The 56,074-nt window shown below is 67.8% G+C and carries 56 protein-coding genes and 1 pseudogene (2 of these 57 only partly in view); 33 read left to right on the plus strand and 24 right to left on the minus strand.

What is annotated here, in order from left to right:
• From KXC42_RS04140 to KXC42_RS04170, 7 genes are all read left to right on the plus strand, one after another.
• Positions 1–49, plus strand: partial view of a MarR family winged helix-turn-helix transcriptional regulator gene (locus tag KXC42_RS04140; RefSeq protein ID WP_006551668.1) — the 3' end only. It extends 383 nt beyond the left edge of the window; only the last 49 of its 432 coding nucleotides appear in the window; its start codon lies off the left edge, out of view; its stop codon occupies positions 47–49.
• A gap of 140 nt (positions 50–189) precedes the next feature.
• Complete coding sequence (locus tag KXC42_RS04145; protein ID WP_138841780.1) at positions 190–996, plus strand: RNA methyltransferase; 807 nt, start codon at positions 190–192, stop codon at positions 994–996.
• A complete protein-coding gene (locus tag KXC42_RS04150) occupies positions 993–1,265 on the plus strand; it encodes a DUF2537 domain-containing protein (protein WP_039958000.1) in 273 nt (90 codons plus the stop codon). The genes KXC42_RS04145 and KXC42_RS04150 overlap by 4 nt, the downstream gene beginning before the upstream one ends.
• A gap of 94 nt (positions 1,266–1,359) precedes the next feature.
• Positions 1,360–1,785 carry a hypothetical protein gene (locus tag KXC42_RS04155; RefSeq protein ID WP_219129961.1) on the plus strand — a complete coding sequence of 142 codons (426 nt, stop codon included), beginning with the start codon at positions 1,360–1,362 and terminating at the stop codon, positions 1,783–1,785.
• Between the two features lie 305 nt (positions 1,786–2,090).
• The gene (locus KXC42_RS04160) at positions 2,091–2,507 is read left to right on the plus strand and encodes an SHOCT domain-containing protein (protein ID WP_006551664.1); all 417 of its coding nucleotides are present in this window, start codon (positions 2,091–2,093) and stop codon (positions 2,505–2,507) included.
• 208 nt (positions 2,508–2,715) lie between these two features.
• Complete coding sequence (locus KXC42_RS04165; protein WP_039587697.1) at positions 2,716–3,141, plus strand: hypothetical protein; 426 nt, start codon at positions 2,716–2,718, stop codon at positions 3,139–3,141.
• Between the two features lie 127 nt (positions 3,142–3,268).
• Positions 3,269–4,852, plus strand: a complete 1,584-nt coding sequence (locus KXC42_RS04170; RefSeq protein ID WP_257606019.1) for an alpha/beta hydrolase — start codon at positions 3,269–3,271, stop codon at positions 4,850–4,852.
• A 33-nt stretch (positions 4,853–4,885) separates the two neighbouring features.
• Here the strand turns inward: KXC42_RS04170 and KXC42_RS04175 are convergent, their stop codons facing one another.
• From KXC42_RS04175 to KXC42_RS04190, 4 genes are all read right to left on the minus strand, one after another.
• A complete protein-coding gene (locus tag KXC42_RS04175; RefSeq protein WP_219129963.1) occupies positions 4,886–5,587 on the minus strand; it encodes a hypothetical protein in 702 nt (233 codons plus the stop codon).
• A 14-nt stretch (positions 5,588–5,601) separates the two neighbouring features.
• The gene (sepH, locus tag KXC42_RS04180) at positions 5,602–6,471 is read right to left on the minus strand and encodes a septation protein SepH (protein WP_197483268.1); all 870 of its coding nucleotides are present in this window, start codon (positions 6,469–6,471) and stop codon (positions 5,602–5,604) included.
• Positions 6,472–6,691: 220 nt separating this feature from the next.
• Entirely contained in the window at positions 6,692–7,813 is a 1,122-nt protein-coding gene (gene serC / locus KXC42_RS04185; protein WP_006551659.1) for a phosphoserine transaminase, read from the minus strand.
• Positions 7,814–7,917: 104 nt separating this feature from the next.
• Positions 7,918–9,045: a citrate synthase 2 gene (locus KXC42_RS04190; RefSeq protein WP_019289920.1), complete on the minus strand. Its 1,128-nt coding sequence runs from the start codon at positions 9,043–9,045 to the stop codon at positions 7,918–7,920.
• 184 nt (positions 9,046–9,229) lie between these two features.
• On the opposite strand from KXC42_RS04190, the gene pdxH reads away from it, so the two are divergent.
• Positions 9,230–9,916 (plus strand): pyridoxamine 5'-phosphate oxidase, encoded by a 687-nt coding sequence (pdxH, locus tag KXC42_RS04195; protein WP_197481817.1) that lies wholly within the window; start codon positions 9,230–9,232, stop codon positions 9,914–9,916.
• Complete coding sequence (locus tag KXC42_RS04200) at positions 9,913–11,181, plus strand: MFS transporter (protein WP_006551656.1); 1,269 nt, start codon at positions 9,913–9,915, stop codon at positions 11,179–11,181. The genes pdxH and KXC42_RS04200 overlap by 4 nt, the downstream gene beginning before the upstream one ends.
• On the opposite strand, the gene KXC42_RS04205 is transcribed toward KXC42_RS04200, so the two are convergent.
• Both KXC42_RS04205 and KXC42_RS04210 read right to left on the minus strand, forming a co-directional pair.
• The gene (locus tag KXC42_RS04205) at positions 11,164–12,111 is read right to left on the minus strand and encodes a serine hydrolase (RefSeq protein WP_019289918.1); all 948 of its coding nucleotides are present in this window, start codon (positions 12,109–12,111) and stop codon (positions 11,164–11,166) included. The genes KXC42_RS04200 and KXC42_RS04205 overlap by 18 nt on opposite strands.
• Complete coding sequence (locus tag KXC42_RS04210; RefSeq protein WP_006551653.1) at positions 12,108–12,983, minus strand: LysR family transcriptional regulator; 876 nt, start codon at positions 12,981–12,983, stop codon at positions 12,108–12,110. The genes KXC42_RS04205 and KXC42_RS04210 overlap by 4 nt, the downstream gene beginning before the upstream one ends.
• 167 nt (positions 12,984–13,150) lie before the next feature.
• Between KXC42_RS04210 and bla the strand changes: the two genes are divergently transcribed.
• From bla to KXC42_RS27060, 4 genes and pseudogenes are all read left to right on the plus strand, one after another.
• Entirely contained in the window at positions 13,151–14,128 is a 978-nt protein-coding gene (bla, locus tag KXC42_RS04215; protein WP_257606021.1) for a class A beta-lactamase, read from the plus strand.
• 271 nt (positions 14,129–14,399) lie between these two features.
• Entirely contained in the window at positions 14,400–15,698 is a 1,299-nt protein-coding gene (locus KXC42_RS04220; protein ID WP_006551650.1) for a citrate synthase, read from the plus strand.
• 50 nt (positions 15,699–15,748) lie between these two features.
• Positions 15,749–16,099 (plus strand): annotated as a pseudogene (locus tag KXC42_RS27055) (FKBP-type peptidyl-prolyl cis-trans isomerase); the annotation flags it as partial.
• A gap of 6 nt (positions 16,100–16,105) precedes the next feature.
• Positions 16,106–16,471, plus strand: a complete 366-nt coding sequence (locus KXC42_RS27060) for an FKBP-type peptidyl-prolyl cis-trans isomerase (protein WP_039958015.1) — start codon at positions 16,106–16,108, stop codon at positions 16,469–16,471.
• Between the two features lie 70 nt (positions 16,472–16,541).
• Here the strand turns inward: KXC42_RS27060 and KXC42_RS04230 are convergent, their stop codons facing one another.
• Positions 16,542–17,222, minus strand: a complete 681-nt coding sequence (locus KXC42_RS04230; protein ID WP_052039992.1) for a TetR/AcrR family transcriptional regulator — start codon at positions 17,220–17,222, stop codon at positions 16,542–16,544.
• A gap of 90 nt (positions 17,223–17,312) precedes the next feature.
• Here KXC42_RS04230 and KXC42_RS04235 point away from each other — a divergent pair, with 90 nt between their 5' ends.
• On the plus strand, positions 17,313–19,112 hold the full coding sequence (locus KXC42_RS04235) for an acyl-CoA dehydrogenase (RefSeq protein WP_039587542.1): 1,800 nt from the start codon (positions 17,313–17,315) through the stop codon (positions 19,110–19,112).
• Here KXC42_RS04235 and KXC42_RS04240 read toward each other — a convergent pair.
• The 4 genes from KXC42_RS04240 to KXC42_RS04255 are packed head-to-tail and all read right to left on the minus strand — an operon-like array spanning position 19,095 to position 21,456.
• Complete coding sequence (locus KXC42_RS04240) at positions 19,095–19,607, minus strand: hypothetical protein (RefSeq protein ID WP_064852823.1); 513 nt, start codon at positions 19,605–19,607, stop codon at positions 19,095–19,097. The genes KXC42_RS04235 and KXC42_RS04240 overlap by 18 nt on opposite strands.
• A 44-nt stretch (positions 19,608–19,651) precedes the next feature.
• Positions 19,652–20,143 carry a CinA family protein gene (locus KXC42_RS04245; RefSeq protein WP_006551643.1) on the minus strand — a complete coding sequence of 164 codons (492 nt, stop codon included), beginning with the start codon at positions 20,141–20,143 and terminating at the stop codon, positions 19,652–19,654.
• Positions 20,133–20,909 carry a pyrimidine reductase family protein gene (locus tag KXC42_RS04250; RefSeq protein WP_024103101.1) on the minus strand — a complete coding sequence of 259 codons (777 nt, stop codon included), beginning with the start codon at positions 20,907–20,909 and terminating at the stop codon, positions 20,133–20,135. The genes KXC42_RS04245 and KXC42_RS04250 overlap by 11 nt, the downstream gene beginning before the upstream one ends.
• A gap of 37 nt (positions 20,910–20,946) precedes the next feature.
• Positions 20,947–21,456: a flavin reductase family protein gene (locus KXC42_RS04255; protein WP_219129964.1), complete on the minus strand. Its 510-nt coding sequence runs from the start codon at positions 21,454–21,456 to the stop codon at positions 20,947–20,949.
• Positions 21,457–21,554: 98 nt separating this feature from the next.
• Between KXC42_RS04255 and KXC42_RS04260 the strand changes: the two genes are divergently transcribed.
• From KXC42_RS04260 to KXC42_RS04270, 3 genes are read left to right on the plus strand one after another with little or no spacing between them, the layout of a single operon-like run.
• The gene (locus KXC42_RS04260; RefSeq protein ID WP_024103103.1) at positions 21,555–22,676 is read left to right on the plus strand and encodes a YihY/virulence factor BrkB family protein; all 1,122 of its coding nucleotides are present in this window, start codon (positions 21,555–21,557) and stop codon (positions 22,674–22,676) included.
• Complete coding sequence (locus tag KXC42_RS04265) at positions 22,673–23,095, plus strand: phage holin family protein (RefSeq protein WP_006551639.1); 423 nt, start codon at positions 22,673–22,675, stop codon at positions 23,093–23,095. Before KXC42_RS04260 ends, KXC42_RS04265 begins: the two co-directional genes overlap by 4 nt.
• Positions 23,092–23,334 (plus strand): DUF3618 domain-containing protein, encoded by a 243-nt coding sequence (locus KXC42_RS04270; RefSeq protein WP_006551638.1) that lies wholly within the window; start codon positions 23,092–23,094, stop codon positions 23,332–23,334. Before KXC42_RS04265 ends, KXC42_RS04270 begins: the two co-directional genes overlap by 4 nt.
• 85 nt (positions 23,335–23,419) lie before the next feature.
• Here KXC42_RS04270 and KXC42_RS04275 read toward each other — a convergent pair whose 3' ends face one another.
• Positions 23,420–25,312 (minus strand): propionyl-CoA synthetase, encoded by a 1,893-nt coding sequence (locus KXC42_RS04275; RefSeq protein WP_219129965.1) that lies wholly within the window; start codon positions 25,310–25,312, stop codon positions 23,420–23,422.
• Between the two features lie 130 nt (positions 25,313–25,442).
• Here KXC42_RS04275 and KXC42_RS04280 point away from each other — a divergent pair, with 130 nt between their 5' ends.
• Entirely contained in the window at positions 25,443–26,117 is a 675-nt protein-coding gene (locus KXC42_RS04280) for a GPP34 family phosphoprotein (protein ID WP_219129966.1), read from the plus strand.
• A gap of 16 nt (positions 26,118–26,133) precedes the next feature.
• On the opposite strand, the gene KXC42_RS04285 is transcribed toward KXC42_RS04280, so the two are convergent.
• The 10 genes from KXC42_RS04285 to KXC42_RS04330 all read right to left on the minus strand — a co-directional run bounded on the left by KXC42_RS04285 (position 26,134) and on the right by KXC42_RS04330 (position 36,460).
• Positions 26,134–27,639: a carboxyl transferase domain-containing protein gene (locus KXC42_RS04285; protein WP_033096773.1), complete on the minus strand. Its 1,506-nt coding sequence runs from the start codon at positions 27,637–27,639 to the stop codon at positions 26,134–26,136.
• 118 nt (positions 27,640–27,757) lie between these two features.
• A complete protein-coding gene (locus KXC42_RS04290; protein WP_039587530.1) occupies positions 27,758–28,951 on the minus strand; it encodes an ABC transporter permease in 1,194 nt (397 codons plus the stop codon).
• The gene (locus KXC42_RS04295) at positions 28,948–29,838 is read right to left on the minus strand and encodes an ABC transporter ATP-binding protein (protein WP_006551633.1); all 891 of its coding nucleotides are present in this window, start codon (positions 29,836–29,838) and stop codon (positions 28,948–28,950) included. The genes KXC42_RS04290 and KXC42_RS04295 overlap by 4 nt, the downstream gene beginning before the upstream one ends.
• A complete protein-coding gene (locus KXC42_RS04300; RefSeq protein ID WP_006551632.1) occupies positions 29,835–30,371 on the minus strand; it encodes a hypothetical protein in 537 nt (178 codons plus the stop codon). The genes KXC42_RS04295 and KXC42_RS04300 overlap by 4 nt, the downstream gene beginning before the upstream one ends.
• A gap of 1 nt (position 30,372) precedes the next feature.
• Positions 30,373–30,645, minus strand: coding sequence for a helix-turn-helix transcriptional regulator (locus KXC42_RS04305; RefSeq protein WP_033096769.1), 273 nt, complete (start codon positions 30,643–30,645; stop codon positions 30,373–30,375).
• 69 nt (positions 30,646–30,714) lie between these two features.
• Positions 30,715–31,092, minus strand: coding sequence for an RNA-binding S4 domain-containing protein (locus tag KXC42_RS04310; RefSeq protein WP_006551630.1), 378 nt, complete (start codon positions 31,090–31,092; stop codon positions 30,715–30,717).
• On the minus strand, positions 31,093–32,730 hold the full coding sequence (locus KXC42_RS04315; RefSeq protein WP_219129967.1) for an ABC-F family ATP-binding cassette domain-containing protein: 1,638 nt from the start codon (positions 32,728–32,730) through the stop codon (positions 31,093–31,095).
• Positions 32,731–32,798: 68 nt separating this feature from the next.
• Positions 32,799–34,142: an MFS transporter gene (locus KXC42_RS04320; RefSeq protein WP_219129968.1), complete on the minus strand. Its 1,344-nt coding sequence runs from the start codon at positions 34,140–34,142 to the stop codon at positions 32,799–32,801.
• 117 nt (positions 34,143–34,259) lie between these two features.
• Entirely contained in the window at positions 34,260–35,333 is a 1,074-nt protein-coding gene (locus tag KXC42_RS04325; protein WP_200359495.1) for a S1C family serine protease, read from the minus strand.
• Positions 35,330–36,460 carry an NAD(P)-binding domain-containing protein gene (locus KXC42_RS04330; protein WP_200360161.1) on the minus strand — a complete coding sequence of 377 codons (1,131 nt, stop codon included), beginning with the start codon at positions 36,458–36,460 and terminating at the stop codon, positions 35,330–35,332. The genes KXC42_RS04325 and KXC42_RS04330 overlap by 4 nt, the downstream gene beginning before the upstream one ends.
• Before the next feature lie 131 nt (positions 36,461–36,591).
• Between KXC42_RS04330 and KXC42_RS04335 the strand changes: the two genes are divergently transcribed.
• Genes KXC42_RS04335 through KXC42_RS04345 form a run of 3 tightly spaced genes read left to right on the plus strand, consistent with a single transcriptional unit; the run spans position 36,592 to position 38,391 of the window.
• The gene (locus KXC42_RS04335) at positions 36,592–37,482 is read left to right on the plus strand and encodes an SPFH domain-containing protein (protein WP_064852737.1); all 891 of its coding nucleotides are present in this window, start codon (positions 36,592–36,594) and stop codon (positions 37,480–37,482) included.
• A gap of 12 nt (positions 37,483–37,494) precedes the next feature.
• Positions 37,495–37,704 (plus strand): hypothetical protein, encoded by a 210-nt coding sequence (locus KXC42_RS04340; RefSeq protein WP_060652022.1) that lies wholly within the window; start codon positions 37,495–37,497, stop codon positions 37,702–37,704.
• Between the two features lie 6 nt (positions 37,705–37,710).
• Entirely contained in the window at positions 37,711–38,391 is a 681-nt protein-coding gene (locus KXC42_RS04345) for a DUF2332 family protein (protein ID WP_064852736.1), read from the plus strand.
• Positions 38,392–38,444: 53 nt separating this feature from the next.
• On the opposite strand, the gene KXC42_RS04350 is transcribed toward KXC42_RS04345, so the two are convergent.
• The gene (locus tag KXC42_RS04350; protein ID WP_064852735.1) at positions 38,445–39,722 is read right to left on the minus strand and encodes an FAD-dependent monooxygenase; all 1,278 of its coding nucleotides are present in this window, start codon (positions 39,720–39,722) and stop codon (positions 38,445–38,447) included.
• Between the two features lie 199 nt (positions 39,723–39,921).
• On the opposite strand from KXC42_RS04350, the gene KXC42_RS04355 reads away from it, so the two are divergent.
• Positions 39,922–41,238, plus strand: a complete 1,317-nt coding sequence (locus KXC42_RS04355) for a cytochrome P450 (protein WP_257606022.1) — start codon at positions 39,922–39,924, stop codon at positions 41,236–41,238.
• Positions 41,235–42,233, plus strand: coding sequence for a ketoacyl-ACP synthase III family protein (locus KXC42_RS04360; protein ID WP_064852734.1), 999 nt, complete (start codon positions 41,235–41,237; stop codon positions 42,231–42,233). Before KXC42_RS04355 ends, KXC42_RS04360 begins: the two co-directional genes overlap by 4 nt.
• Before the next feature lie 64 nt (positions 42,234–42,297).
• Here KXC42_RS04360 and KXC42_RS04365 read toward each other — a convergent pair whose 3' ends face one another.
• Positions 42,298–42,852, minus strand: coding sequence for an SRPBCC domain-containing protein (locus KXC42_RS04365; RefSeq protein WP_083543554.1), 555 nt, complete (start codon positions 42,850–42,852; stop codon positions 42,298–42,300).
• Positions 42,853–43,183: 331 nt separating this feature from the next.
• Between KXC42_RS04365 and KXC42_RS04370 the strand changes: the two genes are divergently transcribed.
• The 10 genes from KXC42_RS04370 to KXC42_RS04415 all read left to right on the plus strand — a co-directional run.
• Entirely contained in the window at positions 43,184–44,935 is a 1,752-nt protein-coding gene (locus KXC42_RS04370) for a fatty acyl-AMP ligase (protein ID WP_219129969.1), read from the plus strand.
• On the plus strand, positions 44,932–46,704 hold the full coding sequence (locus KXC42_RS04375; RefSeq protein WP_083543555.1) for an acyl-CoA dehydrogenase family protein: 1,773 nt from the start codon (positions 44,932–44,934) through the stop codon (positions 46,702–46,704). The genes KXC42_RS04370 and KXC42_RS04375 overlap by 4 nt, the downstream gene beginning before the upstream one ends.
• Entirely contained in the window at positions 46,701–48,326 is a 1,626-nt protein-coding gene (locus KXC42_RS04380) for an acyl-CoA dehydrogenase (RefSeq protein WP_197483266.1), read from the plus strand. Before KXC42_RS04375 ends, KXC42_RS04380 begins: the two co-directional genes overlap by 4 nt.
• A 37-nt stretch (positions 48,327–48,363) precedes the next feature.
• On the plus strand, positions 48,364–48,627 hold the full coding sequence (locus KXC42_RS04385) for an acyl carrier protein (RefSeq protein ID WP_064852731.1): 264 nt from the start codon (positions 48,364–48,366) through the stop codon (positions 48,625–48,627).
• A 5-nt stretch (positions 48,628–48,632) separates the two neighbouring features.
• Positions 48,633–51,629 carry a type I polyketide synthase gene (locus KXC42_RS04390; protein WP_219129970.1) on the plus strand — a complete coding sequence of 999 codons (2,997 nt, stop codon included), beginning with the start codon at positions 48,633–48,635 and terminating at the stop codon, positions 51,627–51,629.
• Positions 51,626–52,666, plus strand: coding sequence for a 3-oxoacyl-ACP synthase III family protein (locus KXC42_RS04395; RefSeq protein WP_219129971.1), 1,041 nt, complete (start codon positions 51,626–51,628; stop codon positions 52,664–52,666). Before KXC42_RS04390 ends, KXC42_RS04395 begins: the two co-directional genes overlap by 4 nt.
• Positions 52,663–54,597: an HAD family hydrolase gene (locus KXC42_RS04400; protein ID WP_082937727.1), complete on the plus strand. Its 1,935-nt coding sequence runs from the start codon at positions 52,663–52,665 to the stop codon at positions 54,595–54,597. Before KXC42_RS04395 ends, KXC42_RS04400 begins: the two co-directional genes overlap by 4 nt.
• A complete protein-coding gene (locus KXC42_RS04405; protein ID WP_064852729.1) occupies positions 54,594–54,815 on the plus strand; it encodes a phosphopantetheine-binding protein in 222 nt (73 codons plus the stop codon). Before KXC42_RS04400 ends, KXC42_RS04405 begins: the two co-directional genes overlap by 4 nt.
• 104 nt (positions 54,816–54,919) lie before the next feature.
• Positions 54,920–55,579: a 2-oxo acid dehydrogenase subunit E2 gene (locus KXC42_RS04410; protein ID WP_219129972.1), complete on the plus strand. Its 660-nt coding sequence runs from the start codon at positions 54,920–54,922 to the stop codon at positions 55,577–55,579.
• On the plus strand, positions 55,579–56,074 hold the 5' portion of the coding sequence (locus KXC42_RS04415; protein ID WP_064852727.1) for an alpha/beta fold hydrolase. Its footprint extends 614 nt past the window's final position; 496 of the gene's 1,110 nt are visible here — the first part of the coding sequence; the start codon lies at positions 55,579–55,581; its stop codon lies beyond the right edge, outside the window. Before KXC42_RS04410 ends, KXC42_RS04415 begins: the two co-directional genes overlap by 1 nt.

Here is a 56,074-nt window from a genome sequence, read left to right on the forward strand (position 1 = left end):
GCGCGACGCCGTCGGAATCCTCACGGCGCTCGTCGCTGAAGACGACTGACCGCACCGCGGTCGATGACGACCGACCGCACCGCGGTCGATGACGACTGACCGCACCGCGGTCGATGACGACCGACCGCACCGCGGTCGTGACGACCGACCCGGTGCGGGAGGGTGCAGGGCCGCTGGGAGAATGACCCGGTGGTTCACGTCATCGACATCGACGATCCTTCCGACCCCCGGGTGGACGACTTCCGCGATCTCAACTCCGCGGACCGTCGGCCCGACCTTCCCGGTGGCAAGGGTTTGGTGATCGCAGAGGGTGTGCTGGTGGTCCAGCGCATGCTCGACTCCCGGTTCGCTGCGACGAGCCTGCTCGGGGTGAGTCGGCGGCTGGACGAACTCGCCGACGACCTGCGTGACGTCGACGTGCCGTTCTACCGCACCGATGCGGCGACCATGGCGGAGGTCGTCGGCTTCCACCTCAACCGCGGGGTGCTCGCCGTCGCGCACCGGCCCGAACCGCTCTCGCTCGACGACGTCCTCGACAAGGCGACCACGGTCGCGGTGCTCGAAGGGGTCAACGACCACGAGAACATCGGCTCGATGTTCCGCAACGCCGCCGGGCTCGGCGTCGACGGTGTGCTCTTCGGGAAAGGATGCGCCGACCCTCTGTACCGGCGTGCGGTGCGCGTGTCGATGGGGCACGTCCTCCGTGTCCCCTTCGCGCACGTCGACCGGTGGCCGTACGACCTGGATCTGTTGCGCAGCAGAGGCTTCCAGCTGATCTCGCTGACCCCGGACCCACGGGCGATCCCGCTCGCCGAAGCGATGACGGGGGAGAAGGTCGCGCTGCTGCTCGGCGCCGAGGGCCCCGGCCTGACCGAACATGCGATGCGGGCGACCGACGTGCGCGCCCGGATTCCCATGGCTGTCGGCACGGATTCGCTGAACGTGGCCACCGCTGCGGCGATGGCGTTCTACGAGCGGGTGCGGCTTCCGCGATGAGCCGGGCTCGCGGCCCCGTGCCCACACCCTGGGCGACGGGGCTCACGCTGACGGCATTCTCCTTCGTCGCCACCGTCATCACCGTCGTCGCCTGCGGGCAGGTGCTCGGCCGGATCCATCCGGCCCTCGCCGTCGTCGTCAATGTCGTGACGGTCGCGGGAGTCGCGCCGACCGTGTGGTCGTGGCTCCGGGTGCAGGTACTGCGCTGGCTCGCCGCCGGTTTCGTGGCCGGTGTGCCGTTCGGCTGGCTCGCGCTGCTCGTGTCCTGACCGCCTCCGCCGGAGAGTTCCTCCACTGGAGGCATTCCGCAGAACGCCTCCGAAGCGCACACTCGGAAATGTCGGGTGGGCCGGAAGGAGAGTCATGTCCCACGGTGCGAATGCCGAGCGGGAGCACATGTCGGTCGGTCAGGGTCTGGCGGCCGGAATGGCGGTGGGAGCCGCGATCATCCTGACCTTGATCGGGACGCTGCAGATCCTCCAGGGGATCGCTGCGGTCGCCGACGACGAGTTGCTCGTCGCCGGGCCGGAATACACGTTCGCGTTCGACCTCACGACGTGGGGTTGGATCCACATCGTCGTCGGCGTCGCGATGGCGGTGGTGGGAATCTCGTTGATCGCCGGCGCGACCTGGGCGCGGGTGGTGGCGATCGTCATCGCCGCACTGTCGATCGTGCTGAATTTCCTGTGGCTTCCGAACTATCCGGGCTGGGCGATCCTGATCATCGCGTTCGACGTGATGGTGATCTGGGCGATCTCGGCATGGAACCCCCGAGCGATCTACTTCTGAACGACCCGGTCGTGCACCGGGCGCACGATCAGCGAAAACACGTGCCCTCCACTCGTGATGGGCGTATGGTTTATGCGTTCCTTCCGGACGGGAGGGGCGGAGGTCGTCATGGCTCGTAGCGAGACCCGCCGACACCGGAGTCGGACAGATGCCACGGATTCGTTCCGGTGTCGAGCGGATGGGCCATGACTGGTGGTGGTGTCGGCAACGGCACGCCGCAGGGGACACAGGATTCGAGATCTTCAATCACCGGGCGGTTTCGCGGGCATCGTTCCGTCCCCCGGTCCGGCCGAGGAGGTTCGGCTATGGATTCATTCTGGGACTACGTGTGGTACACAGTCGTCGTATTCGCATTCGTGGCATACCTGATCGTCCTGTTCCAAATCATCGTCGACCTCTTTCGTGATCACTCCGTGTCCGGCTGGGTCAAAGCGATGTGGGTCATCGGACTGGTGATCCTTCCGTACCTCACGGCGCTGGTCTACCTGATCGCTCGAGGCCGCGGGATGGCACTGCGGGCGCAGCAGGCCCAAGCGGAGGCGAAGCAGGCCACCGACGAGTACATCCGGACCGTGGCAGTCGGGAAATCCCCGGCCCAGCAGATCGCCGACGCCAAGGCCCTGCTCGATTCGGGTGCGATCACACCCACGGAGTACGAACACCTCAAAGCGCAGGCGCTCGGCAACGTCACGACCGGACGCGACGGCGTGCCCATCGCGTGAACCATCGGTGCGGGAAGGGCATCCCGGACGGGTGCCCTTCTGTGGTCGGCTCGTGCGATCGTTGTATCGCGTCGGGGTAGCCGGCGGTTGAAAGTATAAGGGCGTCAGCGTAACCCGTAGCGTCCTTGCTCCTCCGAATCGGATCGTGACCGCTCCTCGCGAGGGCCGGCGCACGACCGATGTCTCCTTCGTACACGAGAGGATCGTCATGTCTCATGACGTACGTCCCGACAGGGACGGAATGAGTGTGAAACAGGGCATCGCCGCAGGCACCTCGATCGGGGCCGCGATCATCCTGGCAACGGTCGGCGTCGTCCAGCTCTTCCAGGGCATCGCCGCGGTGGCCGAGGACGAAGTCTTCGTGCGGGGCGTGGAATACACGTTCAAGTTCGACTTCACCACGTGGGGATGGATCCACATCGTCCTCGGTGTCGTGATGCTGGTCGCCGGTCTCGCGTTGATGAGCGGCGCCACCTGGGCCCGTGTCACGGCGATCGTCCTCGCTGCGTTGTCGATCATCGCGAACTTCCTGTGGTTGCCGTACTACCCGTGGTGGTCGATCCTGATCATCGCGTTGGACGCGGTCGTGATCTGGGCGATCTCGACCTGGCAGCCGCGCGCCGACTACTACTGACGCGACCGTGCAAGAAAACGGCCGCAGCGTCCGGGGTGATCCGGGCGCGAACGTCGCGACCGATGTTCCCCGATCGCGGGCACGGCGGTGGGCACTGCACCTCACACTTCCCGGGTGTTGGGGTGCAGTGCTTTTCGCGTGCCTGTCGTTCACCCCGTCGTTGCTTCCGCGCGGCGGGATCCTGCAGGGGATGATCTGCGGGATCACTGCCGCGATCGGATACGGCCTCGGCGTGCTCCTCGCGTTCGTGTGGCGCGCCTTCGCCGACCGGCCTCCTCGGTCTCCCAAGGCTGCGTCGTGGTGGATCTTCGGCGCCTGCGGGGCGGTCCTCTTCGCGGTCTTCTTCGGGCTCGGCCAGTACTGGCAGTACGAGATCCGTACTCTGATGCGGGTTTCCGAGTACAACCTGGCACTTGCGGTTCTCTCCCCGCTCGTCGCGGTCGTGATGTTCGCTGTGCTGCTGGCGATCGGACGTGGTATCCGCGCCCTGTACCACTGGGCGGCACGGACACTCGACCGGTGGATCGGGCAGCGGGCCGCGAACGTCGTGGGGTGGGTTCTCGTCGCGGGACTCGTGTACGCGATCGTCTCCGGAGTGCTCCTCGCCGGCTTCATCGACGCCGCCAATGCGGCGTTCTCGGCGCGGGACACGAGAACCGAGGAAGGTGTGCAGCAACCGACGACCGCACTCCGCTCCGGTGGACCGGATTCGGTCGTTCCGTGGGATTCTCTCGGGTGGCAGGGGCGGATCTTCGTCGGGCAGGGGCCGACCACCGAACAACTCGGTGAGTTCACCGAAGGTCCTGCCCTCGAACCGATCCGGATCTACGCCGGCCTGGCATCGGCGGACGACACCGAGGATCGCGCGTCCCTCGCTGTCGAGGACCTCACCCGGGCAGGAGGATTCGAGCGGAGCAACCTGGTCGTCGTGACGACGACGGGGAGCGGCTGGGTGGACCCGGCCCTGGTGGACTCCGTCGAGTACCTCACCGGCGGCGACGTCGCGACGGTCGCGATCCAGTACTCCTATCTGCCCTCGTGGATCTCCTATCTCGTCGATCAGTCGAAGGCGCGGGAAGCCGGACGCGACCTGTTCGACGCGGTCTACGACGTCTGGTCGAAGCTTCCCCAGGACGCCCGCCCCCGACTGCTCGTGGCTGGGGAGAGCCTCGGTTCGTTCGGCGGGGAGACCGCCTTCAGCGGCGAGTACGACCTGCGCAATCGCACGTCGGGCACGGTCTTCGCCGGACCTCCGAACTTCAACGTCCTCTTCCGGGAGTTCAGCGATCGCCGGGAGGCCGGCAGCCCCGAGATCGAACCGGTCTTCCGGGACGGCCGCACGGTGCGGTTCACGAACGACCCACAGGCGGAGATCCCGCCGACGGACGAGCCGTGGGAGGGGAGTCGGGTGCTGTATCTGATGCACCCGTCGGACCCGATCGTCTGGTGGAGTCCGCACCTGATCACGAGTGAGCCGGACTGGATCGGCGAAGCCCCCGGCCGCGACGTGCTCGAGGACATGGTGTGGATCCCGTTCGTGACCTTCTGGCAGGTCACGGCCGATCTGCCCTTCTCCACGGGTGTCCCGGCCGGGCACGGCCACAAGTACAGCACCGAGTACGTCGACGCCTGGGCTCTCGTCCTGCAATCCCCGGAGATCACGCCCGACGACATCGACGAGGTGAAATTCATTGTCGGAGCAGAGGAGTGACGAGTCCGACCGGGAGCGTCGCTCGACGGCACGTCAGTGCGCCGCGCGTCGCCGCCACCAGGAGGTCTTCGGTGCGGGGACGGAGATCTGCGGGACCGGGGTGCGCAGCGTGAAACTCCAGGTGTCGATGTTCCGCGGGTCGAGTTCGTCGTCGCGGCGCCCGACATAGCGGAACCCGAGCCACGCCCCGTGGGCCTCCTCGACGAGCTTGCGAGGGTGGAAGGGCAGGGACTCCGGGGGAGGGGGTACGTTCGGCGGCCAGCGGAGCGGATGCTCGCCCGCCCAGAACGGCCGCTCCCATACGAACGGGATTCCCTGGTCCTCGAAGAACTCGACGGTGTTCGCTCCGAAGCCGCGGCGCAGCCGGCCGCACTCCCACACGGCGAACGATCCCCACGCACCGGCCGGATCGGATGCCAGCAGGCACGTGCGTTCGGTGGCGGGCGTGCGCAACCACATCGTGGGCAGCTCCGAGGGGTGGCGTAGTGCGAATCGGGGGCTCGACACCACCGTCACACCGGGATAGCTACCGACCCGGAACTGTTCGGCGCCATCGTCCTCGCCGGTGCCCTCGGCGTCGGCGAGCGGTACCCGCGCGCCGGGATCGACCTGGAACTCCGGGAACAGACGCGACAGAAGTGCTCGCGCCGCATCGCGGTCCGGAGAGAACTCGCGCAGCACCGCTACGGGATCGGGTGCGTCGACGTACCAGAGCGTCGACACCGTCGCCGACATCGTCGACGACTTCCTCAGACGCGTCCGTTACTGCGCACACCGAGCAGCACGTCGTCCCACGAGGGGAGCGCGGGCTTGCCGCGCTTGTCCTTCGCGGGAGCCTGCGACGCGCGCGATGCATCGGCGTCGTCGGGCACCGTGACGGCGACGGTGGTCTCCTCGTCGGCGACCGGCTCCGGAGCCGGTTCGTCGGAAGCGGGAGCCTCCAGCGCGATCGGGGCGTGATGGTCGGCGTTCTCCACCTCAGTAGAATCGTCGACGTCGCGCGCCGAGTAGACCGGGGTCAGGTAGCGCAGGGGACGGCCGCAATCGGGATCGACGAGATCGGCGGCAATGTCGTCGAGCGCGGTGATCGTGCCGCCGTGAGCGTCGGGCTGGTAGCGCCAGTGCGCGCGGTTCGTGGAACGACCGGCGTGCCACCGCAACTGCGCGACCCAGAAGCCCTCGTCGTCGCGCCAGGCGTCCCACTCGGCTTCGTCGAGGCTGTGCCCGCGAGCGCGGAAGGCCTGCGTGACGATCTCGTGGAGGGTCTCGACGGCGGGACCGTCGGGGCGGACGGGATGGCCTTTCTTGGCCATGTCGGCGGCCCGGGACCGCTCGAGCAGGACGGGATAGGCGAACCGTTCGACCTTGGCGACCGGGACGCCGGCCTCGTCGGCCACCTGTTCGACCGAGGCGCCGCCGCGGATGCGGGCCTGGATCTCGCGAGGGCGGAGCTGGCTGGTCGTCTCGATCTGGATCTGGCCGAGACGGGCCAGATCTCCGCGAGCGGCCGCGCGCAGGGTGTCGTCGACGGGAATGCGGAACTTGTCCCCCGTCGTGGGATCGGCGAGCACCACATGCTTAGCATCGGGCTCGAGACCGACCACTCGAAGCTCTCGCACCTTGACCTCCTCGCGCCGATCGCGATTGACCCGCCCGACTGTAACCGACCTGGATATTTTTCGTGGCCGGACACGCCGCGCCACGCCGAGCGACATCGCAAGAAATCCGACGCGGCGCGTTATCGTCCAGGGTTCACCGAAATGTCTCGATGCGAGGTCGAGACTATGACAACAACGGGGCCGGATCCGACATCGGACCCGGCCCCGCTGTGCGGCGTACTCAGAGCTGGGAGACGACCCAGTCGATGCACTTGGTCAGCTGCGTGACGTCCTCGGGATCGATGGCCGGGAACATACCGATGCGCAGCTGGTTGCGGCCGAGCTTGCGGTACGGCTCGGTGTCGACGATGCCGTTGGCCCGCAGGATCTTCGCGACTTTCGCCGCGTCGACGGAGTCGGCGAAGTCGACGGTGCCGACGACCTGCGAACGCAGCGACGGATCGGCGACGAACGGCGTCGCGTACTCGGAGGCCTCGGCCCACTCGTACAGGCGCGAGGACGAATCCTTCGTGCGCGCCACGGCCCAGTCGAGACCGCCGTTGCCGTTGAGCCACTCGATCTGGTTCGCGAACATCAGCAGGGTGGCCAGTGCCGGGGTGTTGTAGGTCTGGTCCTTGCTGCTGTTGTCGACGGCGATCGGCAGCGACAGGAACTCGGGGGTGAAGCGACCCGATTCCTTGATCTCGGCGACACGCTCGAGCGCGGCCGGGCTCATCAACGCGATCCACAGGCCACCGTCGGCGGCGAAGCACTTCTGCGGGGCGAAGTAGTACACGTCGGTGTCGGAGATGTTCACCGGCAGGCCGCCGGCACCCGAGGTCGCGTCGATCGCGATCAGGGTGTTGTCGGAACCGGCGGGACGCTGCACCGGAACCGCGACACCCGTGGAGGTCTCGTTGTGCGCCCAGCCGATGAGGTCGGCCGATGCGTCGGCGACGATCTCCGGAGCCGAGCCCGGCTCCGAACCCACGACGATCGGATCGCCGATGAACGGGTTCTTCTTCGCGACCGTCGCGAACTTCGACGAGAACTCGCCGTAGGTGAAGTGCTGCGAGCGCTCCCGGATCAGACCGAAGGCCGCAGCGTCCCAGAAGGCGGTGGTGCCGCCGTTGCCGAGGACGACCTCGTAGCCCTCGGGCAGGGAGAACAGGTCGCGCAGACCCGAGCGGACACGGGCGACGACGTCCTTGACCGGCTTCTGCCGGTGGCTGGTGCCGAACACCGAAGCGCCGACATCGACCAGCGACTGCAGCTGCTCGGGACGAACCTTGGACGGGCCGCAGCCGAAGCGGCCGTCTGCGGGCTTGAGGTCGGCGGGAATGATCGGTGACGCGTCTGCCATCGGAATGCGTGTCCTAAGAGTCGAGGGACATGGTGCACAGGCAGTCTAGACCGCCCCCTCGGAGCCTCCGCCGGGCGCTGGTCGGCCCGGCCGAGGAAGAGGCATCAGCGATGCGTGATCGAATCCCAGCCCGTGACCTCGGAGGCAGGGCGGGGATCGGGGCCGGTGTAGATCGCCGCGGGACGCACGAGCTTGCCCAGACGCTTCTGCTCGAGGATGTGGGCGCACCAGCCGGCGGTCCGTCCGCAGGTGAACATCGCGGGCATCATCGCGGCGGGGACCTCGGCGAAATCGAGGATCACCGCAGCCCAGAACTCGACGTTGGTCTCGATCGCCCGGTCGGGACGACGCTCGCGCAGCTCGGTGAGGGCGGCCTGCTCGAGCGCGGCCGCCGCCTCGAAGCGCGGAGCGTCGAGCCGCTGGGCGGTGCTGCGCAGCACCCGGGCGCGGGGGTCCTCGGCGCGGTAGACACGGTGACCGAAGCCCATGAGCTTCTCCTTGCGGTCGAGGATGCCCTTGACCAGACCGCGCGGATCGCCGGTGCGTTCGGTCTCCTCGATCATCGGCAGCACGCGGGCCGGGGCACCGCCGTGCAGCGGGCCGGACATCGCGCCGACCGCGCCGGAAAGCGAGGCGGCCGCGTCCGCGCCGGTCGAGGCGATGACCCGGGCAGTGAACGTCGAGGCGTTCATGCCGTGCTCGGCCGCCGAGACCCAGTAGGCGTCGATCGCCTCGACGTGCTTGGGATCCGGGTCGCCCTTCCACCGCACCATGAAGCGCTCGGTGACGGTGCTCGCCTCGTCGATGCGCTGCTGCGGCACGGCGGGCTGGTAGATGCCGCGGGCTGACTGCGCCACATAGGACAGGGCCATCACCGCGGCGCGGGCGAGATTGTCGCGGGCCGTGGCGTCGTCGATGTCGAGCAGCGGACGGAAGCCCCAGATGGGTGCGAGCATCGCCAGACCGGCCTGGACGTCGACACGCACGTCGCCGGTGTGGATCGGCAGGGGGAACGGCTCGGCCGGGTACAGGCCGCGACCGAACTCGCCGTCGACGAGCAGGGCCCACACGTCGCCGAAGGTCACTCCCTTCTCGACGAGCTCTTCGATGTCGACGCCGCGATAGCGCAGTGCGCCACCGTCCTTGTCGGGCTCGGCGATGTCGCTCGTGAAGGCGACCACGCCTTCGAGTCCTGCGACGAAATCCTCGGGAACTGACGCGCGCGCTGCCATGACGGTTGGGCTCTCCTCGTTCGAGCACGGCCCGGTCCGAGCCGCGCTGCCGGTGGAATGAGGTCACCGTCAGGTGTGATCGGCGCCCCACTCGGGTCGTCGGGAAAACTGTAGCGCCCGTGGTCCGAGCGTCGCTGCCCGGATGCCGGGAGTACCGTCGTCGTTCGTGCCGTCCGATTTCCCGTTGCCGCGCCCCGAGGGTGACGACCTCGCGCGTATGCGTGTCGACTACAGCCCGTCCGGGCCGACCGACGAGTCCTCGGCCGACCGCGATCTCACCCCCGGCGATGTCGCCGAGGGCTGGCTTCCGCTGGTGCGTACGTGGTTTGCGAACGCGGTCGCCACCGCGGTGCCCGAGCCGAACGCGATGGTGCTCGCGACCGTCGACGAGCGCGGCCACCCGGCGACCCGCACCGTGCTGTGCAAGAAGATCGACGCCGACGGCCTGACCTTCTTCACCAACTTCGAGTCCGACAAGGGCCGCCATCTGGCCGGGCACCCCTACGCGTCGGCGACCTTCCTCTGGCTACCGGTCTACCGGCAGGTGACCGTCCGCGGACCGGTCGTGCGCGTGCCAGACGAGGAGACCCTCGCGTACTGGCAGACGCGGCCGCGCGGATCCCGCCTGGGCGCATGGGCGTCGCAGCAGTCGCGTCCCGTGGCCGAACGCGCCGATCTCGAGCACGCCCTCGTCGAGGCCGCCGAGCGCTACGAGGTCGACGACGACATCCCGGTGCCGCCGTTCTGGGGTGGATTCCGCATCGTGCCCGAGTCTGTCGAGTTCTGGCAGGGCCGGCCCAACCGGTTGCACAACCGGATCCGGACCCGCCTGGTGGACGGTCGCTGGATCGCCGAGCGTCTGCAACCGTGAGGCGCCTGCTCGCCGACACCACACCGCTGCGCAACAAGGACTACGCCCGGCTGTGGTGGGCCGGGATCGTCACCGTCATCGGTGCGCAGATGGCGGTCGTCGCCGTACCCCAGCAGATCTACGAGATCACCCGGAACTCCGCTTATGTGGGGTTGACCGGCGTGTTCGGGCTCGTGCCGCTCGTGGTGTTCGGCCTGTGGGGTGGAGCGCTCGCCGATGCGATGGACCGCCGGAAACTGCTCATCGTCACCTCCACCGGTCTCGGTGTCACGTCGCTGTTGTTGTGGGCGCAGGCCGCGATCGGTCTGAACAACGTGTGGGTACTGCTCTGTCTCTTCTCGGTGCAGCAGGCGTTCTTCGCCGTCAACCAACCCACCCGCGCGGCGGTGATCCCGCGGTTGCTGCCGGTCGGGCAGATCGCGGCGGCCACCTCGCTGAACATGACGGTCGTGCAGTTCGGGGCGATCGCCGGTCCGTTGTTCGCCGGCGCTCTCATTCCCGTCGTGGGTCTGTCCACCCTCTACCTGCTGGACGCGATCTTCCTGCTCGCCACGCTGTGGGCGGTGGTCCGACTTCCGGCGATCCCGCCGCTCGGTGAGGTCACCAAGGCCGGATTGCGCGCGGTCTTCGACGGTTTCCGGTACCTGTCGGGCCAGAAGATCCTGCTGGCGTCGTTCGTCGTCGACATCGTCGCCATGGTGTTCGGGATGCCGCGCGCCCTGTTCCCGCAGATCGCCCACGAGTCGTTCGGCGATCCGGCGCAGGGCGGCTTCGCCCTCGGTCTGCTGTTCGCGGCCATGTCGGTCGGCGCGGTGATCGGCGGCGTCTTCTCCGGATGGCTGCCGCGGGTGCAGCGCCAGGGTCTCGCCGTGATCGTGTGCATCGTCCTGTGGGGCGTGGCGATGGTCGGCTTCGGTGTCGCGGTGTGGTGGGCCGAGCCCGACGGCAGCGGTCTGCTGCTGTGGGTCGCCCTGTTCTTCCTGGCGTTCGGCGGGGCGGTCGACATGGTGTCCGCGGCCTTCCGCTCGACGATGCTGCAGACCGTCGCCACCGACGAGATGCGTGGCCGCTTGCAGGGCGTGTTCATCGTCGTCGTCGCGGGCGGACCGCGCATCGGCGACGTGCTCCACGGCGCCGCCGCAGCGGCTGCAGGCACGGCCGTCGCGGCTGCCGGTGGCGGCGTCCTCGTCATCGTCGGCACGCTCGTGTGCGTCGTCGCCTTCCCGGCCTTCGTGCGCTACCGGGTCTCACGCACTCTCGGATGACGCGCCTGCGGAGTCGCACGGCAAGGGAGCACGCAACTCCGTGACGGCGATGCGCGCGGCCTCACCGATCGCTGCATCGACGACCGGCAGTACGGGATCCGCGCGGGCGGCGCGGGTGAACACCGCGACGGCGATCGGATACTCGCCGGGGAACTCGACGACCGCCACCTCGTTGCGGATGATGCCGATCGTGCCGGTCTTGCCGGCGATCGCGACCCCGCGATGCGGGAAGCCCGACGCGATGCGGTGCGGCCAGACCTGGGCGCGCATCACCTGCTGCGCGAAGGCGGTGCTCTCGGGCGAGAGCACCGAGCCCGACCACACGGCCTCGAGCAGCCGGGTCATCTCCTCCGGGATGGTCGCGCTCGTGTAGGCCGGGTCGTACGCCGAGACCGTCCAGGCCGCGTCGATGTCGGTGAGCGCCCGGAACGCCTCGACGGTGGTGCGGGTGTCCGTCTCCTCGACGAGGCGCTGATAGACGTCCGCCGTGCCACCGATGATCCGGGTCCGCGTGAGTCCGAGGCGCGCGAGGAGTTCCTCGACGGTGGTCGTGCCGATCTCGCCGAGCAGCACATCGGCCGCCGCGTTGTCGGACACCGTCATCATCGATGCGGCCACGTCGCGTCGGCTCATCGTCACCGGATCCCGGAAGCTCGCGATCCCGGTCGGGCCGGGGGTGCAGTCCGACGGCACGATCCGCAGCTGCCCGGATGCGTCGAGTCGGCCGGCGTCCACCTCCGCGCAGAACGCGAGGAACAGCGGAAGCTTGTACACCGACGCGAGGACCACGCGTTCGTCCCCGCGCACCGACAGCGTCGCCGCACGTGGATCCGAACACCGGCGGGCGTGCAGCCATCCCGTGCACCCGGCATCCGCGAACACCGCGCGGATCCGGTCGACCGCCGTGTCTCGCCGTTCCCCGCCTTTCACCGGACGCGTTCCTTGAACAGCACGCGGTCGAGGGCGTCGACGTGCGCACCGACATCGGCGTCGGCACGTCGCACGATGCGCACCCGCAGGGCCAGCGCGGACGGAGCCCAGTCCAGCCAGGCCACGCCGGGCACCGAGCCGGGCGGTGAGGTCGACATCCCGAAGTGGGTACCGGCGGCCACGGCGGCGAGCACCGCGCGGTCGTCCGCCGCCGGGGTGGTCTCGACATCGAGTCCGCGTTCGCGCAGCAGATCCTGCGCCGCGTCGAAGGCCGCCGGGTTCCCCGTCCGCGGCGGCGCGGCGAACGTCAGGTCGGAGAGCATCGGCAGACGGGGTCGGTCGGAGCGGGCGCTGCGGTGGTCGGCCGGCACGACCAGCCATCGCCGGAGTTTGACCACCGGGCCGGCCTCGAGTCCTTCGGTCAGAGCCGGATGCTCGACGACGGCGAGATCGCACATGCCCGAGCGGACGGCGTCGACGAGTTCGACCGTGCTCGCGGAACGCGTCGCCACCGTCGCCTCACCGCGTCTGCTCAGAACGGTGACGCACAGGGTGACCAGGCGATCGGGTAGTACGCGGGTGGCACCCCAGTGCAGAAGACCCCGGGCGCGGGCGACGCGCCCGGCCTCGGCGAGGAAACGATCGGCGTCGTCGACGAGGAGACGAGCGCGGGGGAGCAGTTCCGCTCCGGCGGGCGTGAGGACCGCTCCCTGCCTGGTGCGATGCACGAGTTCGGAACCGAGATGCTGCTCGAGTTTCCGAAGTCCTTGTGACAGAGGAGGTTGCGTCATGTCGAGCACCGCCGCGGCCCGGCCGAAGTGTCCTTCCTCCGCGACGGTGACGAAGAACCGGAGGTGGCGGATCAGGTCCATGGCAGGGGATTCAATCAGCACGGGCGGACGATTCACCGACCCGGCGTGTCGCGCGGCCGGATCCCGTCCGTCGTCCCCGCCTCCAACAGCGGCGATAGTTCTTCCGACTCGTGCGGACGGCGGGTGGGTATTGGCGGGGCGACTCCCGTCGGTGGTGTCCTGTCGGCATGACTTCCACCGATTCACTTCTCCGGAAAGGATTGTCGCGCAGGGGTTTTCTCCACTCCGCCCTCGCCTTGTCCTCCGTCGCCGCCGCGGCGGCCTGCGGGTCGCCGGACGGTCCGGTCGCCAGGGGGCCGTCGACGACGGCCGATTCGGTACCCGGCACACATCTGCTCGCCGCCGGTGTCGACGAGCGTCTCCGGGAGATCGAGGACCGCTACGCCGTGCGGCTCGGTGTGGTCGCGCAGTCGCCGGTGACCGGGCGCGTCCACACCTATCGGGCCGACGAACGGTTCGCGATCTGTTCTCCGTTCAAGGTTTACGCCGCCGCCGCGATCCTGCGACTCGAGGCGGAAGGATCCCTCCGTCTCGACGAGACCTTCCCGATCGACCCGGAGGACATCGTCGTCAATTCGCCGGTGACCTCGGAACATCAGGGGCGCGTACTGCCGATCGACCGGCTGTGCGAGGCCGCGCTCACCCGCAGCGACAACACTGCCGGAAACCTGATGCTCCAACGGATCGGCGGACCCGGGGCCGTCACCGCCTTCGCCCGTTCCGTCGGGGACGAGACCACCCGGCTCGACCGCTGGGAACCCGAACTCAACGAGGCGGCACGGGGCGACGAGCGCGACACCACCACCGCTGCCGGACTCGCTCGCGGCTTCCGGGAGGTGCTCCTCGGCGCGGGGTTGCCCGCGCCGCAACAGCGGACACTGCTCGGCTGGATGCGCGCCACCACCACCTCGGACACCCGGATCCGCGGGGGATTGCCGCCGGGATGGACGTCGGCGGACAAGACGGGCGGGGGCAATCACGGGACGGTGAACGACGCCGGGGTGGTGTGGTCGCCGGACGGGCAACCGCTGCTGCTGGCGATCCTGTCGGACTCGACCACCGGCGACCCCGACGCACCCCTCGAGGGCGCGCCCGTCGCGGAGACCACCGCCGTGCTGGTCGACGCACTCTTCGCTGTGCCGTGAGTACAGTGGCCGGCGTGGGGCGCCGGATACGCGCAGATCCCCGCGTAACGACCTTGGTGAGACCCGGGTAGTATTGCCGCAGGTTATCGGCGTGTGCCGGCCTTGCGGCGCAGTCGCGGAGGGTGCGGGCGAGCGTTCGGAACCCACATGGACGACATACCGATCGGGGACCTTCGGCGGACCCTGCCGCAGCGCATACCCTGCGCTACGGCTAGGTTCTACGTGAATGTCCGGAAGTTTCTCGTAGGTCTGAGCTTGAGAGGGATCCTTCGTGCCCGCTGAGAATGACACCAACCCCACCCTCAGCTACCCCGGTGGCGAACACACGATGTCGATCGCCAAGGCGACGGAAGGCAATGACGGTATCGAGCTGGGCAAGCTCCTCGCGGCGACCGGGTACACCACCCTCGACCCGGGTTTCGTCAACACCGCCTCCACGAAGTCGGCGATCACGTACATCGACGGCGAGAAGGGCATTCTGCGGTACCGCGGATACCCGATCGAGCAGCTCGCCGAGAAGTCGACGTTCATCGAGGTCAGCTACCTGCTGATCTACGGTGAGCTGCCGACTGCGGAGCAGCTCGAGGTCTTCACCGACAAGATCCGCCGCCACACCCTCCTGCACGAGGATCTCAAGCGGTTCTTCGACGGCTTCCCGCGCAACGCGCACCCGATGCCCGTCGTGTCGAGCGCGGTCAACGCCCTGTCGGCGTACTACCCCGACTCCCTCGATCCGGACGACTCCGAGCAGGTCGAGCTGTCGACGATCCGTCTGCTCGCCAAGCTGCCGACCATCGCGGCCTACGCCTACAAGAAGTCGGTCGGTCAGCCCTTCCTCTACCCCGACAACTCGCTGTCGCTGGTCGAGAACTTCCTGCGCATGACCTTCGGCTTCCCGGCCGAGCCCTACGAGATCGATCCCGAGATCGCTCAGGCGCTCGACATGCTGCTCATCCTGCACGCCGATCACGAGCAGAACTGCTCGACGTCGACGGTGCGCCTCGTCGGTTCCTCGGACGCCAATCTCTTCACGTCCATCTCGGGCGGCATCAACGCACTGTGGGGCCCGCTGCACGGCGGCGCCAACCAGGCCGTGCTCGAGATGCTCGACGGCATCCACAAGTCCGACGGCGACGTCAAGGACTTCGTCCGCAAGGTCAAGAACAAGGAAGACGGCGTGAAGCTCATGGGCTTCGGGCACCGCGTCTACCGCAACTACGACCCGCGGGCCGCGATCGTCAAGAAGACCGCCGACCGCATCCTCAAGAAGCTCGGTGCGGGCGACGAACTGCTCGAGATCGCCATGAAGCTCGAAGAGGCCGCCCTCACGGACGACTACTTCATCGAGCGCAAGCTGTACCCGAACGTCGACTTCTACACGGGCCTGATCTACCGTGCGATGGGCTTCCCGGACCGCATGTTCACCGTGCTGTTCGCCCTGGGTCGCCTGCCCGGCTGGATCGCGCACTGGCGTGAGATGCACTCGGACCCGACCCTGAAGATCGGCCGTCCGCGTCAGATCTACACCGGTTACACCGAGCGCCCGTACACGTCCCTCGAGGAGCGCTGAACCCTCGGAGCGACCGGAAAGATCGACCGAATCCCGACGAGGAGACACGCATGACAAAGCCTGAAATCGAGTTCCAGGAGGGTCCCGCCCCCACCCAGTTGGTCATCAAGGACCTGGTGGTCGGCGAAGGTGCCGAAGCGGAGCCCGGATCGAAGGTCGAAGTCCACTACGTCGGGGTCGAGTTCGATACCGGTGAAGAGTTCGACTCGTCGTGGAGCCGTGGTGAGTCCATCACCTTCCCGCTGTCCGGTCTGATCGCCGGCTGGCAGGAGGGCATCCCGGGTATGAAGGTCGGCGGCCGTCGCCAGCTGACCATCCCGCCGGAGCTCGCCTACGGTCCCGCCGGGTCGGGCCACCGCCTGTCGGGCAAGACGCTCGTGTTCATCATCGACCTGCTCGCCGTGCAGGTGCCGCCGGAGGTTCCGACGGTCGAGCCGGCGACCGGCCCGGCGCCCGCCGATCTCGTCATCGAGGACATCACCATCGGTGACGGCGACGAAGCGCAGCCCGGCGGCGTGGTCGACGTGCACTACCACGGCGTGGAGTACGACACCAACGATGTGTTCGACTCGTCGTTCGCTCGCGGCGATTCCGTCCGCTTCCCGCTCGGACGACTGATCCCGGGCTGGCAGGAAGGCATTCCGGGCATGCGCGTCGGTGGACGCCGCAAGCTCACGGTGCCCCCGCAGCTCGCGTACGGACCGGCCGGTTCCGGGCATCCGCTCGGAGGCAAGACGCTGGTCTTCGTAATCGATCTGCTCGGCGTCGGATAGCCGGACCCGCAACGACATCCGAGGCCCGCAACACCGGTGAGACCACCGGGGTTGCGGGCCTCGTCTTCGTTCAGTTACGGGGCGCCCCGAGCATCGACAATGCGAGGCCGACGTAGTTGCGGGCCAGATCGTCGACGTCCACGCGGCCGGGCCGGTACCAGCGGGCGACGTCGATCCCCAGCGACAGGATCGCCAGTGCTGCGGTGGGCACGTCGCCGACCCGGAACGCGCCGATGTCGACCCCCGAGGAGATGACCTCACGGACCACCGCGTCGGTGCGCCTGCGGATCTCCGCGATCTCGCGGTAGTGCTCCTCCGAGAGCGCATGCAGTTCGTACTGCGCGACCCGGCAGGTGGTGTGGTGCACGGCGTGGATCCGCACGAAACGGTCGACGATGGCGCGGATCCGCTCGATCGGGTCGGTGGAACTCGTGGCGGCGCTCTCGACCTCCTCGAGGACGTGGAGGTGCCCGTTGCGGCCGGCCTCGAAGAGCACGGCCTCCTTGGACGGGAAGTGCACATAGAGCGCTGCGGGGCTCAATCCTGCGCCGACGGAGATGTCTCGGGTGGTGGTCGCGTGGTAGCCGCGGCGTGCGAAGGACTCCACCGCGGAGGCGACCAGCCGGCGCGCGACCTCGGATCCACCGCTCGGGAGCGCTGCGACAAGAGAGGCCTCGGGGGTCTGCTCGGGTGTGTCGGTCACGGGGTCCGTCCTGCGGGTCGCGGAGAAGGCGTCGTTGACATCATGCACCGTCGTTGGTCTACTGAGTGAGCGCTTAGTTCGTTCTGCTGAGTTCGCTCCTGCTACGGCCGATATCCGAGTCGCCCGAAAGGATCCTCGATGCCTTCTCCAGTCCTGTCCCGCCGCGACCTGGACTTCCTCCTGTACGACTGGCTCGACATCGAGTCCCTCACCGCTCGCGACCGCTTCGCCGAGCATTCACGGGAGACCTTCGACGCCGTACTCGACCTGAGCGCCGACATCGCCACCAAGCACTTCGCTACCCACAACAAGAAGGGCGACGCTCAGGAGCCTCGCATCGGCGAGGACGGTCGCGTCGAGATCATCCCCGAGGTCAAGGACGCGCTCGACCTGTTCTGCAAGGCGGGACTACTCGCCGGCGGGTTCGACGAGGAGCACGGCGGCATGCAACTGCCGGTCGCCGTGCAACGTGCCTCGATGGCGTGGTTCCAGGCCGCGAACGCCGGCACCTCGGCGTATCCCTTCCTCACCGCAGCCAACGCGAACCTGCTGGTCACCCACGGCAGCGACGAGCAGATCGAGACGTTCGTGCCGCCGATGCTCGAGGGCCGCTTCTTCGGCACCATGTGCCTGTCCGAACCGCAGGCCGGTTCGTCGCTCGCCGACATCACCACCAGGGCCGTGCCCGCCGCCGACGGCACCTACCGGCTCACCGGCACCAAGATGTGGATCTCCGGCGGCGACCACGAACTCACCGAGAACATCGTCCACCTCGTCCTCGCCAAGATCCCCGGCGGGCCGGACGGGGTGAAGGGCATCTCGCTGTTCATCGTCCCGAAATTCCTCGTCGAGGCCGACGGCACGCTCGGCGAACGCAACGACGTCGCGCTCGTCGGCCTCAACCACAAGATGGGCAACCGCGGCACCACCAACACCCTGCTCAACTTCGGCGAGGGCGTCCACACCCCCGGCGGCGAGGCCGGTGCGGTCGGCTACCTGCTCGGTGAGCCGCACGAGGGCCTGTCGTACATGTTCCACATGATGAACGAGGCCCGGATCGGCGTCGGCTTCCTCGCCACCTCCCTCGGCTACGCCGGGTACCTGCAGTCGCTCGACTACGCCCGTACCCGCACGCAGGGCCGGCCGCTCGGCGCCAAGGATCCGGCCTCGCCGCAGGTGCCGCTCGTCGAACACGCCGATGTGCGACGAATGTTGTTGGCGCAGAAGTCCTATGTCGAAGGCGCTCTCGCGCTGGGGTTGTACTGCTCGAAGCTCGTCGACGTGCAGCGCACCGCCGAGAGCGACGACGAGCGCACCCGCGCCGGTCTGCTGCTGGACCTGCTCACGCCCATCGCGAAGTCCTGGCCGTCGCAGTGGTGCCTCGAAGCCAACAGCCTCGCGATCCAGGTGCTCGGCGGCTACGGCTACACTCGCGAGTTCGACGTCGAGCAGTTCTACCGCGACAACCGACTCAACCCCATTCACGAAGGCACGCACGGCATCCAGGGCCTCGACCTACTCGGCCGCAAGGTGATCATGCAGGGCGGTGCCGCTCTCGCGCTGCTCGGCGAAGCGGTGGGCGAGACGATCGCGCGGGCGACGCAGGCCGGGGGCGACGCCGCCGCCTACGCCCAGCAGTTGGGCGCGGCCGTGGCGCGCGTCGCGGAGACGACCGCGACGCTGTGGTCCACCGGCGATCCCGCTGTGGCCCTGGCCAACTCGTCGGTCTACCTCGAAGCCGTCGGGCACGTGGTGGTGGCGTGGATGTGGCTCGAGCAGCTTCTCGCGGTGGGCGACCGCGAGGGCGACTTCTTCGACGGGAAGCGCGCCGCCGCACGGTATTTCTTCCGTTTCGAACTGCCCAAGACCGGTCCGCAGTTCGATCTGCTCGCAAGCCTCGACCGCACGACCCTCGACGTGTCACCGTCGGTTCTGTAACGACACCTTCCAGATGACCGTCACCGACCCGCCGACCGGTAGCGCATGCCACCGGTCGGCGTAGTCGTCGAAGGTGTCGACGATCCGGTCGACCACCGGGGTGACATCGTGCGCGGACACATATGCCGGAAGGCCCGACGCCAGGCCGCGTCGCGCCTCCCAGACGGGAACGGCGATGCGCGCCAGTGTCTCCGACCTGATCATGTCGGCCTCCGCGCGCGGCGGCATCGCATGCTTCTTCGAGCGCCGACGCCGACCCGCTCTGGTCCGCTCCGCATTGTCGACGGGCCAGAACATGCCGTTGTCGCCCGCGGCCAACTGCCCGAAGACACCGAGTTCGATACCCGCCTCGTTCTCGACCAGCAGGTGCACGAGGTCGTGGGGGAGATAGGGGTGACCGCCCGGGCCGTTGCGCGGAGCGAGCTCCGGACCGATGTCGCGGTGCACCGCGATCTCGTACCCGATCCCGGGACCCTTCGTGAAGACGACGCGCATGTTCGTCACGTTAGGCCCCGCGGGTGGAAGATCGCATCCGATTTTCAGGCGGATGCGCGCTCGACGAGCAACGACAGGGCGTGACGCACCGTCCTCGCGAGCACGTCCTGGGGATCACCGTCGAAGCGCTGCTCCTCGCTGCGGGTGCCGTCCGGACCGGTCGTCGCGAAGCACACCGTGCCCGGCGGGCGGCCGTCCTGCGGGTCGGGCCCACCGGCTCCGCTCACGGCGACGACGATGTCCGCGCCCAGGAGGCGGGAGGTGCTCTCCGCCATCGTGCGGGCCGCGCTCTCGGACACGACGGGGCCCTCCGGAACCTCGAGCAGGCCGTACTTGACCTCGCGCGAGTACGCGACGATGCCGCCGCGGAACCAGTCGGAGCTGCCCTTCGCGGCACCCAGGCGGGCTGCGAGCGTGCCCGCGGTGAGCGACTCCGCGCAGCCGAGCGTCAGCTCCTTGTCGGAGGCGAGCTGTGCCAGCTGCTCGATCAACTCGTCGGAGGTGTCCGTCCCCTCCACCACGTCGTCATCGGCCATGCGTATCTCCTTCCAGAGCATCGGGTCGCACCCAGCGGGTGAGCAGGGTGCCGTCGTCGTCGCACACCAGGTGCGCACGTTGCAGGGGTGTCAGAGCGGCCGTCGGCGAATGCGCGATACGCGCGGCGCTGCCGGCGGCCAGGACCGGAGCCCAGGTCAGGCACAGCTCGTCGACGACGCCGTCCTCGATCATGCGGCCGAACAGATTCGGTCCGCCCTCGCACAGCACCCGGAGCCATCCCGCCTCGCCGATCGCCGCGAGCAGGGAGGGGCCGTCGATCACTGCGTCGGCGATGACGCGGACGTCGCCTCCGGCGGCCTCCACCGCGCGCCGGGCGGTCTCGGGGGCCCGTGCGGTCGTGAAGACCACGGGCGGGATCGTCGTGTCGGTGAACAGACGCAGGTCGGGCGGCAGGTCGCACGAGGCGGTCACCACCGCGACCGGCGGTATCGGAGCGAGTCCGGCCTCCTCGCGGCGCACGCGCAGGGCCTCGCTGGTCCTCGCGCCGCCGTAGTTCTCGGCCCGCACGGTGCCTGCGCCCACGAGGATCACATCGGCGAGTTCGCGCAGCAGCCCGAAGACCTTCTTGTCGGCGGGCGAGCCGAGGGCGCCCGATCGTCCCTCGACCGCCACGGCTCCGTCGAGGGAGGACACGAAGTTGATCCGCATCCACGGCCGGGACAGGTCGTCGGGATAGGCGTAGAGAGCGCGCAGCGCCGTGTCGTCCACGTGCTGCGTCGCATCGGTGCCGTCGAGTCGTCGCATGACGCCGATCAGACCACTCCCGCCCGCCGGATGCACGTCACGCGCCGTGCCCGGCGTCGAGATCACCCACGGACTTGAAGGTCATGAGGCGGTCCAGGTCGCCACGGAGCTCACCGCGTTCGGGTTCGAGGAGGAAACCGCCGTGGTCGCCGGTCGTGAAGGTCTCGAGGATCCGGCCGACGAACCACGCGCGCAGGCCGTCCAGCACGGGTAATGCGTGGGGTCCCTCGTGCCACGAGCAGCGGTCGAACTTGTCGATGTCGTCGCCGGTGTGCTCGCCGAACAGCGCTGCCAGTTCGCGGTCTGCCGGGGTCAGGACGTGCACGGCGAGGTGCTTCGCCTTCGACGCCACCCGGTAGGTCCGGTTCTTGTTCGACAGCGCCACCAGGAAGCGGGCCGGATCGATCGCGGACTGGGTCGCGAAACCGATCAGGCAACCGCTGCGTTCCTCGCCGTCGAATGCGGTGACGATGAACATCGGGTAGTCGAGCTGCGAGGCGATGCCCGCGAAACCGTCGGCGGATCCTTCGAGTGGGGTGCCGGCCATGAGCGGAATCGTACGGCCGTCACACCGATGCGGCGGTGGTTCGGCCGCGGTGCGGCTGTGAGTTTGGTCGGTGTGCGAGGTGGGGTACCCGCCGCAGTATGGACGCCGAGCACAGAGGTGATGGATCGTCGGGTGCCACCCTCGCCCCCGATGACCCGCGCAAACCCGACTCACCGACCGATCTGTCCACGCCGTCGTGGAAATATGTGCTGCGCAGGACGATTCGGGAGTTCAGTCGGGACCAGTGCACCGATCTCGCAGCCGCACTGACGTACTACGCCGTCCTGTCGCTGTTCCCTGCGCTGCTCGTCGTGGTCTCGTTGCTCGGCGTGTTCGGCCAGGGACAGACGACGGTCGACACCGTGCTCGGCATGGTCGAGGACCTCGGCCCGTCCTCCGCCGTCGACACCCTGCGAGGACCGATCGAACAGCTCGTGTCCGCACCGACAGCCGGATTCGCCCTGATCGTCGGTATTCTCGGCGCGCTGTGGTCGGCCTCGGGATATGTCGGCGCCTTCGGCCGCGCCATGAACCGGATCTACGAGATCGAAGAGGGCCGGCCCGTCTGGAAGCTGCGTCCGCTGATGCTGCTGATCACCGCTGTGGCCCTGGTGGCCGCCGGGACGACCGCCCTGATGCTCGTGATCAGCGGCCCGGTCGCACGCACGATCGGCGACGTCATCGGCCTCGGCGACACCGCCGTGACGGTGTGGAACATCGTCAAGTGGCCCGTGATGCTTGCGCTGGTGGTCATGATCGTCGCGGTGCTGTACTACGCGACGCCCAACGTGTCCCAGCCGAAGTTCCGCTGGGTCAGCCTCGGATCGCTCATCGCGATCGTCGTGTGGATCGTGGCTTCGGTGGCATTCGCCTTCTACGTCTCGAATTTCGGCAGCTACAACAAGACCTACGGCTCACTCGCCGGTGCGGTGATCTTCCTGTTGTGGTTGTGGATCACCAATCTGGCCTTGTTGTTCGGTGCCGAGTTCGACGCCGAGATGGAACGTGGCCGCCAGCTGCAGGCCGGTATGCCTGCCGAGAAGACACTGCAACTGCCCGAACGTGATTCGCGCGCGAGCGAGAAGAACGCCGCCAAGCTGGAAGAACTCGTCGAGCACGGGCGGAAGCTGCGCGAAGCCCACAGCGCCGACGGCTCCTCCGGAGAGGCGGCCGACCCCGTGGGCCCTACCGGGCCCACGACGGAAAGGAATCCGCGATGACGACACCCGGCAATGCGCGCCCCGTAGCCGAGCAACCGAAGAACCTGTCCACTGTCGAACTCACCGAGCGGCTCACCGAACAGGTCTCGACCCTCGTGCGGACCGAGGTCTCGCACGCGCTCGAGGAAGTCAAGTCCAAAGGCACCCGCATCGGTGTGGGCGTGGGGATCTCGGGTGCGGGAGCGATCCTGTTGTTCCTCGGTCTGGCGACCCTGATCGCGACGGCCGTACTCGGCCTCGCCACCGCCGTCGAACCGTGGCTCGCGGCCCTCATCGTCGCGCTCGTGGTGCTCGCGGTCGGTGGCATCCTCGCCGCGGTCGGTGCCTCGAAGGCGAAGAACGCCGCACCGCCCGTGCCGGAACGCACGGTCGCCAGTGTCCGCGCCGACATCGACGCCGCGAAGGGAGCAACGAAGTGACCGCATCCGACAACGGTGGTCGTCCGGACGAGGTGGCCGACATCGAACGTCAACGGGCCGAACTCGCCGCGACCGTCGGCGAACTCACCGACAGACTCGACGTGCCCACCCGGGTCAAGCAGTCCGCGGCCGAACGGGCCCAGGAAGTCCGCAACCGGCCCGATCTGATCGCGGTGGCCGGCGGGGTCATCGCGGCCGTGCTCGTGCTGGTGCTTGTGAGGCGCAGACGGAAGAAGTGACGTAGGCGTACTCGAGCGGACGGATACTCGTGTTCTGCACCGAGTATCCGTCCGCTGCTGTGTGCAGGCTCAGCGGGGCGTCCCGTCAGCCGCCGAGCTGTTCCTTCAGCGCGTCGAGCACGGCCGGGTCCTCGATCGTCGACGGCACGGTGTACTCCTCGTGGTCGGCAATCTGCCGCATGGTCTTGCGCAGGATCTTGCCGGAGCGCGTCTTCGGCAGGGCCTGGACCACGGTCACGTCGCGGAAGGTCGCGACCGCACCGATCTGGTCGCGGACCATCGTGACGAGTTCCTGACGCAGGGTCTCGGGCTCGATCTCCACGCCGGCCTTGAGCACCACGTAACCCGAGGGGCGCTGGCCCTTCAATTCGTCGCGGATGCCCACCACGGCGCATTCGGCGACAGCGGGATGCGAGGCCACCACGGCCTCCATGCTTCCGGTCGAGAGCCGGTGCCCGGCAACGTTGATCACGTCGTCGGACCGGCCGAGGACGAAGACGTAGCCGTCCTCGTCGACATAGCCCGAGTCGCCGGTGAGGTAGTAACCGGGGAAGGTGTCGAGGTACGACCGGCGGTACCGGTCGTCGTCCTGCCACAGGCCGGCCAGTGTGCCCGGCGGCAACGGCAGGCGGATGACGATGTTGCCCTCGGTGTTCGGATCGACGGGCTTGCCCTCTCCGTCGACGATCTCGACCCGGTAGCCCGGCACGGGGACGGTGGGGGAGCCGGCCTTGAGCGGCATCGCCTCGAGCCCGCGCAGATTCGCCGCGATCGCCCAGCCCGTCTCGGTCTGCCACCAGTGGTCGACCACCGGGCGGTCGAGCACCTTCGTCGCCCAGTGGTAGGTGTCGGGGTCGAGGCGCTCACCGGCGGCGAAGAGCGTCTGCAGCGAGTCGATGGGGTACTTCTTCAGTTCCTCGGCGTTCGGATCCGCCTTGCGCACAGCGCGAATCGCCGTGGGAGCGGTGAACAGTGCCTTGACGCCGTTCTCGGCGATGATCCGCCAGAACGCACCCGCATCGGGGGTGCCGACGGGCTTGCCCTCGTACATCACCGTCGTTGCTCCGACCAGCAGCGGGCCGTAGACGATGTAGGAGTGGCCGACCACCCAGCCCACATCGGACGCGGTCCACCACACGTCGCCCGGATCGATGTCGTAGATGTTGCGCATCGACCACGTCAGGGCCACGGCGTGCCCACCGTTGTCGCGGACCACGCCCTTGGGCTTCCCGGTGGTGCCGGAGGTGTAGAGGATGTAGAGCGGGTCGGTCGCCGCGACCGTCACGGGCTCCGCAGGGGACGCGTCGGCGCACAGCTCGTCCCAGTCGAACCACGCCGCCGAGGACGTCTGGTAGTCGGCCGCCGATCCGGGGATCTGCTCGCGGTTCTTCACGATCACGGTGTGCGGCGGGGTCGGCGACAGGCCGATCGCCTGCTCGACGATCGGCAGGTACTCGACGGTGCGGCCGGGTTCGAGACCACCGGAGGCGGTGACGAGCACGACCGGCGTGGCGTCGTCGATGCGGGTCGCGAGTTCCTTCGCGGCGAACCCGCCGAACACCACCGAGTGCACCGCCCCGATGCGGGCGCAGGCGAGCATCGCGATGGCGGCCTCGGGGATCATCGGCATGTAGACGATGACGCGGTCGCCGGCGGCGACACCCTGGTCGCGCAGCGCACCGGCGAACTTCGCGACCTCGTCGAGCAGTTCGGCGTAGGTGTAGGTGCGCTTGGCCGGAACCATCGCCGAATCCCAGATCAGGGCCGGGCGGTCGCCGTTGCCGGCGTCCACGTGCCGGTCGAGTGCGTTGACGCTGGTGTTCAGGGTGCCGTCCGGGAACCACTTGTACGACGGTGCCGCCGAGTCGTCGAGAGCTCGCGTCGGCGCGCTCTCCCACTCGACCGCGCGGGCGGCCTCGAGCCAGAATCCCTCCGGATCCTCGGTGCTCCGACGGAACGCCTCCTCGTACGAGCCCATCGTTCGTGTCCTTCCTCGACGGCGGTTGTGGCCCGAACCACTCTATGTGACCTGCAAGGGGGTGGCTGCAGGTCTGCGTCGGACGGACACGACCAGGCGACGAACGGACGAAGTGCCTACCCTGAGCCGCATGACCTCGATCGCGGAAGACCTGCTGCTCCTGCTTCTAGACGACGAATCGGGAAAGGCTCTCGTCGACGGAGTGAAACTGCCCCGCGTTCTCGCGGGTGCGGTGCTCCTCGAACTCGCCCTCGACGACGTGGTGGCGGTCGACACCGAGGGGGAGCAGGTGAAGAAGGGGCGGATCGCGATACGCACCGAGGCACGACCCGCCGATCCGATCCTTGCCGAGGCAGTCGAGCGTCTCGGCTCGGGCAGGCCGCTGAAGCCGACGTCGGCCATCGAGAAACTGCAGAAGGACCTGCAGGAGAAGCTTCTCGCGCGGGTCGTCGAGCAGGGCTGGGTCTCGGAGGAGCGCGGGAGGATCCTCGGCGTGTTCCCGACGAAGAAGTGGCCCGCGATCGATTCCACCCACGAGCAGCGCGTCCGCGACCTGATCCGCGCGGCGTTGATCGACGGCCTGACCCCGGAGCCACGCACCGCGGCGCTGATCGCGCTGCTGTCGGCGGCGGATGCGGCGCCGAAGGTGTTCCCGGACGCCGACAAGCGGGCAGTGAAGAAACGAGCGAAGGAGATCGCGCAGGGCGAGTGGGCGGCCGAGGCGGTGCGCGACGCCGTCGCATCCGTCAACGCGGCCATGATGGCCGCCGTCGCGGCCGGCGGGGCGGTGGCGGGTTCGAGCTGATCCGGATCGCGCCGGGTCAGGAGTGCACGCCGAGCTTGCGGTACCGCTCGATCCGTCGCCGGTAGCGGTCCTCCGCGGGCTCGTCGGTGAGGATCGCGAGTTCGCGGGCGACCGCAGCACCGACCCGCTTGACGAACGAGACGGGTTCCTCGGTGGCATCGGGGTGCTCGGGGACGATCGCGTCGACGACACCGTTGCGCAGCAGGTCGCGGGAGCGGATCCCCTGATCCTGCGCCATGGCCGGTGCGTGGGTGGTGTCGCGGTGCACGATCGCACTCGCGCCTTCGGGCGGGAGCGGGGCGAGCCAGCCGTGCTGCGCGCACAACACGCGGTCGGCGGGCAGCAGGGCGAGCGCGCCGCCCCCGGTTCCCTGACCGAGCAGCACCGACACCGTCGGGGTGGGCAGAGTGACGAGATCGGCGAGGCAGCGGGCGATCTCGGGTGCGAGCCCGCGTTCCTCTGCCTCCTTCGACAGCGACGCGCCGAGGGTGTCGATGACGAGCACGAGCGGCAGGCGCAGTTCGTCGGCGAGACGCATCGCGCGGCGGGCCTCGCGCAGTGCTCCCGGCCCCATCGTGCGTTCGGGTGACTGTCCCGCACGGTCCTGGCCGAACATCACACACGACACGCCACGGAACCGGGCGAGGGAGAGCAGGACGGTGCGATCGGATTCGCCCTCACCGGTCCCGGACAGGGGGACCTGCGCGGAGGCGGCGTGACGCAGCAACTGCCGGATACCGGGCCGTTCGGGCCGTCGGCTGAGCATTACCGAATGCCAGGCCGGGATGTCGGGCACGTCGTCGACGGTGGTGATCGCCGGACTCGACGTCACCTCGGGCCGGTTGCCCTCGACGAGTACGCGCAGCAGCCGGTGCACGACCTGACGCACACCGCCGAGGGGCACGACCCCGTCGATCACGCCCTTGCGATACAGGTTCTCCGCGGTCTGGACGTCCTCGGGGAAGTTCTCCTGGTAGAGCGCCTTGTAGACGCGCGGACCGAGGAACCCGACGAGCGCGCCCGGTTCGGCGGCAGTGACGTGCCCGAGCGACCCCCACGACGCGAACACCCCGCCCGTCGTCGGATTGCGCAGGTACACGAGATAACCGAGATGTGCGGCCTTGTGCGCAGCGACGGCGGCGGCGATCTTCACCATCTGCACGAAGGCGAGGGTGCCCTCCTGCATGCGGGTGCCACCCGAGGTGGGCGACGCGAGCAGGGGCAGTCCCTCGGCGGTCGCGCGTTCGACGGCGGTGACGATGCGTTCGGCGGCGGCGACACCGATCGAGCCTGCGAGGAAGGAGAATTCGCACACGATCAGAGCGACCCGGCGGCCGTGGACGGTGCCCGAACCGGTGAGCACGGATTCGTCGACCCCGGACTTCTCGGCGGCCCTGTCCAGATCGGCGAGGTACTTCTCGCCCGCCCCGACATCGATCGGCGGAACGTCCCAGGAGACGAAGCTTCCCGGGTCGAGCACCTTGTCGATGAACTCCTGCGCCGAGATCCTGCTACCGGCCACGTCGCCTCCACCTGTCCTCGTCCGTCGCGGTCAACCTATACCGGCGCGAACGAGGGGGAGGACATGTGCGTGTTCTTGCGACACACCGCATATATCCTCCCCCTCGTTGTGGGATCGGCTATCGGCCGAGCGCTTCCTTCCACGTGACCGTCCGGCCGATGCGCAGGATCGACCGCTGGTAGATGCGCGCGGCGATCACACTGAGCATCGCGATCGCGGCGACCATCAGCACGATGGTGCCGACGATCTGCACCGGCGTGGCCACGCCCGCCGCGATGCGCAGCGGCATGAGGATCGCCGAGAACGGCGGGATCCAGCTCAGCGTGGTGCTCCATCCGGCCTCGGGGTCGTCGACCGACGAGAACGCCGCGAAGAACATCGCGAGAATCAGCATCACCAGCGGACCCGAGGTGGAATTGACGTCCTCCTGCCGCGACACCATCGACCCCGCCGCCGCGTAGAGGACGGCGAAGAACGCGAAGCCGAGGACGAACCAGCCGAGGGTGCCGGCGAGCACGCCGAGGGCGGTGCCGGTGATCGTGAGGGTGTCGGTGGCGAGCGCCGTGCCGACACCGACCGCGCCGTAGGCGGTGAGTTGCAGGAGCCCGACCGCGCCGATGCCGAGGATCTTGCCCCACAGCAGTTGCAGGGGACGCAGCGTGGACAGCAGCAGTTCGACGACACGCGAGGACTTCTCCTCGACGACACCCATCGCGACGTACATGCCGAACATCAGGATCTGCATGTACAGCAGGATCACCGCGATGATCGAGAGGATGATGCGTTGTCCCTGTTCGGGGTCCGGCGGGTCGAGGGCGTCGACGGTCACGGTCGCCGCCGAGACGTCGGCCGCGACCGCGGCGGGATCGACGCCGCGGTCGGTCAGCGCGGCGACCTGGGCCTGCTGCACGACAGCGGCCTCGACGACCGCGCGGACGTCGGTGTCGAGTTCCGATTCGGTGATCGCTGTGACGGATGCGCCGTCGCCGGGGACGAGCGCGACGTCGAGATCGCCGGAGGACACCTGCTCGCGGGCGGTGGCGGCGTCGGGAACGTCGGAGACCTCGAGCGGAGTGCCGACGGTCTCGCCGAGCGACTCGATCGTCGTCTGCAGCGCGGGCGCCCCCACGACTCCGACGGTGGGGCGGTCGTCGTCGCCGCCGGACAGGATCGAGGTGGCGACGATACCGACGACGATCGCGACGAGGATGATCGCGTTGCTGATCAGGAAGCTCTTCTTCTGAACCTGCGTGACGAACTCGCGCGACGCGACGAGACCGACCGCGCGGGCGTTGCTCAACGGGGCGCTCATGCGGAAACCACCTCTCGGAACAGCTCGGTCAGGGATGGGCGTCGGAGCGAGAACTCGTGGACCGGGCCGGTGGCCAGGGCCGCCTTGAGGATCAGCTGGTCGTCGGCGCCGGGGGTGACGGTGAGCACGGTGCGCTCGTCCTCGTACTCGGCGTGCGTGACGCCCGGCAGACCGTGCGCCCAGCCTCGGGGTGCCTGCGGCGCGTGGACGACGAGGAGCGCGTCGCCCTTGGACCGCAGGTCGTCGACGGTGCCCACGGCGCGCATCCGACCTGCGCCGATGATGCCCACGCGGTCGCACAGGCGCTGGACGAGGTCGAGCTGGTGGCTCGAGAACACCACCGGCACGCCATCTTTCGCCTTCTCGAGCAGGACGTCGCTCATGACGTCGACGGCTACCGGGTCGAGGCCGGAGAACGGCTCGTCGAGGACGAGGACCTTCGGGTCGTGCACGAGAGCCGCGGCGAGCTGCACGCGCTGCTGGTTGCCGAGCGACAGGGCGTCGACGGTGTCGCCGAGACGTTCTGCGATGCCGAGCCGTTCGGTCCACCGTTGCACCGCCTCCGACGCCTCCGACTTCGAAAGGCCGTGCAGCCGAGCGAGATAGGACAGTTGCTTGCCGACCTTCATCTTCGGATACAGGCCGCGTTCCTCGGGCATGTACCCGATGTTGCGGCGCATCTCGAGGTCGACCGGCTTCCCGTCGATGCGGACCTCGCCGGAGTCGGCGGCCAGGACGCCGAGGGTGATCCGCATAGTGGTGGTCTTGCCGGCGCCGTTGCTGCCGACGAAACCGAACAATTCGCCGGGGCGGACTTCGAAACTCACGCCGTCGAGGGCGACCGTGTCGCCGTAGCGCTTCGAGAGATTGTCGATCGTCAGTGTCACAGCAGGTCCTCCGGATCGTCGTCGGGGCGGGTCCAGGCGAGCAGAACGGCGGGCAGGCAACCGCTGAACAGTATCGAGGCGAGAGCGAATCCGCCTGCGGAATAGGCGAGTGCCCGATGGTCGATCGAGTCGATCGCCGGGCTCCACAGCAACGCGAAGATCGGGATCATCAGCAGGCCCTGCGCCACGGACAGACCGATCGAGCGGGCGCTGTTGCGCTCGGCGATCTCGCGTTCATCGAGGGCGCGACGGGGTGCATCGGACTGCCTTCCCGACACGATCTGCAGACACGTCCAAGTGGGCAGGAACACCAGCGTCACCGGCAGCCAGGCGATCGCCGCCGCCATCGTGAAGTACGACGCGATCGACGCGACGAACATCAGCGCGATCAGCACCATGACGGCGACGGCGAGGATGCGGCGGCGACGGCGGGTACGCCAGTTCGGCATCCACCCCCCGGTGATCTCCTCGTTCTTCAGGAACCTGCGGGTGCGGTACTCCTCGTAGCGATCGAGCAGGGATTCTGTGGTCATCTCAGGCCTCCTTCCGGGGCTTGTACAGCTCGGTCGACAACGGCGTGAACTCGGTACGGGAGAAGACGGCTTCGACCGGTAGTCCGAAGACATCGCAGATGCGGAAGGCGAGATCGAGGCTCGGATAGTGGTCGCCGCGTTCGAGTGCTCCGACGGTCTGCGGGTTCACATCGATGAGCGCGGCCAGTTGTGCGCGGCTCATGCCACGCTCCGCGCGCAGGACGCGGATGCGGTTGTAGATGGGGAGAGCTTCCCCACGACGTACCGGACTCATGGAACAAAGTGTTGTGAAAACCCAACGCTTTGTCAATGGGTGAGGATGGATCGATATGTCGTAGTGTTGTCAGTCGTCGTCGGCGAAACCGCGGAGACGGTCGAGTTCGCGACGTTCCTTCTTCGTCGGACGGCCCGCCCCGCGGTCGCGGCGGGGGAGCGCCGCGAGGATCTCCTTCGGTGGAGGCGGGGGACTGTGATCGATGTAGGCGGTCGCGGCGATCGGTGCACCCACGCGCTTGTTCACGAGCTGGGTGACCTCGACGATCTTCTCCGTTCCGTGCGCGCGTACGCGGACCTCGGCTCCGATCGTCACCGGCGTCGACGGCTTGGCCGTCACACCGTCGACGCGGACGTGCCCGGCGCGGCACGCGCTCGCCGCGGCGGACCGGGTCTTGAACAGCCGGACCGACCACGTCCAGCTGTCCACGCGCACGCTTCCACCCATCTACATCAACTCCTCGCTCAGCTTCCCGTCGTCGAGCATCCATCGACGTGTCGTCCGTGTGGTCTCCAGCATGCGGCGATCGTGCGTGATCAGCAGTAGGGTTCCCTCGAAACTGTCGACGGCCTGCTCGAGTTGCTCGATCGCCGGCAGATCCAGGTGGTTGGTGGGTTCGTCGAGCACCAGCAGATTGACGCCGCGTGCCTGCAGCAGTGCGAGTCCCGCGCGGGTGCGTTCGCCCGGCGACAGCGACGACGCCGTCCGCAGGACGTGGTGCCCTTTGAGGGCGAACTTCGCCAGCAGGGTCCGCACGTCGGCGTCCGGCCAGTCGGGCACGTTGCGCCCGAACGCCTCGACCAGCGGTTCGTCCCCCTCGAACAGGCTGCGGGCCTGATCGATCTCGCCGACGAGAACACCCGACCCCAGCGACGCGCGACCGGTATCCGGTTCGATCGTGCCGAGCAGCAACCGGAGCAGCGTAGACTTCCCGGCGCCGTTCGGGCCGGTGACGACGATGCGGTCGCCCCACTCGACCTGCGTGGTGATCGGCCCGAGGACGAAGTCGCCCCGCTGGACGACGGCCTCGCCGAGGGTCGCGACCACCGTGCCGCTGCGCGGGGCGGCGGCGATGCACATGCGCAGTTCCCATTCCTTGCGCGGCTCCTCGACGACGTCGAGCCGCTCGATGCGCCGCTGCGTCTGACGCGCCTTCGCCGCCTGCTTCTCGGTGGCCTCCGCGCGGTGCTTGCGTCCGATCTTGTCGTTGTCCTTGGACTTGCGGCGCGCGTTGCGGACGCCGTGTTCGAGCCAGTTGCGTTGCATCCGGGCGCGTTCCTCGAGCTGCGACTTGGTGTCGGCGAACTCCTCGTACTGTTCGCGCGCGTGTCGGCGCGCCACCTCGCGCTCGACGAGATACGCCTCGTACCCGCCCTCGTAGACCGAGATCTGCTGCTGCACGGGATCGAGTTCGACGATGCCCGTCACCGTGCGCGCGAGGAATTCGCGGTCGTGGCTGACGACCACCAATGCCGTGCGTGTCTCGTCCACGAAGCGTTCGAGTCGTTCGAGGCCGGCCAGATCCAGGTCGTTCGTCGGTTCGTCGAGCAGGAGCACGTCGTAGCGCGACAGCAGCAGTGCCGCCAGCCCGGCGCGGGCGGCCTGGCCACCGGAGAGCGCCGTCATCGGAGCGTCGAGGCCCGCTTCCAGGCCGAGGTCGTCGATCGCCTTCTCGGCGCGCTCGGCGAGGTCGGCCCCGCCGAGCGCCAGCCACCGTTCGAGCGCCGGGGTGTACTCGTCCTCGTCGGAGTCGCCGAGTCGCTCGGCAGCGGCGTTCATGACGTGTTCTGCCGCCGCGACACCCGTGCGACGTGCGAGGAAACCGAGGATCGTCTCGCCCGGCACCCGTTCGGGTTCCTGGGCGAGATAGCCGATGGTGGCGTCGGGCGGGCTGAGGACCACCGAGCCGGTGACATCGGCGTCACCGATCTCCGCGAGGGTCGTGAGCAGCGTCGATTTCCCGGCGCCGTTGGCCCCCACGAGGCCGATCACATCGCCGGGTGCGACGGTGAGATCGAGTCCGTCGAACAGGACACGTTCCCCGCGGGAGGCCGACAGGCCGTTGATACGAAGTGTTGCGCTCACGCTCCGAGTATCCCGGGTGCGACGAATCCGAGGTCCGGCGCGGGTCGGTACCGGCCACGAGCGGCCCCTCAGCCACCGCACTCCGCGGGCACGATCCCATCGTCGCTCACCGGGACGGCGTCGAGTGGATTGTCGATCTCGTCGCGCCGCGTCCGGGCCGCGACGATCACGATCACCGCGGCGACGGCCGGCACCAACCCGGCGATCGCGAAGGTCGGCGCGAGCCCGACCGTGAGGGCCAGCGGCCCGGCCACGGCCATGGACAGCGGCATGAACACGATCGAGACGAAGAAGTCGAGACTCGAGACCCGACCGAGCAGGTGCGCGGGCACCCGCCGTTGCAGCAGCGTTCCCCACACGACGGATCCGGCGTTGAACAGCGCGCCGACGACGAACACCGCGGCGATCATGATTGGTACCGACCCGGAGACCCCGATGACGGCGAGGGGGACGCAGCCCAGCCCCCACATCAGAAGCGGGACGGTGAGATAGCGCCTCGGCAGCCGCAGCGACGCCACGAGCATCGACCCGACTGCCCCACCGACACCGAAACCGGCCATCACCATCGCGTGCTGCAACGGCCCGCCCCCGGTCGCCTCGCGGATCGCGAACGGGATCAGCACCTCGATCGGTCCCAGCACGCAGAAGACCGCGACGGACCCGAACAGGAGCGTTCCGAGCAACCACCGCGTGCGCACGGTGAACCGCACACCCTCCGCGAGATCGTCGAGCACGGAACGGAATCCGCTCGACCCTCCGGTCCGCGTGTCGTCGCAGCGGACCACGGTCGGGTGCATCGCGAGGATGCACAATGCCCCGACCACCTCGAGGAGCGCGACGGTGCACATGGCGACGGCGGGGGACGAGGCCGCCACGACGGCGCTCGCCGCCGCCGGACCGGCCGCCTGCACGAGCGTCGGCCGGAGCACACCCTCGACACCGTTCGCGGCGAGCAGGTCCTGCGGCGGGACGATGGACGGCAACAGTGCCGAATAGGCCGGGAACTGGACACCGTTGGCGAGCCCGAGTGCGAAACCCACGACGGTGAGATGCCAGAAGGCGATCGATCCGTTCACGGCGAGCGCAGCCGTCACCGCGACCAGCACCGCCCGGACGATGTACGTCGCGAGGAGCAGGGTGCGCTGCGGGATCCGATCGGCGAGCACACCCCCGAGAAGTGCGACGAGGAGCATGCCCACGGCAGGCCCCACTGCGACCGAGGACAGTTCGGCCGGACCGCCACCCATCTCGACGACCTGCCACACCACCGCGATGAGCCAGGTGCCCACGGACAGCAGTCCCGCGGCGAGCGCCAGGATCAGCAGGCGGTACTGCGGATGAGCGAACGGCCGCACGGGTCCGCGCGCCAGGCGCGGACGCCGGTGCGTCGGTGATGCGGTGTGGTTGCTCATCGCGTTCCCCCGGTCGTCGGACGGTCCGATGAGATCTTGCGACCTCGAGGCGACTCGAGGTCAAGTGTCTTCGCCCCCCGGGTGACCGATCAACCGATTTTTCCGTGAGCGTCGCCGTCAGCGTGCGGGTCCGACTTCGAGAACGATGTCTGCGGAACGCCTTTCGTCGTTCTCGGTGGTCCACTCGATCGACACGACGTCGCCGGGACGGTGACGGAGCAGACGTTCCTCGAGTTCTCCGGTCGACGAGACGCGCTCCCCGTCGAACGACACCACGACGTCGCCGGCGTCGAGACCGGCGTGATAGGCGGGACTGTCGTAGGACACCCACAGCACCTCGGCCCCGAGATCCTGCCCGTCCTTGCGGGCGGTGGTGACGCTCGCGCCCAGCCGGGGCGTCGGGCCCACGTGCACCGACCCTTCGCTCACTCCCGTCCGCACCTGCTCGACGACGGTGATCGCCTCGGTGATGGGCACGGCGTACGCCTCGGGGGTCGTATCGGGCGAGGTGTCGATGTTCCGCTGCACCGCACCCGCGGTGTTGATCCCCACGACCGTTCCGTACTCGTCGACCAGTGGCCCGCCGGAATCACCCGGCCGGATCGGGGCGTCGGTGCGGATCATCCCCGTGAGGCGGTGCCGCGAACCGTCCGTGGCGTCGCGCACCACCACGTTGCGGTCGAACTCGACGATGGTGCCGGGTGTCGCCACGACGACCCCACCGCCCTGGGAGTTCCCGAAGGCCGTGACCCGGCTGCCCACCGGCGGCAGGTCCTCCGCGATCACGGCGGCCGGAAGGTCGCTCGCGGTGCCGAGTCGCAGGACCGCGAGGTCGCGCTCGCGGTCGTAGCCGAGGACCTCGGCGTCGTAGATCAGGCCGTTCGCGCCGCTGACCGCGCTGATGTCGGTGGCTCCGCTCACCACATGATGATTCGTGACGACCGTGCCGTCGGGGGTGATCACGATCCCGGTGCCCGTCATGCCCGTCCATCCCGCGCTCGCGTCGATCGTCACGACGACCGGCAGGGTGCGCACGGTCAGTTCGTCGGCGGTCAGCGGTGTCGGGGGAGGAGCGACCGGCGCCGGTGGTGGGGGAGGGAGCGCGACGTCGACCAGGGCCGGTGCCGATGCGACGAGGCTGGCGGTGGTCGCGAGCGCGACCAGCAGCACCGATCCGCCCCGCCCGCTCACTGTTGCGGCACCTCGCCGGTGAGATGGTCGACCAGTTCCCGGGCCGCGGCGCGACCGGCGCGGTTCGCCCCGATCGTGGACGCCGACGGGCCGTAGCCGACGAGGTGGATGCGCGGATCCTTCGCGACGCGGGTCGCGAGCCGGCCGTCCATCGTGATGCCGCCACCGGCGTTGCGCAACGACAGCGGCGCGAGATGGTCGAGGGAACTTCGGAATCCGGTGCACCACAGGATGACGTCGACGTCGAGTGTCCGCCCGTCGCTCCACCGGACCCCGGTCTCGGTGATCTCGGAGAACATCGGGGACCGCTCCAGCGCGCCGCGTTCGCGCGCGGCCCGCAGCGCCGGGGTGAGCGGGAGCCCGGTGACGGAGACGACCGATCCGGGTGGCAGTCCGCGTCGTACCCGATCCTCCACGAGCGCGACGGCAGCGTGACCGCGCTCGGCTGTGAAAGGTTCCTCGCTCCAAGCGGGTTCGCGTCGCGTCACCCAGGTGGTCTCGGTGACGCGCGAGATCTCGTCGAGGAGCTGGACCGCGGAGATGCCGCCGCCGACGACGAGCACGTGCTGCCCGGTGAATTCCTCGGCCGTTCGGTAGTCCCTGGTGTGCAGTTGCCGTCCGGTGAAGCGCGCGGCGCCGGGATACCACGGGACGAAGGGGCGTTCCCAGGTGCCGGTCGCGTTGATGATGCCGCGTGTCGCGTAGACGGCCGATTCGGTCTCCACGCGCAGTCGCTCGCCGCGGTCGCACACGACCCGCACGGTGGTGGGTCGGTGGACGGGAAGGTCGAACTCCTTTTCGTAGGCGGCGTAGTACTGCGGTACCGCAGAGGCGGCCGGAACCTCTCCCGCGGAGGTGTCGACGACGTCCGCGAACGCGAGGCCGGGCAGGTCGTGGACGCCGTTGACGGTGCTCAGCGTCAGCGACGGCCAGCGGTCCTGCCATGCCCCGCCGGGGCCGAACGAGCGGTCGAGGACGACGAATCCGGTTTCGGGTGCGACTCCGAAGCGGGTGAGGAAGTAGGCGGTCGACAGGCCGGCCTGCCCGGCGCCGATCACGACGATGTCGACCGGCGTCGCATCGGCGGTCTGTACCTCGGCCGCATCGAGTGCCTCGTCGGCGAGCATCGCGAGCCTCCCTCTCGGATCGTTGTCCTTCATCATGCCGCGATCGCGCCCGATGCGCGGAAGGAACGCTGTCCGCAGCCGTAGAAATGTGATATCACTTTAATATCGCTTTGACTCTGGGAGGTAGTAACATGGATGTCGTGCAGTCGCCCGTGACCGTCGAGCGGCCGGGCCCCTCGTCCAACGGCTGGCCGGTGCTGATCGCCGCTCTGGTCGCAATCGCCGTCGGCGCCGGGCTGATCGGCTGGGGAGCGGTGGATGTCACGGTCCCGCTGATCATCGTCGGCGCCGTCATCGTGGTGCTCGCCCTCGTGCCGCTCGCCGGACTCGTCCTCGTCGAACCGAACGAGGCCCGCGTCCTCCAGCTCCTCGGCAGCTCGTACACCGGCACCCTGCGCGAACCCGGTCTGCGCTGGATGAACCCGCTCAACACCCGCCGCAAGATCTCCACCCGCATCCGCAACCACGAGACGGGCAGAGCCAAGGTCAACGACGCCGACGGCAACCCCATCGAGATATCGGCGGTCATCGTGTGGCAGGTCGAGGACACCGCGCGCGCCGTCTTCGACGTCGACGACTTCGAGGAGTTCGTCGCCGTGCAGACCGAGGCCGCGGTCCGTCACATCGCCGGCTCGTACCCGTACGACGCTGCGCCGGAAGTGATGTCGCTGCGTCAGAACGCCGACGAGATCACCACCAAGCTCTCGGCCGAGGTCCACGACCGCGTGCAGTCCGCCGGTATCCGCGTCATCGAGACCCGCATCAACCAGCTCGCCTACGCACCCGAGATCGCCCAGGCGATGCTGCGACGTCAGCAGGCCGGCGCCGTCATCGCCGCCCGCGAGCAGATCGTCAAAGGCGCCGTCTCGATGGTCGGCACCGCCCTGGCCCGCCTCGAGGCCGAGCACACCGTCGAGCTCGACGAGGAACGCAAGGCCGCGATGGTCTCGAATCTCCTCGTCGTGTTGTGTGGAGACCAGAGTGCTCAGCCCGTCCTCAACACGGGATCGCTGTACCAGTAGGGATCATGCGGCATGGCCGAACGTAAGAAGGTGCTGCTGCGCCTCGACCCGGCAGTCCACGACGCGCTCGCGCGGTGGGCTGCCGACGAGTTGCGCAGCACCAACGCCCAGATCGAGTTCCTGCTCCGGCGGGCCCTCACCGAGGCCGGCCGGATGCCGCGCGAGGTGGGGCGCATACGCGGGCCCGGTCGTCCGCGCGCCGATGCCGACGACGAGGAGTGAGCTGACATGGCAGATCCTCCGAGGAGGGCCGCCGTCGACGAGGCGGGACGCTACGCAGTGCTCCACCCGGCGATCGCCGAAGCGGCCCACCGCGCGGGGGCGACCGCGATCGGCCTGATCGACGTGGGGCGCCCCGCGGCGCTGAACCTGTGCGTCGACCGCGTGGGCATTACCTACAGCGACGGGGTGTTCCTGGGTGACCCGGATTCTCCTGTGCAGGAGAGCTGTTCGATCGTCCACGGCGGGACGGTTCCCGACCGGGCGATGCCTCCGGTGGTCGCGCGCGTCGCCGTGACGCGGCGCCGGCCCGACGTCGAGGACGCCCTGCTCGCCGAGGATCCGCCCGTCCGGTTCTGCGGCGACGTCGTGGAACTGCTGCCCGAGGGGATCGCGGCGGTACCCGAGGGTGCTCTGCCCGTCGTGACGACGACCTGGGCGTTGTCGCGCCTGGCAATTCCGCGGCGCCCGTCGTTCGTCGACAGTCTTCGCGAGGCGGCCGCGGGACGGACGGTCGCGTGGGTGTCGGCCGAGGGGGTCGGCGCCGCACCGTCGGTCCCGACGCTCGGTGACCGTCCGGCCTCCGGCCACAGCATCGTGGGCGTGGCCGTGTACCGCGGATCCGAGCAGCACGTGGATGCAGTCGGCCGCTGCTGGTCGCGGGGACGGATGCTCGATTGGTTCCCCTGATTCTTGTGGTGCCGCCGATTCGTATGCCGCGAACGCCGTTCGGCGGTGCGGCGTCACACCGTTTGCGGTATCCGCGCGACCAGGCGGTCCAAGGCCTCTGCGGCGGGATTTCGGCCGCCGGCCAGGCTGTAGTACAAGCGACCCCAGATGGCATTCTTCGTGACGGGTAGCCGGTCGATCGTGCGGTACAGCGAACGCCGGGCAAGTGTGGGTAATGCGCCGGACTGCGCGAACGCACTCTCCTGCCGGAACTGCAGTGCTCGTGCCTGATCCACGTGGGGTTCGCGCAGTTCCTGGAAGATTCTGCACCGCTCGTCGACGAAGATGTCGGACTCCTCGGCGCGGAGTGCCGGCCCGAGCTGATCCCCCAGAACGACCGCATCGAGAATCGCGTGATTGACCCCCTGGGCCAGGACCGGTGTGAGGGTGTGCGCCGCGTCGCCGACGAGGACCAGGCCGGGGATGCTCCATCGGGGGCATCGGCTGCTGAAGATCTCGAGCATCGACGTATCACGCCACGTTCGGACGGAGTGTTCTGTTGCCTCGCCGAGGTCCGGGACTATCCGGGCGACGCTGCTGTACAAGGACGGCAGACCGGCCTTGCGGATCCTGCTCAGGCCTCCGGGAGGGATGTTCACGCCGAGCCGGAGGATCCCCGGAACTGTCGGTATGCACATCACGTGGGCGTCGTCGGCGAGGTGGACCTGGTAGCGGGTCAGATCCCATCCCGCAGGTGGGTCCACCTTGAACCACAAGAAATCCCGGCGCATCGGCTGCTTACGGGATACGAGGCCGGCCGCAGCACCCAGCTTGCCGTACCGTCCGTCCGCGGCGACCACCACCCGTGCGGTGATCGTGTTCTCGTCCTCTCCGATCCGGTAGCGCACCCCCACGATGCGTGGTCCGCGACGAATCAGCTCCTGAACCGATGCGCCTCGAATCAGCCGAAATGACGGAAACCGTGCAGCGGCAGCGTCGATGGCGTCGAGTAGCGAATCCTGCGGGATCTCCAGAGGGCTCTCCTCAGCGTCTGCGAGTTCGGAGAAGCGGACGGTGAGTACCTCCTGGCCGGCATCGACAATTCGTATGCCCGACACCGGCATCGTGCGATCGGCCGGCAGCTGATCGAGTACCCCGAGGCGCCGGAGCGCGGTCACCGAGTCGGGGGAGATCGACTCACCACGGAACGTGCGGGCGGCAGAGGGAGCTGTCTCGAGAACCGCAACCGCGACGCCTTGGAGCGCCAGGCACAATCCTGTCATCATTCCGGCCGGACCTGCACCGGCGACGACCACGTCGTACTGCTCGGGGCGTTCGGAGATTTCCGTCATCGGCTGCTCTTTCGGTGTGATCGACACGTTCGGTGAGAAGCCTAGGAATACGCCCGAAACTCCTGGGGGGCACGCGTCTGAAGCGACCGTTTCGAACCGCTGTGGGAATTCCTAAAGTATTGCTGAATCCGGTTGTCCCACAGACTGTCTCTCTTTACCGTCGAGTTCCGATCGCCGCAGCATGCAGGAAAGGGAACCAGTGACTTCGACAGCAGCAGAATCGACCGGCGACACGAGCGAGCATACGGGGCGATGTCCGTACAGCTATCCGTTCGATCGCCCGTCGGCGATGGGTGTCGCGCGTGAATACCGCGAGATCCAGGAACATGAGGCGGTCGGACGGGTGCAGATGCCGTCGGGTGATCGCGCCTACCTCGTCACGCGATACGACGACGTGAGGACGGTTCTGTCCGATCCCCGCTTCTCACGTGCCGCCACCCTGGCCGAAGGAGCGCCTCGCCTCGGGCCGGCCCCGCAGAACTTCCCGACCCTCCTCAATATGGACCCTCCCGACCACAACCGGGTACGCAAGATGATTTCGGGGACGTTCACCTCCCGCCGCGTCGCCGTACTCGAGCCGCACGTCACCGGTCTCGTCGAGCAGTACCTCGACGAGATGATCGAAGCCGGTCCGACCGCGGATCTCGTCGAGATGTTCGCAAGTCGACTGCCCGTCCAGGTAATCTGCGAACTGCTCGGTGTGCCGATGAGCGATCGGGAACAGTTCGGAGCATGGTCGCGCGCATTCCTCGCCACCACAACCGCGGAATACACCGCAGAGCAAGTTCAACAAGCGCAGGGGGCGTTGTTCGTCTACCTCACCGAGCTCATCGCGAGCAAGCGTGCAAACCCGCAGGACGACATCCTCAGCGACCTGGTCGTGCAGAACGACGCGAAAGGTGCGATCTCGGAACTTGAACTGACCTTCCTCGGGGTCAGTCTCCTGGTCGCCGGACACGAGACCACCGTCAACATGATCGCCAACGGTGTGTTCGCGCTCATGTTGGATCCTGCCGCTGCGGAACTGCTCCGTTCCCGACCCGAAATCGTCGACACCGCGATCGAGGAACTCCTCCGCTTGTTCGGTCCGGGAACGGAAGGGTTGCTCCGGATCGCGGCGGAGGATGTGGAACTCTCGGGCGTGAGGATCCCTGCGGGAAGTGCTGTTCTGCCGAGCCTCATCGCAGCGAACCGCGATGAGAATCGATATCCCGGAGCGGAACACCTCGATCTGGAAAGAAAGGACGTCCCGCATCTGTCCTTCAGCCACGGTCCGCACTTCTGCATCGGCGCGGCGCTTGCCCGCGCCGAGCTTCGGGTGTCCTTCAACGAGATCCTGCGTCGTCTTCCCGGACTGGCGCTCGCGATCCCCGCGGCCGACGTGCCCCGACCGGAAGGGCTGCTCGTCAACGGCGTGTCGTCTCTTCCGGTGACCTGGGATGCCGATGCTGCCCGAGCAGTGCCCTCCCGACCGCTATCGGAATCCACCCGTTCGACTTCAGGAGAAGCCCCATGAAATGGAACAACACGTTCGTCGCCGGTGTCGGAGCGTACGTGCCGAGCTCCGTGACGACCTCCTCTGCGGTCGACCAGGGGCTCTACAGCGAGGAATCGCGTGAGGCCGACGGTTTCGAGGGTGCGAGCATCGAGCGCGAGCTGGTCCCGCCGCAGATGGCAGTCGAGGCCGCCGGGAAGGCTGTCACCGATGCCGGGATCGATTCGAACGACATCGACATCGTCTTCCACAGCGGTATCTGGTTCCAGGGTGTCGACATGTGGCCCGCGGCCTCCTACGTGGCAGCGCACGCCGCCCGTCCGGGTGCACGTGCCTTCGACCTGCAACAGCAGTGCAATGTCGGACTGAGTGGGCTCGAACTCGCCGCCGCTCTGTTGCCCTCTGTGAACGGCCACATCCTGCTCACGACGGCCGACCGCTTCGATGGTGGCCCCGTCGACCGGTGGCGAACCGAATCCGGTGTCGTCTACGGGGACGGTGCAGGTGCTGTGGTGCTGTCGTCGACCGGTGGGAAGTTCGAACTCGTCTCGACGCACACGGAAGCAGCCAACGATCTCGAGAAGGTGGTGCGCGGACCGCAGTTCGCGACGTGTCCGAGCACGACGACGATCGACATCGGTGCGCGCTTCGACTACTTCATCTCGACGGGTGGGATGCGTGCGGCGGCAGGCAGACTCGTCGACGCGGTGACGACTTCCGTCGGCCGGGCCCTGGCGGACGCCGAATCGGAGATCGGCGATATGACTCGGGTGATCGTCCCTGCGGTGGGGAAAACCAAGCTGGACTGGCAACTTCAGGCTCTCATACCTGTCGACATCAATCGTACGAACTGGCGGTTCGCCAGGCAGATGGGGCATCTGGGGGCCGGAGACCAATTCGTGGGCCTCGAGCGCATGTGCGCCGAGGGCGGTCTCGAGCCGGGGGACCGGATCCTGCTCGTCGGGGGCGGTGCAGGCTTCACGTGCACATCTGCGGTCCTCGAATTCCGAGGTTGAGAAGAGGAACGAACGGTTGCGGCCCGGACATTCCGTCCGGGCCGCACCTGTGTGCCGCCGACTTCTAGCGCCGTAGTGAAACCTGCTCGGCCAGAGCCTCGTTCATGAGAACGAACTGAGGATAGGTGTCGTCGCGCAGGTAACCCATCATCGGCGGTACCGCGATCCCCGAGAAGATCTCACCGTGCTCGAGCACGACGCGGCCGTTGCCGGTGTCCTCGATCCTGAAGTAGTGCTCGCCGTCGAAGATTCCCGGAACGCCCACGGTTCCCTTCCATCGCAGCTCTTCGCCTGGATCGACGGTGAGGAGCTTCGGCGTGAAGGTGGATTCTCCGCCGCCGGCTCCGACGAGGACGTTGGTGATCGTGCCGTCGACTGCGAGCTCGCCCACCGAGGACACGATGAACGGATTCCACGACGGATACGACTCACGGTCGGTGAGCACGGCCCACACCTCGTCGGCCGTACCGTCGATCTCGGTGCGTGCGACGAGCGTGTATTCCTTGGTGGACGCCCATGCCGCGTAGACCGCGAGCGGAACGAAGACTACTGCGAGTGTTATCCCGACCCATTTGAGTACGCGCCCCCGTCGGGTGGTCATGAGGGAACCGGCCGTCATATGTCGTGCCCTTTCTGTTCCGAGGTACCTGCCCGTGATTGTCGGGCCGCCGGATCCGGCCGCCTGCGCGGTGCGATCACCGAGGGCAGGAGTCGTCGAGGCTACATGCAGTCGGTTACGGCGACATGGACAGAACGCTGCATTACGGCAACGGTGACCCGTGCATTCGCCGCACCGACTGTGCGCCCCGTCATATGGCGGTTCTTTAGCGGCAGCGAAGTTCGAAAAAAGCTGCGAGAAGTACAGTTTCGGTTCCGTAGGGGTTGCGCGAACAGGGTCTTCGCCAGCGCTGCGCCCCGTCTCGATCGATGACCGGATTGGTGGGAGAGATATGCCCGACACTCACGCGGCCGCACCGACGACACCGGATCTCGTCGCGCGGCTGGAGTACTTCGCGACCACGCGTCCCGACGCGATCGCCGTGGAGTACGTCGACGATCGCGGACATGTGATCGAGGAACAGACGCGGACCTGGTCGCAACTGCATCGCACGGCGTCGGCGACCGGATCGGACCTGCTCGCCCGACACGACCCGCGCGATCGTGTGCTGATCCTGACGGCCCCCGGGCTCGGCTTCCTCAACGCCTTCCTCGGATGTCTCTACGCGGGAATGATCGCGGTTCCGGCACCGCTCCCTACTGACGAGAAGGGGATGAGCCGGCTCGCCCGCATCGTGACGGACGCTGGAGTCTCCGAGATCATCACCACTACGGATCTCGCTCCTGTGGTCGAAGGATGGCTCGACGAGTCGATGTCCGACAACTGCCCGTCGGTGGGAGTGATCGAGACCGCCGTGCCCGACGAAACGTTGGGATCCCCGTCCCATGCCCAGCCCTTCCATTCCCCGGACGCCATCGCCTTCCTCCAGTACACCTCCGGTTCCACGAGCGACCCCAAAGGTGTGATGGTCACCCGTCGCAACCTGGCCCACAACCTTGCCGTGATCGACCGGGCCAGCCGTCTGCCCGACAGCTCGACGGTGGCCGGCTGGCTGCCTCACTTCCACGACATGGGTCTGATCGGGCAGATCCTGTACCCGCTGTTCGGCGGTCACCGCGGCGTGCACATGTCACCCGCGACCTTCCTGAAGCGTCCCCATCTGTGGTTGAAGATGCTCAGCGATTTCCGTGCGGCCGGCACGGTCGCACCGAATTTCGCTTTCGACATGTGTGTGCGGCGGGTGACCGAGGAGCAGATCCGCGACCTCGATCTGAGCAAGATCCGGACGGTCCTCAACGGGTCGGAACCGATCCGAGCCCAGACGCTTCGCGCGTTCGCGGACCGTTTCGCCGGTGCCGGGCTCGCGGTCGAAGCACTGTGTCCCTGTTACGGGTTGGCGGAGAGCACGCTCATGGTGACCTCCGACGACCCGGAGCCGTTCCATGTCCTCGAGGTGGACGAGGATGCGTTGGCGGAGAACCGCGTGGTACCAGCGGTCGCAGATGGTCTCAGAAGCCTCGTGAGCTGTGGCCGCGCGGAGGGTCTCGACGTCGCGATCGTCGATCCACGGACCGAGGCGCGAATGGTCGACGGCCGGATCGGGGAGATCCGTGTGAGAGGAGCAAGCGTCGCTGCCGGATACTGGAACAACGCTGCCGCCACCGCCGAGACCTTCGAGCGGACCGTGGACGGTCTGGGAGGTTATCTCTGCACAGGTGATCTCGGTGCCTTCGTGGACGGACGGCTGTACGTCACGGGCCGCGCGAAGGACGTCATCATCGTCAACGGGCGCAACCTCTACCCCCAGGACATCGAGCATTCGTCGCGGGAAGCGCACCCGGCCCTGGCCGGGGGACTGGCAGCCGCGTTCGGCACGGGGGAGAACGACGGTCGCATCGTCGTCGTGCAGGAAGTCGCAGACGGTGGCGGCGACGCGAACTGGGCCGACGTCCGGTCCTGCATACGCGAGCGGATTCGACTCGACCACGGAGCCGCCGTGGCCGCGATAATCCTGACGCCACGGAAAACTGTGTCGCGCACCACGAGCGGCAAGATCCGCCGCGCAGAGATGCGGACGCGATTCCTCGACGGAGCATTCGACGAGATCGCGATCGGATCGGTACTCGGGCGCGTGAACGCATGAGTCCACGGTCGTCGAACGATGTTCCCGTCGAGGTCGCGCTGCGCGCCGTGCTCGACGGACTGTCTCCGGCAGCATGCGAGACTCTCGACGCGCGGGATGCCTTCCCCGAGCGGACCATCGCAGCGTTCGACGCGATCGGCCTGCAGCGCCACTACATTCCGGTCGCCGACGGCGGTGAGCTCGTCGACTACGAGCGCACCGGCAGGTTGATGCGCGAAGTCGCGTCGTTCGACGTGACCCTCGCGGTGGCACACGGCAAGACCTATCTCGGCGCGGTCTGTGTGTGGATCGCCGGTTCTCCCGCCCAACGGGCCCGTCTGGCCGAGATCGTGGGCGCGGGCGGTGCGGTCTCCTGGGCGCTGACCGAGCGAGGCCACGGCAGCGATCTCCTCGCCGGAGAGGTCGTCGCGGAAGCGACGGACGTCGACGCCGTCACCCGCTTCCGGCTCACCGGGGAGAAATGGCTGATCAACAATGCGACGCGAGGCGCCGCACTCTGCGTCCTGGCACGCACGTCGTCCGATGCCGGGCCGAGAGCGTACAGCCTGGTGCTGGTCGAGAAGGCGGAGCTGACCCCGGACAGCTGGCAGACCCTCCCGAAGGAACTCACTCACGGTATTCGTGGCGCGGACATCAGCGGGATCCGCTTCGACCAGGCATCCGTCCCCGCCGACGCGATCGTCGGCGGTGTGGGGCGCGGCCTCGAGATCGTGCTCTCGGCCATGCAGCTCACCCGCACCATGTGCTGCTATCTTTCACTCGGGGCGTCCGACCATGCGCTGGCGATCGCGGGTGGTTTCGTACTGGGCAGGGAACTCTACGGACGTGCGCTCCTCGAGCTGCCCGCAGCCCGCGCGGTCGTCGCCGATGCAGTGGCAGCCCACGTGCTGGCCGAGGCCTTCACCACCTTCGCTGCGCGCAGTGTCCACGCGCTGCCGCAGGAGCACTCCGCGATCGCCGCGGCCGCGAAGTACCTCGTGCCGACGCTCGTCGAAAATTCGATGGTTTCCGTCCGCCGTCTGGTGGGGGCGCGATCGCTCGTCGTCGGTTCCACCGACCACGGGACGTTCTCGAAGATCGAACGTGACCACCGCATCGTCTCGTTGTTCGACGGCAACACCATCGTCAACCTCACGACTCTCGTGAGTCAGTTCCCCGTTCTGCTGGGGCGGAGAGGTGAGGCCGGTGCCGGCGAGGACGACGCCCTCCGGGTCGCGGCCGATCCGAACGCCGAGCTACCCGAGTTCCGTCCGGAACGTCTGTCCCTGTTGCCGAAACGCGGGCTGTCGGTGCTGCGATTCCTGCGCCGGGTGGCAACGGACGGCTCTGCCGGCCGCGGGCTGAGTGGCCCTGTCGCCGACGAAGTGCGCACCGGTGTCACCGGACTCGCCGCCGAGCTGGACCGATTGACCGCACAGGTGCATTCGCAGCCACGCGCCTCGGTGGAGACCTCGGTCGAGGCGTTCGATGCGGCCGAACGCCTCGCCGCGTGCATCGCCGGCGCTGCAGCGGTCGCGGTATGGGTGCACGGTTGCGATACCCGGGCAGGGGACGGCAACCCGCTGTGGCAGAACGCGTTGTGGTTGCGACTCGCGCTGCATGCGGTGGCGGACGCACTCGGCATGCCGACGGACAGGCCGGATCACCTCACCGACGAGGCGGTCATGGTGTTCGCGGACGCGACGGCCTTCGGACACAAGATCACACTGCTTCCCGGCGGGTCGGGGCACGGGGTGAACACGAACTCGACGGATGCGGAGGCATCATGACGATTGCCCACCCCACGAGCGACATCGAATCGCTGTTCGGCGATCCCTACGACATCGACAATCCGCTCGGTGCCCACCGCATCGTCGAAGCGGACGAGCGGGACGAGATACTCGTTGATGCCGAAAATGCTCTTCTCGGAGCCGGTTTCGATGCACACTTCGTTCCGGCGGACCTGGGTGGCAGGTTCGAATCGGTCCCGGCCCTCGTCGACACGCTCCGGCCGGTGTTCGCGCGCGACGCAGCTCTCGGACTGGGCTACGGAATCACCACCTTCATGGCGGCGCTCAACGTCTACGCAGCCGGAGATGGGCGGCAGAAGAGAGAAATCGCTGATTCGGTACTCGCCGGGAACAAGATTTCGGTCGCATATCACGAACTCGATCACGGCAACGACTTCACGTCCAACGAATGCGCCGCCGTCCAGGACGAGGACATCCTCCGCCTACGAGGTGGAAAGCAGTTGATCAACAACATCGAGCGCGCACACAGCGCTGTGGTGTTCGCTCGGACCGATCGGGTCGAGGGGCCGCGTGCACACTCGCTCTTCCTCGTGCCGCTGGACGATCCGGTGATCGACCGGACCACGCGCTACCGCACGCTGGGCTTGAGGGGCTGCCGGCTCGGGGGTGTCGATTTCGGCGGAGTCTCGCTCCTCGATACCGACCGCATCGGTGCGCGTGGGGCGGCGGTCGAGATTGCACTGCGTTCCTTCCAGGTGAGCCGATGCATCGCAGCGGGCGCTGCACTGGGACCCGTCGACGAAGCGTTGTTCCTCGTACTGAAGTTCGCCCGGGAACGGTGTCTCTACGGCCGACGGCTCGTGGAACTTCCACATGCCCGCGCCGTCCTGGGCGACGCCTTCGTCGATCTGCTCGTCGCCGAGGCGATGGTTCGCGAAACGGCACGTGCCCTCCATACTTCGCCTGCCGGGGCGGGAGCGCTGTGCGCAGCGACGAAGTATCTCGTCCCGCGCATGCTCGAGGACACCATGCGATCGCTGTCGGTGCTCCTCGGCGCACGCTTCTATCTGCGCCGCGGACCGTACGCGATGTTCGGCAAGCACTTCCGTGACATCCCCGCACTGGCGATCGGACACGCCGGAGGCGTCAGCTGTCAGCTCACGATCCTCTCACAACTGGCACGGATCACCAGATTGGACGGTGCGGATCTGCCTGATTCCGACACGGCAGATGTCCTACCCCCTGTGAGGTTCGACGAGTTGGCCCTCGTCGGGCGATCGGCGGATCCGATGCTGCTCGGCTTGCGGGCACGACTCGATCCGGTCGACGACATCGATCGAGCTCTCGCACATGCGCTCGGTGAGCTTTCTCACGGCGCCCGGGCCCTGGGACCTGCCGCGACAGGAGTCGCCACCACCCCTTCCGCTCTGCGCCTGACCGAGCGCTACGCGCTGCTCGTCGCCGCGGGCGCGGTGACGCTCGCATCCGACGGGAAGGACGCGTGGGCGCGTCGTGCGAAACGTCGCCTCGTGGCCAGGCTGTACAGACAGCGCATACCGGCCCCGGACGACGGGACCGTGCTCACCGAACTCCTCGGACGTGCCGAACACGGCCGGGCTTTCGACCTGGCCGCCAGGCCGGTCGCTCGCCGCCTTCCGTAACACCTGAAGCCGACTCCACCGATCAGCGGAGGACACAATGGACAACATCGGACACGTCGAGATCGCCGACTGGCTCTCCTCGCGGGTGGCCGGATTCCTCGACCGACACATCGATTCGATCGACATCGACCGACCCCTGGCCGAGTACGGATTGGATTCCGTCTACGCGCTGACCCTCTGCGGCGAGATCGAGGACACCTTCGAGATCGAGGTCGAGCCGACGCTGGCATGGGACCACCCGACGATCGCCGCGATGGCCCGATTCCTCGAGACACAGACCACACGGACGTCGGCATCGTGACCGCGATGGACACACATTCGAGGCATCGTCGGGTCGGTGTGGTCGGCATCGACTGTGTATTCCCCGGGGCTTCCGGGCGGGAACAGTTCTGGGAGTTGCTCGTCCGAGGCGAACACGGTATCTCCGAGATCCCCTCCACGCGCTGGCTGGTGCCGGACGCACCCGGCAGCGTGCCGCCTGCGGGTTACATCGACGATCCGGCCGGATTCGATTGCTCGTTCTTCGGAATCAACCCCACCGAAGCTTCGGGAATGGATGTGCAGCAGCGACTCGTTCTCGAAGCAGCGTGGCGCGCGTGCGAGGATGCCGGGATCGCTCCGGCGAGTCTCGCCGGAACCTCCACCGGCGTGTATGCCGGTGTGATGTCCAGTGATTGGACGGCCCTGAACGTCGCGGATCCCGCCGCGATGTCACCGCATCTCGGCGCGGGAAGCGGGCAGTGCATGATCGCGAACCGGGTGTCCTACCACCTGGATCTGCGCGGGCCCAGCATGTCCGTCGATACCGCGTGCTCGTCCTCGCTCGTGGCCTTCTACCTGGCCGCGCAGGCGATCCGGGCGGGCGACTGCGACGTCGCGTTGGTGGCCGGGGTCAACGTCATGCTGTCGCCCGCACTCCCCGCCTTCTACAGCTCTACCGGATTGTCGGCACCGGACGGGCGATCGAAACCGTTCTCGGCCGGCGCGAACGGGATCGGGCGCGGGGAGGGAGTGGGTGTCGTCGTGCTCCGTGTCCTCGACGACCAGGTCGAGGCCTCCGGGACGGTGTATGCGGAAGTACTCGGAGGCCGGGTCGGCCACGACGGTCGCAGCAACGGTCTGACGGCCCCCAGCAAGTGGGCGCAGGTCGATGTTCTCCGTCGTGCACTCGACGCCGGAGACGTTTGTGCAGGCGACGTGGACTTCCTGGAAGCGCACGGTACCGGAACGACGCTCGGTGACATGATCGAGGCCAATGCCTTGGGCGAAGTGTTCTCCGGCAGAGCGGCCCCCTGCCTCATGGGTTCGGTCAAAGGCAACGTGGGGCACCTCGAAGGCGCCGCCGGCATCGCCGGCGCCATCAAGGCGTGTCTCGCCCTCGAGCATCGGATTCTGCCCCCGTCCCTGTTCGCCGTCGACGAGAATCCGAAGTTGGGGCTTGCCGACAAAGGCCTCTCGCTTGCCACCGGCCCCACCCGGCTGCCTGCACGTGCGATCGCCGGTGTGAGCAGCTTCGGCATGGGCGGCACCGATGTGCACATGCTGTTGCGGGGGGTGCCCACCCCGCGACTACGACCGAGTGGGTCGTCGATAGGGGTGGTCACCGTCTCCGCCGCCACCCCCGCCGCGCTGTCCGTGAATATCGCGCGTGTCGCGGAGTACCTCGACGGGGTGTCGGACAGCGACTTCGCGCGTGTTTCCCGAGGCACGAATCTCGTCAAGTCGGATCGCCGCGTGCGGCTCGCGGTGGCTGCTCCGGATCGGCGGACGGCGGTCGCGCAGCTTCGGACCCGGCTCAGAGACCATGTGGCGTCCGGCCTTCCACCGAATCGGGTGCGTCCCCGCGTCGCCTTCCTGTTCACCGGCCAGGGGTCGCTCACCGCAGGGGTCGCCCGGCGCCTCGCATCGTCGATTCCCGCCGTCCGCACGCATGTGGACCGAGCACTGACCTTGTTCCCCGACGACGTTGCAGCGACCGTCGAGCAACTTCTCCTCGGTCCGCCCACGGCGGAGACCGTTCGTGTCGTCGAGACGGATTCCGCGTCGAGCCAGCCGGCGATGTTCGTTCTGCAGTATGCCCTGACCGGGGCGTACTCGGATCTCGGGATCCGGCCCGCCGCTGTGCTCGGGCACAGCATCGGAGAGATCGCCGCCGCGACGATCACCGGCGCCCTCCCCCCGGAGGCCGCAGCGGAATTGGTCCTGGCCCGCGGACGCGCGATGCGTGACCTGCCCGAAACCGGGGCGATGTCGAGCGTCGAGATGTCGGTCGATGCCGCCCGGGAGTGGATCGGTTCGCGCACCGACGTCGTGATCGCCGCAGACAACGGTCCCGCTCGGGTCGTGCTGGCCGGGACGGGGGCCGCGATCGAAGAGGCCGAACGCGCACTGGACGGCAGGTCGCCGAGGCGGCTCGCGGTCACCCATGCGTTCCACTCGCCTCTCGTGGCGGGGGCAGGGGCTGCGTTCGCTCGCTCCATGGAAGGAAGGATCGGCCGAGGGGTTCCGGGGATTCCGTTCTTCTCGACGTTGCGGGGTGCGAAGATCGCGGAGGCACTCGACCTCGTGTACTGGAGCGAGCAGATCTCCGCGCCGGTGCAATTCCGGACCGCGCTCGCGGAACTGCTTGCGACAGAGCCCACCCATCTGCTCGAGATCGGGCCACGGGCCGTGCTGACATCGCTTGCCGCCGAACAAGGCGGTGCGAGAATCACCCGACTGGCACCGCTGGACGGAGAACGATCGACCGGCATCGAATTCGCTTACTCGGTTGCACGTCTCTACGAGGACGGCGCAGATGTTCGATGGGACGGCCTGTACCGGCCCGAAGATGTGGTGCCGGTGCGCATGCCCGTCTACGAGTTCGACCACGACCAGCACGTTCTGCCGCTCTACCCCGGGGGCCGGTTGCCGCAGTCCCGCGGACCGGAGGTGTCCGAGGACGATCGTTCCGCTCGGGACACTTCGGTGGAACAGGTAGTCCCACCGTCCGCCACCGGGATCTCTCGTGACGACTCTCCGGAACCGGTCGGTGTCGTATCGATCGACACCCGCGACATTGCGCTGATCGTGCGCGAAACCATCGGGGAGATCAGCGGATACGCGACGAGCGTGATCGAGGAGGGCGCGCGACTGCGCGAGGATCTCGGATTCGACTCGATCCTCGCGATGCAGCTCGCCGATCGGCTGGCGGAGCGTGTGCGATTCGACGAACCGCCCGAGATCACCGAGTTCGTCGAAAGTCTGGTCACCGTCGACACCCTCATCGAGTTCGCGGTTCGCCGGTCGGAAGGGAAACGATGAATACGTTCATACTCGGAACCGGCACGGCGCTCCCGAACGATCCCGTCGACAACACTCTCCTCCACGAGACCTTCGGGATCAATGCGCAGTGGGTCGACCATTTCGTGGGTACACGGACCCGCTACTTCGGTGTCGATCTCGACTCCGGTGAGCAGACCCACGGTGTCGTCGACCTCGGTACCGAGGCAGCGGAGGCTGCGATCGGTGCGGCCGGGATCGACCGGGTGGATCTGGACTTCATCGTTCTTGCGACGGCCACGCCCGACACGCTCATGCCGACCGCCGCCACCGGGGTCGCCGATCGGCTCGGTCTCGACCTCATCCCCGCATACCAGGTGCAATCCGGTTGCGCCGGCGCAGTCCAGGCGTTGGACGTGGGGCGCCGGTTGCTCGACGACGATCATCGAACAGGTCTCGTCATCGGGGCCGATGTGTGTGCCAAGCACATGGTCCTCGATCGTGGGGCCGGAGCCATGCAGCCTTCGAAACTGGTCAACTACATGCTCTTCGGCGACGGGGCCGGCGCCGTGGTCATCTCGGCCGACCCGGACGGCGCGCTCATGCGACTGGGGCGGGTCGTCTCCCGATTCGAGGGACGGAACCGTCTGCCCGGTCAGGTCATCGAGTGGTTCGGCGATGCGGACCTGTCTCGGTGGATTCGCACCGAGACAGGTACGGACCGGCAGGCCGTCACCGAGGACTACAAGGCAATCGAACTGTATGTGCCGCACATGGCCGGCGAGATGTTCACCGATCTGCTGCGCCTCGCGAGGTGGAAGGTCGAAGAGGTCGACTACGTTCTGCCCCCGCAACTCTCGGGGAAGATGTCCCCTCGTATCCGGGCTGCGCTGGGTGCCGATCGTGCAACAGAGATCAGCTGCGTGGCCGAGACGGGCAACAGCGGCAACGCCCTCTCCTTCCTTCAGCTCGACCGTCTCGCCCGGTGCATCGAACCCGGGCAGCGCGCAATTGCGGTCGCGATCGAATCGAGTCGCTGGATCAAGGGTGGCTTCGCAGTGGAAGGAGTCAATCCGTGACCGACCTGGTGTCGACACCGATCGCCGACGAGAACGTGAACGGCGACATCCGACCATCCTCGCCGGATGTATCGGGCCTCGAGCGCATTGTCGAACTGAAGCGCGACGGACGGCTCGAGAGTGAGGTCGTCGAACTGCAGTCCGTCCTCGCGGCTCTTCCTGAGACCGACCGTCCGGCCGCATCTCGGTTGTTGTCGTCGTTCGAGGGCCGATCCGTCGACGCAGGCTCGGCGCACCGCGTCGTCGGTGTCGCAGTGCTCGGCAGTACGACGGTCCGCGGCGTGACGGGAGCCTTGACGGCAGAAATGCTCCGCCATGGCCTGGTTCCCGCGGTGAGGGTGGGAGGATTCGGCCGCTGGAGCCTCGAACTGCGCGATCCCTCCGCAACGGTCTTCGAGCACGGCCCGCACCTGACTCTGTGCCTGTTGGACGCGTCGATCGTCACCGATCGGCTCCGGGCACCGTGGACGGTCGACGATCTCCTCGAGGCCCTCGACGACGCATATGCGGACCTGGTGGTCGCTGTCGACACGCACGGCGACGCCCGGACTCTGGTCGTCAACACGGTGCCGCTCCCACCACGAATCCTCGCGATGCTGGTCGATCTCGAGTCTCGGGGACGTGCGGCCGCGGCATGGCGTCGCTTCAACACCGCACTCGCGGAACTCGCTCTCGACAGGTCTCGACTGCACGTCGTCGATTCGGAGTCGATCCTGTGTGTCACTGGTCCGTTGTCCGACGAGCGCATGGCAGCCTATGCCCGGGTCGAACTCGGTGACGCGTTCCTTGCGGAGGTCGCCCGGCAGGTCGGGCACATCGTACGGAGCACCCGGGGCATGACGCGAAAGTGCCTCGCCCTCGACCTCGACGGCACTCTCTGGGGTGGCATTCTCGCCGAGGCGGGACCACACGGCATCGTGCTGCGCGACGGGCCTCGCGGAGCGGCCTTCAACGCCGTCCACGACGTGGTGCGACAGTTGGCTGCCCAGGGCGTCCTCGTTGCGGCGCTGAGCAAGAACGACGACGCGGCGGTCCGCGAAGTGTTCGCCACGAACGACGCCATGGGTCTGACGGAGGACGACTTCGTTGCGATAATCGCGAACTGGGATCCGAAGCCTCTCAACCTCGGTGAATTGGCCGGACGGCTCAACATCGGCACGGATTCGTTCGTGTTCGTCGACGACTCCGCGTCCGAGTGCGGGTCGATGCGTACCGCCCGACCGGAGGTCGAGGTGATTCGGGTGGACGCGGACGAACCGGCCCTGCACGTGCCGCGGATACTCCGCGACGGTTGGTTCACCACGGCGCACGTGACCGAGGAAGACCGTGCGCGTCCGGTCCGGTACCGCCGCGAAATCGGCAGGCACGAACTACGCGCCACAGCCGGGAGCGTCGAGGACTACCTCGCTGCGCTCGACACCGCCGTGGTCGTCAGGGCGCCGCGCATCACGGAGATCCCGCGGGTTTCCCAGATCACGCAGCGGACCAACCAGTTCAACCTGACCACGGTGCGGATGGACGAGGCTGCGGTGACGGTATGGATGAACGGTCCGTCGACATCTGTTGCTGCGGTGTGGTGTTCGGACCGATTCGGTGATCACGGGATGGTCGGATGCCTGTTCCTCGAGCGCGACGGAGCGGAGCTGCACATCCGCAACTTCGCATTGTCGTGCCGGGTGCTCGCCCGAGGTGTCGAAACGGCGATTCTCGGATCCGTGGTGGACGCGGCATGGTCGGAGGGCGCGCACAGCGTTGTCGGATGGTATCGACCCTCCCCGAAGAACGGCATCGTGGCGACGTTGTACTCCGAGAACGGGTTCTGCTCGGCCGATGCCGATGCCGAGGGCCGGCAGCACTTCGTGCTGACGGCCGGCGACTCCGTCCCCCCTTCCCCCTACGTCCGTCTGACGCGAGAGGACAGTCCGTCATGAACGCCGAAGAATTCGTCGAACTCGTATGCGCACAAACCGGAATGCACGTCGGCACGGATCATCTCGATCTGCCGTTCGACGCCCTTCCTGCCTGGGACTCGATGTATCTGCTCACGGTTGCGACTGCTGTCGAGGCGCGCACCGGTCGTTCGTTGAACGTGGCGGACGCGCTCGAATGCGCATCACTGGGGCAGCTGCGAAACCTCGTGGGCGCATGAACAGCGTGGATCTCCTGCCTTTTCCGAAACCGCGCAGGCACACCGAATACTTCTCGACCGCCATGGCAGGGCGGCCTCTCGTTCACCTCGGAACAGAAGCCGACGTGAGCGGACTGCTCGACCGGTCCGGTCGCCGTCCTGCCGCTTCGGCGACCGCGCACGTGATACGAGCGATCGCCGAGACCGTGGCGCAGCATCCGGACGCTAACTGCACATTCCACCGGCTGCCGTTCCCCATGCTGTCGCGCCCTCGCGACGTCTCGGTGAAGGTCGCATTCGACGTGGAGGTCGACGGTGTGCGGACAGTGCAGTCCGACGTGCTGATGCGAGCCGATCGGCGGACGCCGAGCGAGATCCACGAATGGATGCAGCACGCGCGCAGTCGGATGCAGAACGGCCGTGGGCGTACACGCCTCCTGTCGGCCCTACCGAGGTCCGTCGGCCGCAGTGTGTTCGCGTCGATGACGATTGCGCCTGTGCGACATCGTTTCCTGGGCACGATTGCGGTGACGTCGCTGGCACACCGTCGCGTCGGTACGTTCTTCTCTGATGGTGGCACGACAGTGACCGTGGGGGTGGGGCATGCGCATCGGCGTCCCACCGTGCAGGACGACAGCATCGAGATTCGGAGCGTTCTTCCACTGTCGATGACCTTCGATCACAGGGTCATCGACGGCGCGCTCGCGGCCGACATTCTGGGAGACCTCGTTCGGCATTTGGAGCGGTGCACGGTACCCGCCTCCCACACCCGATCGGAAGTGTGATGATGAATTACCTCGACGAAGTGAAAACGCACGTCCTGCTCCACGGTCGCGCGCAGGGTATCGATGCGGCGGAATGTCGCAGGGTCCTCGGTACGATCCGAACGCTCGAGGACGACGAGCACGGCTGGGCATCACGGTGGACGGCCGAGGCCTCGAAGTATCGTGAGCGGGGACGTGCGCTGGATGCGATCGCTCGCGACAATCTGGCACGATTTCCGTTCGCAGCGACGGAAATGCAGGAGAACGCATCGGCCCGTGCAGTATTCGAGTTCGGGAAATGGGCACGTTCGTCCGGGGTCGCGGAGAACCTCGCGGTGGAGTACAACGGCTCCCGGACGACCGCATGGTTCGGCTCCGTGGACACCGACGGACCGGCCCCTCTGGTGGTCGTACTCGGGGGCATCGTCAGTCCCAAAGAGCAGTGGGGGCGATTGCTTCCTCATTTCCGGAAACTCGGCATCGCAGCCGTCGTGATCGATCTGCCGGGGGTGGGCG

This window comes from Rhodococcus sp. LW-XY12 (genome assembly GCF_019317345.1).
Taxonomy (GTDB): Bacteria; Actinomycetota; Actinomycetes; order Mycobacteriales; family Mycobacteriaceae; genus Rhodococcus; species Rhodococcus pyridinivorans.

What these genes read in the sequence shown, in the direction of transcription:
- KXC42_RS04190 (WP_019289920.1), bottom strand. Translation starts at nt 9,045, where the DNA reads ATGGCAGCGCGCGCGTCAGTTCCCGAGGATTTCGTCGCAGGACTCGAA.
- KXC42_RS04280 (WP_219129966.1), top strand. Translation starts at nt 25,443, where the DNA reads ATGACCTCGATCGCGGAAGACCTGCTGCTCCTGCTTCTAGACGACGAA.
- KXC42_RS04345 (WP_064852736.1), top strand. Translation starts at nt 37,711, where the DNA reads ATGGCAGATCCTCCGAGGAGGGCCGCCGTCGACGAGGCGGGACGCTAC.
- KXC42_RS04210 (WP_006551653.1), bottom strand. Translation starts at nt 12,983, where the DNA reads ATGGACCTGATCCGCCACCTCCGGTTCTTCGTCACCGTCGCGGAGGAA.
- KXC42_RS04310 (WP_006551630.1), bottom strand. Translation starts at nt 31,092, where the DNA reads ATGGGTGGAAGCGTGCGCGTGGACAGCTGGACGTGGTCGGTCCGGCTG.
- KXC42_RS04265 (WP_006551639.1), top strand. Translation starts at nt 22,673, where the DNA reads ATGACGACACCCGGCAATGCGCGCCCCGTAGCCGAGCAACCGAAGAAC.
- KXC42_RS04290 (WP_039587530.1), bottom strand. Translation starts at nt 28,951, where the DNA reads ATGAGCGCCCCGTTGAGCAACGCCCGCGCGGTCGGTCTCGTCGCGTCG.
- KXC42_RS04300 (WP_006551632.1), bottom strand. Translation starts at nt 30,371, where the DNA reads ATGACCACAGAATCCCTGCTCGATCGCTACGAGGAGTACCGCACCCGC.
- KXC42_RS04155 (WP_219129961.1), top strand. Translation starts at nt 1,360, where the DNA reads ATGTCCCACGGTGCGAATGCCGAGCGGGAGCACATGTCGGTCGGTCAG.
- KXC42_RS04250 (WP_024103101.1), bottom strand. Translation starts at nt 20,909, where the DNA reads ATGCGACGACTCGACGGCACCGATGCGACGCAGCACGTGGACGACACG.
- KXC42_RS04370 (WP_219129969.1), top strand. Translation starts at nt 43,184, where the DNA reads ATGCCCGACACTCACGCGGCCGCACCGACGACACCGGATCTCGTCGCG.
- KXC42_RS04275 (WP_219129965.1), bottom strand. Translation starts at nt 25,312, where the DNA reads ATGGGCTCGTACGAGGAGGCGTTCCGTCGGAGCACCGAGGATCCGGAG.
- KXC42_RS04350 (WP_064852735.1), bottom strand. Translation starts at nt 39,722, where the DNA reads ATGACGGAAATCTCCGAACGCCCCGAGCAGTACGACGTGGTCGTCGCC.
- KXC42_RS04365 (WP_083543554.1), bottom strand. Translation starts at nt 42,852, where the DNA reads ATGACGGCCGGTTCCCTCATGACCACCCGACGGGGGCGCGTACTCAAA.
- KXC42_RS04245 (WP_006551643.1), bottom strand. Translation starts at nt 20,143, where the DNA reads ATGGCCGATGACGACGTGGTGGAGGGGACGGACACCTCCGACGAGTTG.
- KXC42_RS04385 (WP_064852731.1), top strand. Translation starts at nt 48,364, where the DNA reads ATGGACAACATCGGACACGTCGAGATCGCCGACTGGCTCTCCTCGCGG.
- KXC42_RS04260 (WP_024103103.1), top strand. Translation starts at nt 21,555, where the DNA reads ATGGACGCCGAGCACAGAGGTGATGGATCGTCGGGTGCCACCCTCGCC.
- KXC42_RS04175 (WP_219129963.1), bottom strand. Translation starts at nt 5,587, where the DNA reads ATGTCGGCGACGGTGTCGACGCTCTGGTACGTCGACGCACCCGATCCC.
- KXC42_RS04380 (WP_197483266.1), top strand. Translation starts at nt 46,701, where the DNA reads ATGACGATTGCCCACCCCACGAGCGACATCGAATCGCTGTTCGGCGAT.
- KXC42_RS04240 (WP_064852823.1), bottom strand. Translation starts at nt 19,607, where the DNA reads ATGCGCGTCGTCTTCACGAAGGGTCCCGGGATCGGGTACGAGATCGCG.
- KXC42_RS04395 (WP_219129971.1), top strand. Translation starts at nt 51,626, where the DNA reads ATGAATACGTTCATACTCGGAACCGGCACGGCGCTCCCGAACGATCCC.
- KXC42_RS04150 (WP_039958000.1), top strand. Translation starts at nt 993, where the DNA reads ATGAGCCGGGCTCGCGGCCCCGTGCCCACACCCTGGGCGACGGGGCTC.
- KXC42_RS04305 (WP_033096769.1), bottom strand. Translation starts at nt 30,645, where the DNA reads ATGAGTCCGGTACGTCGTGGGGAAGCTCTCCCCATCTACAACCGCATC.
- KXC42_RS04360 (WP_064852734.1), top strand. Translation starts at nt 41,235, where the DNA reads ATGAAATGGAACAACACGTTCGTCGCCGGTGTCGGAGCGTACGTGCCG.
- KXC42_RS04255 (WP_219129964.1), bottom strand. Translation starts at nt 21,456, where the DNA reads ATGGCCGGCACCCCACTCGAAGGATCCGCCGACGGTTTCGCGGGCATC.
- KXC42_RS04160 (WP_006551664.1), top strand. Translation starts at nt 2,091, where the DNA reads ATGGATTCATTCTGGGACTACGTGTGGTACACAGTCGTCGTATTCGCA.
- KXC42_RS04320 (WP_219129968.1), bottom strand. Translation starts at nt 34,142, where the DNA reads ATGAGCAACCACACCGCATCACCGACGCACCGGCGTCCGCGCCTGGCG.
- KXC42_RS04390 (WP_219129970.1), top strand. Translation starts at nt 48,633, where the DNA reads ATGGACACACATTCGAGGCATCGTCGGGTCGGTGTGGTCGGCATCGAC.
- KXC42_RS04340 (WP_060652022.1), top strand. Translation starts at nt 37,495, where the DNA reads ATGGCCGAACGTAAGAAGGTGCTGCTGCGCCTCGACCCGGCAGTCCAC.
- KXC42_RS04375 (WP_083543555.1), top strand. Translation starts at nt 44,932, where the DNA reads ATGAGTCCACGGTCGTCGAACGATGTTCCCGTCGAGGTCGCGCTGCGC.
- KXC42_RS04165 (WP_039587697.1), top strand. Translation starts at nt 2,716, where the DNA reads ATGTCTCATGACGTACGTCCCGACAGGGACGGAATGAGTGTGAAACAG.
- KXC42_RS04335 (WP_064852737.1), top strand. Translation starts at nt 36,592, where the DNA reads ATGGATGTCGTGCAGTCGCCCGTGACCGTCGAGCGGCCGGGCCCCTCG.
- serC (WP_006551659.1), bottom strand. Translation starts at nt 7,813, where the DNA reads ATGGCAGACGCGTCACCGATCATTCCCGCCGACCTCAAGCCCGCAGAC.
- KXC42_RS04330 (WP_200360161.1), bottom strand. Translation starts at nt 36,460, where the DNA reads ATGCTCGCCGACGAGGCACTCGATGCGGCCGAGGTACAGACCGCCGAT.
- KXC42_RS04405 (WP_064852729.1), top strand. Translation starts at nt 54,594, where the DNA reads ATGAACGCCGAAGAATTCGTCGAACTCGTATGCGCACAAACCGGAATG.
- KXC42_RS04235 (WP_039587542.1), top strand. Translation starts at nt 17,313, where the DNA reads ATGCCTTCTCCAGTCCTGTCCCGCCGCGACCTGGACTTCCTCCTGTAC.
- bla (WP_257606021.1), top strand. Translation starts at nt 13,151, where the DNA reads ATGACTTCCACCGATTCACTTCTCCGGAAAGGATTGTCGCGCAGGGGT.